This window comes from Pedobacter sp. AC402, assembly GCF_979252805.1.
Window position 1 is genome coordinate 57672 of sequence record NZ_CEEDAI010000018.1, and the last position, 42169, is coordinate 99840.

Genomic DNA, 42169 nt, shown 5'->3' on the forward strand with positions numbered 1-42169 from the left:
GCGCATAATACAGGCACCAAACCGGCAGTTAGTAAAGAATCTAAAGTTGTTGCAGAAACAGAATTTTCATCCAGATCACCTACAAAGCCGTAATCAATTTCTTTAACCGGACGTTTTTTTGCTTTGATGATATTTCCATCAGCACCTGTTAAGCCAATGGCATTGCTTCCTTTGGCTTGCAACTGCGCAACCATATTTTTATTAATCAATCCGGCATATACCATGGTTACAATCCGCAGGGTTTCGATATCAGTAATTCTTCTACCCTCAACCATTTTAGCTTCAATGCCTAACGATTCGCCTAGTTCAGTTGCAATTTTACCCCCGCCGTGCACCAGAATTTTATCTCCTGGCAATGCTGTAAAATCCAATAAAAACTGATGCAGGTTTTCGGAATTATCGATAACATTTCCACCGATTTTTATGATTGTAAGTTGTTTCATAATTTATTCTTATCGTGGTTCGTGTCTCTACCAAACACATTAATACTTTTATTTTACCATATTAACAATTTCGGCTCTTGAGAACACAAGCCTAGGCATATAGCAATAGTTATTATTTCAATTCCTCCAATATCGCTTTAATCACCGCCTGTGCAGCCCATAAACGGTTCCCGGCTTCGTGGATCACCAATGAATTTGGTCCGTCCAATATCTCTGATGACAATTCCAGATCACGGCGCACTGGCAGGCAATGCATCACTTTAGCATCGTTGGTAAACTTCAACTTCTCGTTATTCATCATCCAGCCATCCGGATAAGTTAACACCTTTCCGTATTCTTTGTAACTGCTCCAGTTTTTTACATACACATAATCTGCGCCAGCCAAAGCTTCTTCTAAATTGTATTGAATATCGGCATTTGGTGTAAAATCTTCTGAAAGTTCATAACCCTCGGGCTGGGCGATTGTAAAATCTATCATCCCCTCGGCCTGGGCTTTACACATCCACTCTGCAAAAGAGTTTGGCACCGCCTGAGGTAATGCTTTAACATGAGGTGCCCAAGCTAAAACTACTTTAGGTTTGCGGCCGTCAGGTTGCTTTATCCAGGTTTCGTGGATGGTGATTATATCAGCAAAGCTCTGTAAAGGGTGACGTGTTGCGCTCTCTAAACTTACTACTGGTACAGCACAATATTTCACAAATTTATTAAAGAAATCTTCGCTGTAATCTTCCTCACGATTATTTAATTTCGGGAAAGAACGAAGACCTAAAATATCACAATACTGGCCCATAACGGCAGCTGCTTCGCGGATATGTTCAACTGTTGAGCCGTTCATTACCACACCATCCTGCGTTTCCAAAGCCCAACCTTCTTTATCCATGTTCATCACCATAACATTCATACCTAGGTTTAGGGCAGCTTTTTGCGTACTTAAACGGGTACGTAAACTTGGATTCATGAATACTAAGCCCAACGTTTTATTTTTACCTAAACCTTGGTGCGCGTAAGGATTTGCTTTTAATGCAAGAGCATCATTTACAAATTTTTTGATGCTTGGAACATCATGTACGGAAGTGAAAAGTTTCATTTTTAATATAAATTAATTTATCCCTGATCCGTCACCCTGAACTTATTTCAGGATCTTTTTCTACTGTAGATGCTGAAATAAATCCGATAATTATCGGATCAGCATGACGATCGACCAAATACACAATATCTATTTTACTAATTTTCTAAAAGCAGCTAAAAATTCATCAGCATGTGCTTTTGTTAAATTTAAAGCTGGCAATAAACGGATTACGTTAGGTTTTGCCTCACCTGTAAAAATATGATGGGTAAACAATAATTCTTTTTTTACATGTGCCAGTTCTGCAGGTAATTCTATACCGATCATTAAGCCACGGCCACGAACTTCTACAACCTGCTCAAATTTTTTCAATTCGGTAACCAAATAATCGCCAATTTCTTCAGCGTTTTTCATTAAGTTATATTGTTCCATTACTTCGAGCACTGCCAAAGCGGCCGCACATGCTAAATGGTTACCTCCGAAGGTTGTACCCAACTCGCCGTGCCAAGGTTTAAATTTTGGGGCGATAGAGATTCCCGCTACCGGAAAGCCGTTACCCATCCCCTTTGCCATGGTATATACATCAGCCTCTACACCGGAGTAATCATGCGAGTAAAAAAGGCCTGTTCTGCCATAACCGCATTGAACTGAATCGGCAATGTATACAGCATTATATTGATCACAAAGTGAACGGATTTTTTGTAAGAAACTTTTTGATGCTTCCTTTATGCCGCCAACGCCCTGGATACCTTCGATAATTACCGCTGAAATTTCATCGCCTTGTGCTTTAAAAGTATCTTCTAAAGCCACCTCATTGTTAAATGGCAAGAAGATAACATTTTCTGTCTGGTTAACTGGTGCTACAATTTTAGGATTATCAGTTACGGCAACAGCCAACGATGTACGTCCGTGGAAAGCACCGGTAAAAGCAATTACTTTTTTTCTTCCATTGTAAAATGAAGCCAATTTTAAAGCATTCTCGTTAGCTTCGGCACCTGAATTACACAAAAATAATTGGAAATCCTTTTTGCCAGATACTTCACCAAGTTTTTCTGCAAGCTGAACCTGCAAAGGAATTTTTACTGAATTTGAATAAAAACCAACTTTATTTAACTGATCAGTCAAACGGCTAACATAGCGAGGGTTGGTGTGACCGATTGAAATTACAGCATGACCGCCATATAAATCTAAATATTGTTGTCCGTTAGCATCCCAAACATTGCTGCCTGCTGCTTTGGTTATTTCTATATCGTTAAGTGGGTAAACGTCGAATAGTTGCATTTTATAAGGTATAAGGTTTGAGGTGTAGGGTTTAAGGTTTTTTCACTCCACTTCTCAAAAATTTTAAAAATGAAATTAGCATTGCCCTAACTTCGTTAATTGAATTGTTTACTTTTAAATAATCATCTTCGCTTATATACTTTAATTCAGAAGCACATAAACAGCAATAATCTATCTCGTTTGCAGAACCTAAAGCATTATCAAGAAAATGTGCAAAATCCTTATCAGTAAATCTTCCACATCCTTCAACTATGTTCAAGGGAATTGATAAAGAAGCTCTGGTAAGTTGTGAGGTTAATTCAAATCGCTCTTCTTTTGGAAATTGAGTTGCAATATCCTTTTTGATGAACATATTTAGCTCATGTGCTTTTTTCCAAACGTCAAGTTTTTTATAATCTCTCATGCTTTTACCTTACGCCTTAAACCTTACACCCTCTACCGTAATTAAAAATTCGCTGCTTTTAACCTAAGCCCGGCTGTTTCATCCAGTCCAAACATTAAATTCATGTTCTGAACAGCTTGTCCGCTGGCACCTTTAAGTAGGTTATCGATAATGCTGATGATAAATAATTTACCGCCATGTTTTTCTACATGAACAAGTGCTTTATTGGTATTTACAACCTGTTTTAAATCGATATTGTTCCTACTTGCATGTGTGAAAGGATGATTGCTATAATATTCTTCGTAGATCTTTTGCGCTTCTTCCAAACTCAAATCGCTTTCCAAATACATAGCAGCTAAAATTCCCCTGGTAAATGCACCACGTTGAGGGATAAAATTTAGTGCTTCAGAAAGTGAGGGCTGCAATTGCAATAAACTTTCACTAATTTCATTCAGATGCTGATGTTCAAATGCTTTATAGATGGAAAGATTATTGTTTCGCCAGCTGAAGTGTGAGGTGGTGGACAAGCTTTGTCCGGCACCGGTTGAACCTGTTGTGGCGTTAATGTGAACTTCTTTCTGGATCAAACCTTTTGCGGCCAATGGCAACAAACCCAATTGGATACAAGTAGCAAAACAGCCTGGATTGGCAATATTTTTGGCCGTTTTAATTTTATCACGGTTCAATTCTGGCAATCCGTAAACGAATTCGCGGTTTTCGAATGTCGATTTTTCATGTAACCTGAAATCCTGAGATAAATCGATAATTTTAATATGCTCATTGATTGGGTTAGCAGCTAAAAACTTTTTTGCGTCGCCATGACCAACACAAAGAAAAAGCACATCAATATCTTGTGGAATATCGCTTACAAATTTTAAATCTGTATCGCCTATCAAATCGGTGTGTACATCAGAAATCAGGTTTCCAGCGTTGCTTGTACTGTTTACAAAAGCAATTTCAACATTTGGGTGATTAACCAGGATGCGTAACATTTCGCCTCCTGTGTAACCTGCACCACCGATTATTCCTGCTTTAATTTTATTCATCTCTATGAGTTTAATGCTATTTTATAAAGAAAAAATTCTTCGTCATTTCCCTGTTTTACAAAACCTATACTTTCGTATAAATGCTGGGCAATGTGGTTATCAATAGCGGTTTCCAATTGTACAAATGTAGATCCATTGGTTTTAGCAAAATCTATGGCTGTTTTAATCAACTTTTCGCCTATTCCTTGCTTTCGGTAAGCTGTATCAACATACAAATCGTTCAAAATCCAGTTTTTACTCAATTTGACCGACGAGTATTTAGCATATAACTGCGTAAAACCTACTGTTTTTTGAGTATTGCGATCAATGGCAGCAAAAATGATGGATTCATTATTTTGCAATCTTTCATCTAAGAAAGCCTTAGCCATTCCGATATCCGAAAACTGATTATAGAAAATACGATATTGGTTAAACAGGCCAGCCACTAAATGTCCTTCTTCCGGTCCAATCTGGTTAATCATTATATTACTCACAATCGGTTCTGTCATTTTGGGTTGATGGATATGAAAAAAGTAAAAATTCCAAATCATCAACGCCATTGTTCATGATTTTATGCTTATCTCCAGCTTTAATCTGTAAACCTGTATTGGCTTCAACGGTAAAAATCTCGCTTTCAATTAAAAATGTCGCCTCTCCTTTCAATATGAAGAAAAATTGCTCCGCATAAGTATGAAAATGTAATTTTTCAGCGGTTTGGGCTGGCATTAACTCTTGTTTAATTGCTACCTCTGGCTTACTTATAAAATTCCATCCATAACAGTTATCTCCCCATTTATAGTGGCTTAAACAATTATATTTTGAAAGAATTTCACTCATTTCTATTGATCCAGTATTAGAAAAAGGCAAGTTTCTATATTGCCTTTTCCATCATCCTTTTTATATAAAGCCTATGCTTCTTCATTATTTACCTTATGCCAGATCATCACCTGGTTACCAAATATTTTAGAGAAACCTTTCACATCTTCTCCGCTCCAGGCATTGTTCATTTCACCGTAGCTACCAAATTTATTGCTCATTAAATCATGGTTAGATTCAATTCCGATAATCTGGAAACGGTATGGCAACAATTCTACAAACACTTTACCGCTCACAAATTTTTGTGTATCCGCCAAAAATGCCTCGATATTCCGCATAATCGGATCATGAAACTGACCTTCATGCAGCCAGTTACCATAAAAAGATGACAATTGCTCTTTCCAGCTTAGCTGCCATTTGGTTAAGGTGTGTTTTTCTAAAGTATGGTGTGCTTTGATAATGATAATCGGACCCGCAGCCTCAAAACCTACACGGCCTTTAATACCGATAATGGTATCACCAACGTGGATATCTCTACCAATACCGAATGGCTGGGCAATGGCCTGTAACTTTTGGATTGCACGAACAGGTGCTAGTTTTTCGCCATCAATGGCAACCAATTCGCCTTTTTCGAATGTTAATTCAACTTTACGCGATTCTGTTTCCGACACCTGGGTTGGCCATGCACTTTCTGGTAAAGTTTCGTTTGAGGTTAAAGTTTCTTTACCTCCTACCGATGTTCCCCATAAACCTTTGTTAATCGAATATCTTGCTTTTTCAGCACTGTATTCTACACCATGCTGGGCTAAATATTCAATTTCTGCCTCGCGGGATAATTTTAAATCTCTTATTGGGGTAATGATTTCAACTTCCGGAATTAAAATGTTAAAAATCATATCGAAACGAACCTGATCGTTACCAGCTCCTGTACTTCCATGGGCTACATAATCAGCACCGATTTTTTTTACATAATTGGCAATAGCAGTGGCCTGACTTACACGCTCTGCACTAACAGATAATGGGTAAGTAGCATTTTTTAATACGTTACCAAAAACCAGGTATTTAATGCAACCCTCATAATAACTTTCTGTTTCATCAACAACAGCATGCGATTTTACGCCCAAAGCATATGCTCTTTTCTCAATTTCCTGCAACTCTTCGTCAGAGAAACCACCAGTGTTTACAATTACTGAGTGAACTTCCAATCCGCGATCCTGTGCTAGGTAAATACAACAAAATGAGGTATCTAAGCCTCCGCTAAATGCTAAAACAACTTTTTTCATGCTATTTATTAAATAAAAAGGTAAATAAAAATAAAAGGGCTTTTAAGCCTGTTTTGGGCTTAGGTTTAACAACTAAACGTTGCTTGATGCGCATAAAACGCTCATATAATTTGGGTTTCTTTTGCAGTTCTTCGGCAAATTGTTTGGCTACTTCATGTTTCTTTTCAGCAGGATCATAAAGCATGGCGGTGCACATACAGTTTTTACGCTCTTTCATCTTTAGAATTTCAAAGTTGACGCAGCTCTGGCAGCCTTTCCAAAATTCTTCATCCTGGGTAAGTTCGCTGTAGGTTACAGGTTCGTAGCCCAAATCAGAATTGATTTTCATTACCGCCAAACCAGTTGTTAAACCAAATATTTTTGCCTTTGGATATAACCTTCTGGATAAGCCAAAAATCTCATTTTTAATGGCTTTCGCTAATCCTGCCTTACGGTATTTAGGACTTACCACTAAACCACTATTGGCCACAAACTGACCATGGCTCCAGGTTTCTATATAGCAAAATCCTGCCCATGAACCATCTTTGTGGAAAGCAATAACCGATTTGCCTTCTTGCATTTTATTGGAAATGTATTCTGGCGAACGCCTGGCAATTCCTGTTCCACGAGCTTTTGCAGATTCTGCCATCTCGGTAACTATTTCTTCTGCAAATACACGATGTTCAGGAAGTGCGACCTGCACTATAAATTCGTTAATATCCATTCGTTTTCTAACGAAAAATTATAAGTATTCTTGTTAATTGGGTTTTTAGAGAGGATCAATTCCTCGTTACGTTTAGTGTGGGTACTAAATACGTGGAGTGAAATTTTGCCGGCTTGTGGGAAAATAAAATACAGTGAAAAATGATTAATAAACAAACCTTTCCCAGACACCATTTGTGTTGAGGAAACTGAAAGTTTATGTAAAATTTGTTTAATCATTTCTTGCGTATTAAAACGGCTTTAACTCTATTGAGGTGCAAAGGTTTAAATAAAAATCGAGTTACACAATAATATCGTGATTTTTTTATGTTAAGCTTTTGGTTTTATTAAACTAATCTGACTTTATTGGCCTATAATGATGCTTTAAGGAATGCTAATAAGTTTCACTTCTATTAAATAGCCACACCTTTTTAGCTATTAAAATTATCATTGTTAAATAAACTGATAAAACTTTAACATCTGCTTAACATCATTTAACATCCTGCTATGCCGTTTAAACCTAATATTTGTATGCCTGTAGCGAATGCTACTTAGCCATCGTTTTATTGATGTTCCATAAAAAATAAATCAAATTAAAAAACATGAAGAATTTTACTCCAATTCATTTCAAACCACTTACTTTCCTTTTTATAGCCGCACTAATTGCATTAATTTCTTGTAAAAAAACAGAAACCGCCGATCCTACAATAGCTTATATCAGGGTAATTAATACTTCTCCATCTTTGGCAACATATAATGCCTATTTTAATGGTAACTTAATTAGTTCGGCAGCTTTGCCATTTGGCGGTTCTGCATCCTATACTTCATATGCTGCAGGCACTTATAGTTTAAAATTTACCACTGCCAGCAGTTCTGAAAGTATATTAACCAAAACACTGGCACTAAGTGCAAGCACCTACAATTCATCTTATCTGATCAATAAACCTGGCGCATTGGATGTTTACACCATTGGTGATGACCTATCGCTGCCGGCAACGGATAAAGCTTATATCCGTTTTATCAATTTATCGCCAGATGCACCTGCTCTTGATTTAGCAAAAACTAGTGCCACTACCACATTAATTACCAATAAAGCTTTTAAAAACGCAAGCGGATTTATTGCCGTGGATGCAGGAACCTACACTTTTGATGCAAAGGAAACTTCAACAGGAACAGTTAAAGCTACCTCTGTAAGCACAACTTTAATAGCAGGATATCATTATGATGTGATATGTGGTGGTTTGGTAACACCAGCAAATGACACAGAAGCGGGCATCAAGCCTCCAAGCGATATTGATTAAATAATCAAAATTGTATAAATATTAAAAAAGGGCAATTTTCGATATGAAAATTGCCCTTTTTATGTAAGAATCACAAGTAAGAGGCTATTAAATAGCTGCTATTTTATTTTTTGGTAACATCAGGAAATTTTACCTGAATTACATACGTTCCTTCTAGTTTCAATTGCCAAGACCATCTAGGGTTTACAGAAAAAGTACCAAGAGATGCAGGAAAATTATCAACAGTTACAAACTGACTCAAAATATATAGTACATCAAAAAGCCCCAATCGGTAGTTGGTGTAACATATTTTGTAAGTGGGAACGGCGCTACTTCAAAATCGCAAATCATTGCAGTATCAGTTTTGATTACCGGATTAAACTTTGCATAGTTTTCGAAAATTGGCCTATCGCCCCTTTGAATAATTTCTCCAGCTTTTGGATTAAATACTTTTCCATTTTTATCAACCATTTTCAAAATAGCTCTTGCTCCTTGATTTGAAATTTTAGTACAGGTAATAATAGGATTTTTCATTGGCGTTGCAGCTCCACTGATATCGTTAAATGCATTTGCAACATTATCTGTAATGGTAAATAAGTCATCTAATTCAGGATCTACCACATTAATTGTAGCCAGCTTAGGAAAAAGCTTTGTGCCGGTAACATTGGTCATTTCCACATCAAAAATATATTTACCTAACGGAATGTTAGTTGAATGCCCTGTTAAACGTTAATTGTCCGCTATTTTCGTTGAAATACATTGGCAATCTTTTTACCAATTCGCGTTTTTTCATTTAAAAGTTCAACTGTTACATCCTTTTCCGGATCGAAACTGGTACCTTCCTTAAATACCAAAATTTCATATTCCTTAGAAAATTCTGCAGGTGCGGGCGAGCCATCCTCTTTTCTTAAATTTAGCAATTTAAATGTATAAGGAGGCGTAGAACCATCTGCATTGATTCTGTCTGACTGGAAAAGGATTAACCCCCTCTTTGCAAAGATATTGTTATCTTTATAACGGATACCATTACTCTGAAAACCCTTCTCAATTTTTGTGCAGGCGTACATGCTTAATACAAACAGTACACCTAAAATATATTTAACTTTCATCTTAATTAAAGTTTATGGTTAATTTCCTAATGGTTGTCCGTTGAAAAACAACCTGTGATTACCGTTTAAAACATGAACTATTCCAGTTTTCGTAATTATTCCGGAGGTTTGCACATCTTCAGCTTTATCTCTCTGATTATCTGGTATGGCATTTAAATCCGGCTCTTTATCATCTCTTGTACCTATTACTTTGGTATAAGTAACATAATCTACGTAATTTAAGTACTGAGTGTATTCGAAAGACCGCCTAAATTTTATCAAATATTGAACATTTGGCACGGAACCAAGCAAACTATTGTACAGCTTACCTGCCAAGGTAATTTGATCTCTGTTGATTTTGCCTGCAAATAGGTAGGTTTTTAACGAATCGCTCAACTCCTGTGCTGGAATATCCTTAATTCCAAAATCAAAGTTTTCTTTTTTGATCTCAAGACTTTTCTGATACTTTTTTGCTTTCACATAATCAGCAATACCATAATTTGTGGTTGCAAAAAAGGTTACATCTCCGTTTACAACATCTTTTAAACCGGCTCTATCAATCACATTAACCAACGAATCAAAATTCCTGTTGGATTTTAAGTAATCATAAGTGGTCATATCAACGTTGGCATTACTTGGGCCTCCATCTCGCTTATAGTCGTCTTTTTTACATGCCGATAAGGCCAGCAAAACAATCGCTATATATATTAAAATATTATTTTTCATGTTTTTTAATCTAAGGATCAACTTATTTATACTTTACCCAACCAATATGTGGTCTGTTTCAATAATGGATTGTTTCTAAACAAAGCAGGATCAACAGGCCAGTAAAAGCCTTCTTTCCTAAATCTTTCAACTGGCAGCCAGTCTACCACATTTGAATACCTCCTGGTACGCAACAAATCATAAAAAAGGTGGCCTTCGAGGAACATTTCTCTTGAGCGTTCTGTAATGTATTCATCCATAACATCACTTACAGATAAGCCATTCTCTACCAATACAGGATTAGGATCGTTTCGTCTTCTAAAAGTATTGATAATTGCTGTAGCGGTAGCAGCATCTCCTTTATAAAGTGCAATTTCGGCTTTTAGCAACCGCATATCTCCCAACCTGAAGATGATGATGTTGTTGCTTAAGTAAGGATTTAATTTCTGGCCCGGATTTCTGTAAATTACGTTGCTGTATTTAATACACACTGGCTTTTCAGGCAAGGTAACATCAAACCCTTTCTTATACCGGATATCGGTATCAGTATAAAAATTATTAAAGTAACTTGGTACCACGTAATACCTTGGGTTATTTCCATAGCCTTTAACATAAGATTCGTTTAGGAAGGAACCTCCAACGATAGTTGTTTGAACCTTCCAATGTGTTTTCGCTTACATTAATTTCAAAAATACCCTCTGTAGAACGACCAATAAAAGTGTTTTTATAATTTGCAGTATCTGTTAAAGCATAGCCTCCTTTGCTGATTAATGTATTGATTGTGGTATCAGCACTATTTACATCAACTAAGTTGGGTGCATCTGTTGTAATGTTAGACATCGTTGCTCTCCACAAATACAAATGGGCTAAAAGTGCATAGGTAGATCCTCTATTGGCTGTAACCTTTGCATCCCCACTGTTTGCATAGGTCCAGCTTAATAAATTAATCGCTTTATGGCAATCGTCCTCAATCAGCTTCATAACTTCAGCTTTTGGTCTTCTAGGAAGTTGAGGTGCATTTAGTGGATCTTCATAGGCTTCGGTAACCACTGGTACATCGCCCCAAACCCTTACCATCATAAAATAACTCAAAGCCCTTAAAAAATAAGCCTGACCTAACGTATTATTTCTAAATTCGGTTGGATCATCTTCTGCAGATAACTCAGAATTGGTCATTGCGCCTACCTTTGATAAAATCGTGTTAGACATGGCAATGCTTTTATAGTAAAGCGTGTAATTGGCTAAAGAATTTAAGTTATATTGAAAGGTAAAATCACCTCCTTGAATCCCTTCAAGCCCGTCACCTGTATACTGTATGGTAAAATAGTTCTTAAGCTATTGCATCGCCATACATGTAATATCGGTTGGTTTTATCGGTTATAGCATTACGTAACAATGCATAATTACCTGCTACAGCACTTCTTACATCTTTAGAGGTTTTCCAAAAACGTTTGCTCGTATGGTGCATCTTTGGGCTCTTCGTAAAGCAGTTTTTTACATGCACTGGTAGTTACTATAATAAGTATAGTAATTAATATGCTGAATTTTGTAAGTATATTTTTCATGTTAATGGTATTAAAATTGAACTTGAAGACCTAGCGTGTATTTTTTAGGAATTGGATATCCATTTCCATTATATTCACCATATCCGTTTACACCTTCTGCATCTGGGAGTTTTTTCGATTGTTGGAAGATGTGTACATTATCCATAATCGCAAATATTTTAAACTGGCTTAAACCCCATTTTTTCAATGTTCTTGGATTTATATCATAACCGATATTGATACTCTTAATTCTCAAGTAACCACCCTTTTCAAGGAAAAACGTTTGAGCTCCGGTATAATAGTATCTGTAGGTTCCTAAATCGTATTTAGCGTATTCGGCGTTATCGCCAGGATTGCGCCAAATATTTATCTTATCTAAATCAGGGGTAGAAAAACTTGCAAAATTTGCTACAGCATTGCCATCTTGTGAATTAGCAAAACGATCAGAATCAAATAAGTTTAATACATCTCTTTTTAATGTCAAAGGTTGCAAAAATACCAAGCGAGAAATTTTTATAGCTAAAGTTGTTGGTCCAACCGCCGGTAAAGCGTGGATTTGGATCGCCAATTGGCATTTTATCAGGATTAATACCATCATTGAAAATATCAACAAAGTAATCGCCATCTAAATCAGCCAGATAAAAATCTCCTTCGTTGAAAGTTCCATTGCTATTGCGGTAACGCTCACCGGTAAAGGGGTTTTGCGGAATATTTCCGGTACGTGAGAACACACCTTTTGTTTGATACAAATAAAATGCATTAATTGGGCTTCCCACTGATAAAATATGTGTTTTATCAAATCTATCTCCGCTCAAAATAATATCCCGCCCGCCATTAGGCAAACTCATGATCTGGTTTTTGTTGTAAGAAATATTAAATGAAGTATTCCATTTAATTACCTTGCTGATTGGGGTTGCATTGAAGGTTAACTCCATACCAGAATTACGTACCGAAAAAGCATTGGTATAGGCAACATCATAACCAGATGTAGCCGGTAAGTCTACGTTAAATAATTTATCCTTTACCTCTTTATTGTATATATCAAAGGTTAAAGCATATTTACCATTTTGAAATTCTAAATCGGTACCAATATTCCATTGGGTAGATTTTTCCCAGCTTAAATCTTTCTGGGCTACACCATTCCTAAAGTTGGGCGTAATAGCAGTAACGCCATTGTATGAAGTGGAGCCACCGTTACCAGAAAACCCGCCATTATTTACAAGATAGTTGTTGTACTGAACGTATGCATTATTTAGATCTTCATTGCCTGTAGCACCATAACTTCCCCTGATTTTTACTAAAGTAAAAGGATTATTGGTGATGTTTTTCATGAAATTCTCTTCCGACAATATCCAGCCTACTGATATCGAAGGAAAAACACCATATTTATTGTTTTCACCAAAGCCCGATGATCCATCAGTTCTAAGTGTTCCGGATAACAAATACTTATCTGCATAATCGTAATTAAAACGGCCATAATAAGCAATTAGCCCATGTGCGCGGTATTGCGAGTTGGCGAAAATATTGGCCTGCTGAAAGCCGGTTACAACTTGTATATTATCTGATGCGCCACCAGAACCGCTGGCCTGGGTATTTTGATATTGATCGTATTCAATATCCTGCCCCACTACCGCGCTTATCGAATGCTTACCAATTTTGCCATTATAGTTTAAATAGTTGGATGTTCTTAAGCCTACTCTAGTTGATGAAAAACTGGTTGCACTATTGCCAAAACCATTGTTTAACAAACTACTTAGACTGGCATCCCTACGGGTATTATCAGCTTTGTAAGATGATTGAGAATTTAGGGTAAAGTTTTTGTTAAATTCGTAAGATAAGTTCAGGTTAAAACTAAACTGGTTACTGATGTTTTTATCCAGGTTTTCGCTGTTTGGGCTCACAAAAAAGTCGAGTTTTTCAGGCGAAAGATTGATCAGTGATGAGGGTAAATTCCCAGACCCGATTTTGGTTGGCTTGGAAGGATCATTTGGATCTTCGTTACCACGGGCTCGGTCGGCTCTAGAATAAGCAAATTGTGGATTAATGGTCAACTTTTTATTCAATGCTTTTGAAGTTAAGTTAATTCTACTGCTGTAGCGCTTAAAACCTGTTCCTTTTACAACCCCTTCTTCGTTATAATAACCACCGCTAAAACGATACGTCATCCCATTTTCCGAACCCCCGCTTAAACTTATATTGTTATCATTAATTCTACCTACCTGATAAAAAAGATCCTGCCAATCAGTATTGCCATTGAAAGCCGGGTTTAAACTATCAGTAAGGAGGTATGGGAGCTGTCTTCTCTGGTCATAATTAAGCTGACGCTGTAAAACTTCCATTTTTTGCCTGCGTTCCGTACTGCCGATAGTTGCCTCTCGTAAGTTGGGTCGTTGAACAAAACCAAAATAGCTGCTTAAATTAACTTTAGTATCGCCACTCACTCCTTTTTTAGTGGTGATTAAAATTACACCATTTGCAGCTCTAGAACCATAAATAGCGGCGGCTGAAGCATCCTTTAAAACATCGATAGATTCGATATCGTTCGGGTTAATTCCAGCTAAATAATTTGTTCCTGTTCCGGTATTTGGCGGCACAAAATCATCTGAAGATTGAGGAACACCATCAACCACATATAAAGGAGATCTAATTGTGTTAAACTGATCATAACTGGTGCTAGCTGTAGAATTACCACGTACTGATACTGTAGGCGCTACGCCTGGCTGACCAGTAAAGTTTTGAACATTAACACCAGAAAGCCTGCCCTGTAGCAATTGATCGAAACTAGCTGCCGGTAAATTAGCCAGTTCTTTTCCCGAAATACTGGAAATAGAGGCCGTAGACTTTTTCCTTGTTATTTTCTGATAACCAATAAGCACTACCTCATCCAGCGTTTTATTGTCATCCTGTAGAGAAAAGTTTATGGTACCACTCGCTGTAGCTGTTTTTTCAACAGTAACAAAACCGACTATCCTGGCCACTAAAACTGCCTTGTCGCTTTGTACAGCTAAGCTAAACTTTCCATCGGCATTTGTTGAAGTACCGTTTTTTGTCCCTTTTTCCAAGATCGTTACACCCGGGATAGGTTTATCATTTTGATCTAAAACAGTTCCTTTTATTGTTTTCTGTGCAAAAGCGAGCCAGGGAATTAATAAATAAAAAAATGTGGCCGCTAAAAATTTCACATAGGGGTGTCTTGTAGAATTTTTTTCCATTGATGATTAGTTAGTTACGTTTGATTACAAAGTAAAAGTATCAGTAATTTTACGTAGCCCTTACCTCTTTTTTAACTAACAGATACCATATTTTAACCTAATAAAATTGCGCAGCACAATATTTAATTTCATAAAAAATGGCATTTACAATCTATAATGTGCCATAACTCCATTTAAACGCTATTTTTCTTCCAAAATCCATCATATTTTATTAACGAAAAAACTAGTTAAAATCAGCTAAAACTGATCAATTGAGCAAAAGCAGAAAATAGTTGAAATCACACTACTAAAACGTTAAAGTGATCGCCCGATCAGAAATACCTGCTTTGTCGTTTAAACGCAAATCCCATTCAAATCATGTTATTTAGAATAAATCAAAATAATTTGGATAATACGATTTTCTACCGTTATTTTGCAGCTGTTTAGAATTAATCCAAATAAATACGGGCATGTCAAAAATCGCATTAGCTGTTCCACAGTGAATATTAGGTTAAGAACCTTCACTGGTAGTGTTACTTACAAATTTTAGTTAAAACCAACAATACAATCAAAAATGAATAAAATTAAACCCATTAGCTTAACGTTCTTACTCACTCTTTTCAGTCTATTTTCATTTGCCCAGCAATCCGGAACAATTAAGGGTAAGGTTAGCACCTCTAATGGAAAACCCGCTGCATTTATCTCCATCGGGTTAAAAGGCAAAGGTTTAGGCACAACATCTGATGAAAGCGGCAACTATACCATAAACCGAATAAAGCCAGGCACTTATACCATCAAAGCTACTGCAGTTGGTATTGATGCATCTGAAAAAAGCATTACAATCGTTGCTGGCGAAACTAAAACGGTTGATTTTATGCTCAAAGAAAACGATCAGGTTTTGGAAGAGGTTACCGTTGCCGGAATAAACAAAAAATATAAAGTAAGCTTACCTTCAGCTACGCTTAGGTTAAACGAGCCGCTATTGGAAGCTCCCCAAAACATTCAGATTGTAAGTAACCAGATCATTAAAGATCAACAAATTATTAGCATGAGCGACGGTTTGATCAGAAATGTAAGCGGTGCAGTGCGCCTTGAACACTGGGGAGATTTATACACAAATGTTTTAATGCGTGGATCGCAAATTCAGGCCATGCGCAATGGATTTAATGTTGTTTCTTCTTACTGGGGGCCGCTTACTGAAGACATGAGCTTTGTTGATCATATTGAATTTGTAAAAGGACCAGCGGGCTTTATGTTGGGCAACGGCGATCCGAGCGGAATGTATAATGTGGTTACCAAAAAACCTACAGGTTTAAACCAGGGTGAGGTTTCTTTTACAGCTGGTAGCTTCGACCTTTACCGCACAGCAATTGATTTTGACCATAAGCTAACAGCAGATGGTAAATTTTTATTCAGGTTAAACGCCGCAGCACAAAATAAGGGATCATTCAGACCGTTCGAAAAAACGACCGTTACAGTTTTGCTCCCGTATTAAGCTATCAAATTACACCGAGCACCAAATTAACAGCAGAATATACTTTGCAGAATGCAAAAATGACCGAAGTTGGTTCTTATTATATTTTTAACGCGGCTGGTTATGCAAGTTTACCACGAGATTTTACTTTAACTCAACCTGGTGTACAACCAACAAGGATTAATGACCATAGTGTTACGTTAAACTTGACACAACAGCTGGGCCAAAACTGGAAACTTACTGCGCAGGCCGCTTACTACAAATATTTACAAAACGGATCAAGCTCATGGCCATCAGTGGTTAATGCAAATGGAACACTGATCCGAAATGTTGGAATTTGGGATGCCGAAAGTACAATGAAATTGGCCCAGTTATTTGTTAACGGAACTGTTAAAACCGGTGGCATTGTGCACCGTATTTTAGCCGGATTTGATGGTGGCAAGAAAAGTTACCTTGCAGATTGGGGTCAATCACATGATTTAGACCTTGCCAGTGCTCCATTTGATGTTTATAACCCTAATTATGGCTTCCCTTCAAACGGTTATCCAAACTTCGACCGCAGCACACCTTTATTACAAAGGGCAATTGCGGCAGGAGGCCTAATGGATCAAAAATACCTGAGTGGTTATGTGCAGGATGAACTGGGATTTTTTAATAATATCGTCCGCTTAACCCTGGCCGGCCGTTATACTTACGTTAAGCAATCGGCATATGGAAGCCCGGCAGATAAAGCCAAGCATGTAACCCCAAGGGTTGGCCTAAGTGTATCTGTAGATAAAAACACCTCTGTTTATGCAGTTTATGATGAAGCTTTCACACCTCAAACGGGCTTTTTCCGCGATGGCTCTACCGCAAAACCAATTACCGGAAACAACAAAGAATTTGGAATTAAGAAAGATTGGTTTGATGGCCGCTGGAACACCACCTTATCTGTATACCGAATTACAAAACAGAACGAAATTACGGGAGATCCGCTTAATAAAGCAGGAGAAACCTTTAGCATCGTTATCGGCGAAAAAAGAGCCCAGGGGTAGAGTTTGATTTGCGTGGAGAATTAGCAAAAGGCTTAAACCTGATTGCAAATTACGCTTACACAGATGGTAAAGTAACCAAAGTTGCAGATGGGGTATCAGGTGTTTTTGTAGGCCAGGTTGTACCGGGTTTCTCCAAACATACCACCAATGCATGGTTAACCTATTCATTGCAAAACGGCCTGCTTAAAGGTGCGGGTATTTCTGGAGGATTTACCTACCTGGCAGGCAGAGCGGTTGGCACATATAGCGGAGAAAACGCCAATGAAAATCTGCCTGACTACTTTAAATTAGACGGTGGTTTATTTTGGGCCAACAAAAAAATAAAGGTAACTGCTAATGTATTTAACATTTTAGATAAGTATTTATATAGCGGTGCTTATTATACCAATTATTGGAACGCACCCAACTACGATCAGGCAGTTTACTCATGGCAAGCTGAAGCACCAAGAAATTACAGAGTAAGTATAGCCTACAAATTTTAATTAAAATCCATCATGGGAAACTGGATCAGATCAGTTTCCCATGATTTAACCCCTAAAACGGAAAACATGAAAACGAAAATCTCATTATTATTCTTCTTTTTAGCGTTTGGCATCTCCAACGCATTTGCACATGCTTTATGGATAGAAACTGCATCAACTGGTAAAAAAGGACAAGCACAGGAAGTGAAAGTTTTTTTTGGCGAATACGAAAGCAACGAACCCGATTCTGCAGCCAAATGGTTCAGTAACCTAAAAGCATTCAGCTTGGTTTTAACAGCTCCAAATGGAACCACTACCGTATTAACAAGTACACCTGATGTTCGTTTTTTTAAAGCTAGTTTTACTCCTGATCAGGATGGCTCTTATAAACTATCTGTTGTACATGGGGTAGCTGATATTTATGAAAAAGCCAAAATAGAATATTATGCATTTGCCGATGTAGCAGTAGGAAATGCGAAAATAAATACGGTTTATCCCTTAACAGCGGCGTTAACCATACGGCCAGATAAACATACTTTAAAAGTAGGTGAAACATCAATTCATCAGGTAATTTACAACAAAACTCCTTTTGCAAAACAAAAATTGACTGTTGTTAATACTGACCGTAAAGCACAACCTACCGAAACAGATGCGGATGGAAAGTTTACTTTTAAACCCGAGCAAAAAGGAAATTACTTCTTTGAGGCATTTACTGAAGAGAAAAACCCAGGAAAATTAAATGGGAAAGACTATGATAAAGTTTGGCATTTAGTAACCTATACTACTGAAGTTAAGTAGTTATAATTTTTACAATAGGCAAAACCAACTGATCATAAAATTCAGTTGGTTTTACATTCCACAGCTTGCTAATGGCAATAACAAAAAGTCCAAATCAATCTAAAAACAAGAAATCGCGTTTAAGGCGGATAAGCGACTGGCTGCACCTGTGGCTAGGTATTGCATCTGGTTTAATTGTGTTGATGTTGGGTATTACCGGATGCATTTATGTTTTTCAGAAAGAAATTACAGAGCTGATTCATCGCAAAGCATATTTTGTTGAGGTACCTGCCGATGCGAAAACCTTACCCTTAAGTTTACTACAGGCAAATGCCGAAAAAGCTTTGGGAAACAATAAGAAAATCAGTTTTATTTCTGCCTATAAATCGCCAGAAAGGGCCTGGGAATTCGGCACCTACAAAGCGGGCAATCCTAAAGCTTTCTGGTATTTCGATTCTATTGATTATTATGATCTGGTATTGGTAAATCCATACACAGGTAAAGTAACCCTGGTTGCCGACCATAAATATGAATTTTTTGCCGTAGTAAAAATGATCCATTGGAGTTTGCTGATCAATCATCCCATTGGGCAGCAGGTAATTGGATGGTCTACCTTCATATTTGTATTCCTACTTATTTCAGGTATGGTAATGTGGTGGCCTAAAAACCTTAAAAAATCAAATTTCGATAAAAGTTTTAAGGTAAAATGGAAAGCAAAATTTAAACGCATTAATTACGACATGCATAATGTACTTGGCTTTTATGTAATGCTAATCTGCCTTATGCTGGCCTTAACAGGTATGGTATGGTCATTTCAATGGTTCCAGAATACTGTTTATGTAGTGGCTTCAGGGAGTGTAACACCGCCAAAAGTGGTAGAGGTTAAATCCGACTCCACAAAAAGTACCAAATCCATTCCCTTTGATGTTGCTTTCGATAAGGCAAAAGAAATTTTTAAAAATGAAGACCGTATTGGCATGTCGCCTGCTAGCGGAGGCACCGCAACCATTTATGCTTCAGGTTACCGTGGAGAAGAAACCTATTGGAATTATGACGTGCTTCAGTTTGATCAGTATTCTGGTAAATTATTGCATAGAACCAATCAATCTGAAAAAAATGGAGGTGAAACAGTAATTGGAATGAATTACGACATCCACGTGGGGGCCATTTTGGGCTTACCAGGAAAAATAATGGCATTTTTTGCCAGTTTAATTGCAGCAAGTTTGCCGGTTACCGGGTTTATCATCTGGTGGGGCAAAGGAAAGAAGAAAAAAAAATCCGCAACAGCGTAATACTTAAAAACCAACTGAATAATATGAAAATTGTAAATTTCATTGTTGTATTAACAGGTTTATTCACCTTTAATGCAACCGCTCAAACAAAAGTAGAAAGCCCGGAAGAAAAATTTGAAAAAGATAGAAAAGCAATAAAATCTTTAGCTGGTTTTTATGAAGTAAACTTTAATTATGGAGAAGTTACCTCTCCTGATCCAAATTACAAATTCAGCAAACCTTATGAAAGTCATTGCAACGAATGGGCAGAGATTATTGTAGACGAACCTAAACGCATTGTTATCCAGCACATGCTGGCCATTAATGATACGACGGTAATTAAGCACTGGCGCCAGGATTGGACCTATGAGGATACCGATATTATGCTTTATACCGAGGGCAATGCGTGGAAAAAAGGGAACTTAACCCCGGCTGATGTAAAAGGCAAATGGACGCAAAAAGTTTACCAGGTAGATGATAGTCCACGCTACCAGGGTTATGGAACCTGGAGCCATGTTGGCGGACATGATTCATGGTCGAGCGAAACAGATTCGCCCCTGCCAAGAAGAGAATCTACAGTACGTAAAGATTATAACGTACTCAACAGGGGCAGCCGGATTACCATTACCAAAAACGGATGGATGTTTGAGCAAGACAATAGAAAAATTGTACGTGCTGCCAATGGAGATAAATTACTGGCAGTTGAAAAAGGATATGAAGAATTTACAAAAATAGACCCTAAAACTTTCGCCTATGCGCAAAAATGGTGGGCGAACCAGCATGCCTATTGGGCTGATGTTCGTGGGGTGTGGGCTGATATTATTGGTTCGAAAAACACGTTTAAAGTTCAAACAATGGCCAATGGCAAATTACTTTACGAAACACTTTTTAGTTTGGGAGATCAATCTATTAAAGAAAAATGGACGGTAAGCCAAAACAAAGAGAAAATTAAAACTGCTTTACAGCCATACCTGGTAAAGTAAAATCAATTCATTATATTGATGGTTGATGATTAACGGTTAAGGCTGTTAGCATCAACCATTTTTTATGCAAAACCTCGTAGCTTTCAAAAATCTACAAGGTTTGACAACTAATTTATTTTACTAAATTTCGGAATGAAAAAATGTGGCTTCATCTTCTTTTTATTTCTGACAATTAATTGTTCTGCACAAGATTCTACCTACACCAGAAATGTAATTAACACACTCACTTCAAAACAATTTTGGGGCAGAGGTTACACAAAAGATGGAATGAAAAAAGCCGCAGACTACCTTACCGCAGCATACAGTAAAATTGGCTTATTGCCAATGGGAACTACATATAACCAACATTTTAATTTCTCGGTTAATACCTTTCCAGCAAAAATGAGCTTAGCCATTAACGGCCAGAAACTTATTCCTGGTAAAGATTTTATTGTAAACAATGAAAGTCCGGGCATTAAGCAAACCGCAAACTTAACTCAAATCGATAGCCTTAATTATCAAGCATCACCGTATTTACAAGTTGTATTAAAAGATAAACTCACGTGGTCTGTAGCTACAGAATTAGGAACTTCGACAATTATTCAAGTCAACAAAAAATATTTTACAACCCTGCCAAAAAAAATCAGTGTTGAGATCGAAAATAAATTTATTCCCTACTTTGATGCAGCTAATGTTTGTGGTTTTGTAAAAGGAACTAAATTTCCCGATTCTTTACTAATTATTACTGCCCATTACGACCATTTGGGTGGATTGGGTGCCGACACCTATTTCCCTGGTGCCAATGATAATGCTGCAGGTGTGGCAACTTTATTAAGCCTTGCCAAATATTACGCGGTGCATCCGCAACCCTATTCTATTGGTTTTATTTGTTTTGCTGCCGAAGAAGCAGGTTTATTAGGATCAAGGTATTTTGTCGAAAATCCATTAGTCCCATTAAGCAAAATTAAATTTCTCATTAATTTAGATTTAGTGGGCACCGGCGATGCAGGCATGACAGTTGTTAATGCATCAGTTTATCCAAAAGCGTTTAGCCAACTCAATGCTATAAATAATCAAAACCATTATATTTCTAAAATAAATTCAAGAGGCAAGGCAGCTAACAGCGATCATTATTTCTTCACCGAAAAAGGTGTTCCCGCATTTTTTATTTACACAAAGGGCGGTCCGCCGGCCTACCACGATGTATTCGATAAACCGGAAACTTTGCCGCTTACAGCTTATAAAAATCTTTTTAAATTAATCGTTGGTTTTAACCAAAAACTAATGGAATAGCTTCTTTTGCAGGACGAAAGCTTGAAATCGTTATGCAAACCCATAATTTCGAATACCCAACCATTGAAATCGATTTTTTTCTGATTGGGATAATATTTTAAACCGTTGGGATAAATAAATTTAGCAGCAAAGCGTGTATGCTCATCTTTGAATCAACAAAAACGAAACAACCATGAGAACTATACAAAAACTTAGCCTTGCATTTTTATTGTTAATTACTGTTGCAGTTAAATCCAATGCTCAAAACCAGATCGAAATTGTAATTGTTGGCTCTTCCCACGACAATTCTAAATCAACACAAAATTTTCAGGCCATAATTGATAAACTTAAAAATTTTAAACCGGATATGGTTTTTGGCGAATACCTGCCAAGTGGCGATTACGCTAAATTGGAAGAAAGCCATTGGGCAAAAAAATCATTTAGAAAAGGACATGATTATTTAGAAAAATTAAATCCCGAATCTCCAAAAAACCTTGATGCACAGATTAAAAAAGGTCAAAAAGCCCTCTCCTCATTTGCCTACTACCATAAAACCAGGATGAACTTAGCGATTAATTATACCAAAAACTGGGACAGAGGAAATGCTGATTACCAAATTTTTGTACTCGAAAATTACATGAAACCTAGTTTCGGTAAAGAAGAGCAGGCAGAATACGCTAAGATGTTCGGCAATACCGATTCATTAAAGAAAAAGGGATTTTACAGAGCAGGAAGTGAATATAGCAAAATCTACTTTCCACTTATTTACCAGTTAAAACAAGATCGGATTTACAATATGGATTGCCAGACGTATGATAAACCATGGAATGAGGCCTGGGGCAAAACAGATTCGCTATACAAAATTTTAATTGGCAAAGGGAAAGCCGACACTACATCGCCAGAAGCAGCTACAGTTAAAGCCATAGAGAAATATTGGGCTTACAGCGATGATGAATCAAAGGTTTTCAATGCCGATCCCTATGCTGGCATGAACTCCGTAAAATACGGTGCCTTGGATGAAGCCTGGAATTTTTATGGAGGCCGTAACTTTTATGGTTATGCGGGTTTCCCTACTGAAGGAGTAAAAGATATGATAGCACAATGGACGTTAAGAAATGAAGGCATGTGCAAAAACATCATCGAACAGGCAAAAACCAAAAATGCAAAAAGGGTAGTTGTAGGAGTTGGCGCATCGCACCGAAAATGGATGGAAGAAATTTTAGCAAAAAACCCTGAAGTTAAAATTGTGAATTATAACGATCTCCACTAAACTTACTAAATCGTATTAAGAGACGCTATCATAAAGCGATTTTCTCCAGAGGTCATATCAGGTTGTGCTGCCGAAACACCGTAACAGGTATTTTCAGCCCATCATAAAACCCAGGGACGACAAATCTATAATTATGATAGCGTCTCTTTTTTTATTGTAATTTTTTTGTGCGTATTTGCAAAAAGCATTCAACTGTTTTACTTTTACCTAAAGATTTAGTTATCGTTTCAGTTGATGCAACATTTAAGTCCTTTATGCGTCTACTGATAAATTGCTTTATTCATCATCCATCACATTTTTTATAGCGTTCATCACATTTATTTATCCCTAAAAAAAATAGCCAATACTTTAGGCTATTCATCTAAAAAACATACATGAAGAAACTTATACTTTCATTCGCCTTAACCTTACTTATTTCGAACCTGTTTGCACAAAAAAACGGAAGCATTACCGGAATTTTAGCGGATAGTGCCAATCACAAAACTACCTTAAATTATGCTACTGTTTCTGTTTATAAGGCTGGTGATAGTTTACTGAGTACCTACAAACTATCAGATGATAAGGGCATTTTCAAAATAAATGGCTTAACCATTGGCATTAAATACCGTTTGGTGGTAACTGCCTGGCAATACGGAACCTACCGAAAAGAAGTAGAACTTACTGCCACTAACCCTGCATTAAACCTGGGTACGCTTTATCTTTCTACCAAGGCCAATGATTTAAATGAAGTGGTTATTTCGGGAGAAAGGCCACCCGTTATTGTTCGTAAAGATACGATTGAGTTTAATGCCGAATCGTTTAAAACCCTACCTTCTGCAGTGGTAGAAGATTTACTAAAAAAACTTCCGGGTGTTGCCATTGCAGCCGACGGTTCTATCCAGGTTAACGGAAAGGCTGTTAGCAAAATTTTGGTAGATGGAAAGGAGTTTTTTGGCGGAGACCAGCAAATAGCGACCAAAAACCTTCCGGCAAATATTATTGATAAGGTACAGGTGGTAGACGATAAACAAGCTAAAAGGCGCGATCCGGACTTAGCAGCAGCTGAAATACCGCAAATAATTAACTTAAAATTAAAAAAAGCCATTAAAAAAGGGGCTTTTGGCAAATTATATGCAGGTGGAGGATTAAAAGATCTTTATCAGGCCGGTGGATTAATGAATTTTTTTAGGGATACGACGCAGGTAAGTATTCTGGCTTACGCAAATAACATCAATCAGCCAGGATTTAATCCAAATGATGTACAACGTATTGGTGGATTTGGCAGAAGTGGTGTAAATTCAATGATGATGACCTCTGGTGGATATTTTGAATTTAATGGCATTAATTTCGGAGGTAGCTACAATGGCGTTCAAACTTCGTCAGGTGGTGGTTTTAATTTTAATACTTTAACCAAAAAGGGAATCAAAATCAATACACAATATTTTTTCGGCCGTTCTGATAACCTGTTAGAAAAGTTAACCAACACCAACCAAACGCTAGGCACAGATCGGTTGATTACAAACGCTAACGAAAATACCACTGCTCTTATCCTTAAGCATAATATTGGAGGAAAACTTGACTGGCAGATCGACTCTCTAACTCAACTAACAATTGAACCGGCAATTGTGCTTAGCTCCAATAATTCGGTAAGCACGGTTTATACCCGCAACAATAATGCGAATAACCAGGTAATCAATGCCCTTGCAAATTTGAACGACCTTAATACCGGGAACAATAAATATCAATTGAGGGCCGATTTTAGTAAGGATTTTAAAAAAGCAGGCAGATCTTTTAACCTGGGAACTGATATTTCTGCAACACCAAATCCGATTATCAATTACAATAAAAGCAATAGCGTTTTTTACCTCACACCTTCTACTTCAGAGATTGATCAGTTAAGAAACAACACTATCGATAACTTCAGAGGGTATTTTTATGGCAATTATACTGAACCGATTACCAAAAAACTGAACTTTAAAGCAGATGTAAGCGGAAACCTCATCAATAGCGAAAACGCACTAAGTACTTTTTACCGCAATCCTGCCAACCAACTTTACGATATTGTAATTCCAAATTTAACGCAAACAGTTAAACAGGCTGGTTTTAAAACCAATACAAACATCAGTTTAGGGTACAAAGTAACTAAAGATCTTTATTTACAGCCAGGGCTTGTTCACAATTACATTTCATTAAATAACCGTTTCACCAATAGTGCAGACATTAATCAGCGTTATAATTTTATGTGGCCAACATTTCAGCTGAAATATAAAATATTCCGTTTTAACTATTCTGCACGTTTTACCGAGCCAAATGTAAGCTATCTTCAACCAGTTGCCGATAATACAAACGCATTTTACATCAGAAACGGAAACCCGAATCTGTTACCTGCCCGAAATCAGGGTTTAAGCATGAATATGTATAAATACGACCCAAAAAGCATGATTAACTACAATTTATACGGCTATGGCAATTTTACAAAAAATGGTATTGTTAATTCAGTTAACATAAAAGATGGTGTGCAAACAGTTTATCCGATCAATAAAAATGGTATTTATAATTTTAGTGGTGGAGCCAATATTTCAAAAGATTTTAAAAAGGATAAAACCAGCATCAAAGTAGGCTTAGGCTTTTGGGCCAATTATGACCACAGCCCTGTTATAGTGAACAATATAGAAAGCGATGCCAATGTATTTTATGTAGGCCCTAACGGAAGTGTTAGGTTAAACCTGAATGATAAAGTAGAAATTAACCAGTCGTACTCAATAAGCCTTAACCGTAGCACATACGATGATCCTTATTATACCAACGTAAGCTACAATACGCATCAAAGTACTTCTGAGCTTATTATCCGTTACCCCAAAAAACTGGTATTCGAAACCAGTTATTCATTAACAATAAACGGCCAAAAAGTTGCCGGATATAACAACAACATTAAATACTGGAATGCTGCACTTACATATCTGTTTATGAAAAACGACAGGGCACAATTGAAATTCTCTGTGAATGACATCTTGCAGAGTAATGTACGCAGGAATATTCAGATTACCGGAAATAGTGTTATCGATACACAAAGTAATAATCTTGGTAGATACGGCATGCTAACCCTTACCTATAACATTCAAAACTTTGGTCAGAAAGTTGGCGGTAGACAAACATTTTTTAATTTTTAACCCCTTTAATAATGGTCAGTGGAAACACAGAACTTGGCATTAAAGGGTTATTTAGGGTAACTAGGCATAGTAGTAATAATCTCCGTGGTCTGTGTCTCCACAGACCACAAAATTTCACATTCTTTGATTATTAAATATGGTTTGTTAAAACAAAAGCCAGAGTATTAACGCGTTATTCTGAGAAGTAGTTTATTGCAATAAAGATCTCCGTGGTCTGTGTCTCCACAGACCACAAAATTTCACATTCTTTGATTATTAAATATGGTTTATTAAAAAAAAAGCCTAGGCACTAATACGTTATTCCGAGAAGTAGATTATAGCAATAAAGATCTCCGTGGTCTGTGTCTCCACAGACCACAAAATCTTCTTTTTTTGGTTTGTTAAAACAAAAGCCTAGGCACTAATGCGTTTTTACTGAAATAAATCTGCCAAAAGCTCATATGATTTTACCCTATCCTCAAAATGTTCGGTAATGGTAACAGCCATCAGTTCGTTCACATCATATTCAACTGCCAGTTGAGTAAGCCGCTCTTTAATTACTTCAGGTGTACCGTAAATCATCCGCTGCTTATTGGCATTAATGCGCTCCTGCTCTGCCGCATTATAACTTACCGCTTTAATATCATCCCAGCCAACTGCAGGCAATCCTTTACCTTTTTCAAGCTGCAAAAACCGGTAACCCATTAAGGCTTCCTGTTGTTTTACCTTTTCTTCATCATCTGAACAAAAAACATGAAGTGCCACATTTTCTACAGGCTGGGCAAGATCAACTGAGGGCTTAAAGTGCTCACGATAATATTGAACAGCCTGAGGCCCGCCATTTGGATTAATAAAATGCGCAAAAGAGAAACCCATTCCAAAATGTGCAGAAAACAATGCGCTTTGGCCGCTACTGCTCAGCAGCCATTGTGTAGGGACAGTTTCTGAAATTGGTATGGCTTTTATCCTGGCCTGAATGCCACCGTCTGATGTATCGTGTAAATAATGTTGCAATTCGCGCAGTTGCTCTACAAAATCCTGTTCGCTCCAATTATTTGATGGATTAAGCATTGAGGCCGTAATCCGGTCGGTACCGGGTGCCCTGCCCATTCCCAAATCAATCCGGTTGGGATGCATTACTTCCAACAAACGGAAACTTTCTGCAACTTTTAATGCACTGTGGTTCGGCAGCATAATGCCTCCCGAACCAATTCTTAAAGTTTTAGTATGGTTGGCCAAATGGGCAATTAAAATTTCGGGAGTAGAACCAGCTAAGCTGGTGCTGTTATGGTGTTCGGAAACCCAAAAACGATGATAACCCAACCGTTCAGTTTCTTGTGCAAGAATAGTGGTTTCTTCAATCGCCCTCCGGGCATTTACGCCTTTACGTACAGGAGATTGATCTAAAACGCTCAATTTAATTTTCATATTGTTCATATGCTTATTAAACAAAGCTAAAAGGCTGTTGATTTAAAATATAATCATGAAAAGCTTTATGACTTTTAAATTATTGCGCCAAAGTCAATTTTACCAAATACTGATCTTCTCCATCATCAAAAATCATTTCTGTATCCCATCCAGTTTCTTTGGCAATACGTTTAATGGTTTCTTCATCAACATAAACCCAGTTGAACCAGTTGCCTTTTTCGCCTTTATATTCATATTGATAGGATACCTCGCCGTAATATTGGTTATGAGGCTTCGGCACATCTTCGTACAAATAAGCAATATCTGAAGAATCAAAAATTACTTGTCCGCCAGGTGTGATAAGATCCCTCAACTTGATCAAAAAATCTTTAAAACCAGGTAATGTTCCGGTAAGGCCGATGCCGTTCATTAACATAATAATGGTATCGAATTTTTCTTGATAGGCAAAAACATCCTGAAGTAGTGCTTTTTTTACGCCACGATCTTTCATGATATTTACAGCGGCTTCTGAGATATCAATGGCGGTAACATCAATGTTAAAAGCCTGCAAAAGTAAGGCATGACTACCAACCCCGGCACCAATATCCAACACTTTCCCTTGGCACATGTGTAAAGCCTGAAGCTCTAAAACAGGCATATCTTCATCATCACGAAAGAAAAATTCCAATGGCATCTCCTCCGGTTCGCCATAAGAATTGTGCAACCAAAGTGTATCTGCTTCGCCAGTTCTGTAAATATCTGTTAACGCCTTACCAAAAACATCCATAAGGCAAAGATAGGAGGAAAGCTTAAAACATTGAGAAAAATCGTTAGCTCCGTAGTTTTAACATACCATTAATCTCGCGCATTACTATTGGTTGGATTTTGTAATTATGAACATGAATGGAAACCTATATTTTAGATTTCTCACTCGCTATACTCGCTTTAAAGTGGCCGTCCAACAAATTCAATTAACTATATTAAATTATTCAATTTCAAATACCTGATGATATTCTGGTATGGCAACATGTTTAAAGCCTTTATCTTTTAACCTGCCTGCAAAATGCTGTTGTACTTCATATTCGCCATGTACCAAAAACAGCTGTTTTACTTTGGCTGGGTCTTGACATGATAAAAAGTGCAGCAAATCTTCGTAATCGCCATGTGCACTCATCGATTTTATTGAGCGGACTTCGGCTTTTACATCAAGTTCTTCTTTAAAAATTTCAACCACTTTTTGCCCGGCAATTAATTTACCACCAAGCGAATTGGGTTCACAGTATCCCACCATTAAAATGGTATTTTTCTGATTCCCGATATTGTTTCTGATGTGATGTTTTACTCGACCTGCTTCTGCCATTCCCGATGCAGAAATAATTACACAGGGCCGAGGATCATCATTTAATGCTTTTGATTCCTCCACGCTTTCGATAAAACGCAAGCCTTTAAAAGCAAATACATCATGATCGATTTTTAAAGTATCTTTTACTCCATTGTTGTATACTTCAGGATGCTTTTTTAGAATTTCTGTCGCCTTTGAAGATAGTGGACTATCTACATAATAAGGAATATCAGGCAATTTTCCTTTTAATTCTAAACCGTTTAAAGCATAAAGTAGCTCTTGTGTACGGCCAACAGCAAAAGCTGGGATGATTACTTTGCCTTTTTTCACTTTACAGGTATTGTTGATAATTTCCAAAAGAAGATCTTCTATCGGATCGAGATCTTTATGCAACGAATCGCCATAGGTAGATTCCATTAAAATATAATCAGCCTGATCAAACTGTTGCGGACTTTTTAAAAGTAAATCGCCATAACGGCCAACATCTCCAGAAAATGTAATCCGTATTGGTTTTCCGTCTTCTGAAATAGTAAGATGAACCGCAGCACTACCCAAAATATGGCCAGCATCGGTAAACTTTAAGCGGATTCCTGATTCGATCTCAAAATCTTGTTCATACTCCACAATTTTCATCAAACCAACTGTTTTTGTAACATCATCATCAGTGTAAAGTGCCTCTTCCATTTCTTCACCTTTGTGTAGATGGCGGTTGGAGAACTCAGCATCCTGCATCTGTATTTTTGCAGAATCCATCATTAAGATACGGGCAAGATCCATGGTTGCGGCAGTACAGAAAATTTTTCCTTCAAAACCATCAGCAACCAATTTTGGCAATAAACCACAATGATCTATATGTGCATGGGATAAAACTACGTAGGTAACTTTTTTAGGATCGAAGCCGAAAAAATCATTTAATTTATCGGTAACTCGGCCCATTCCTTGAAATAAGCCACAGTCTAATAAAATTTGAGTGCCGTTTTTTAAGGTAATAAGGTGCTTACTTCCCGTAACAGTTCGGGCTGCACCATGAAAAGCAATGTTCATTTAAAAATGGTTAGAATATTATTAGAATAAAAATGCCGGATATTTCCGGCATTTCCAATTCTTTAAGCGTTTATATCTGCTATTTTATCTTTCACCTTATCTGCAACTCCTGTAGCTTTATCCGCCAAGCCTGCTAATTTATCTTTAGAAGCATCTAATAAATCGGCAAAGAAATCAGATACTTTACCTTTTAAATCACTTGTCGAATCTGAAGATAACGCCAATGCGATTGTTGCACCAAGTGCTGCTCCAGCCAGTACGCCTACTATAATTTTTGTTTCCTTTGTCATAACTTTAAGTCTTTAAATAATTAAACATTAATTCGCACTTGTTGTTTTGGTTTTATTACAACATAAATCATTCCATTTACATGAAGCATATATTTTTTATCGATCTGGACAATACCATTTACTTTACCAAACCGAATGAGGCGCAATTAATGGGCGAATTATACCATTTTTTAGAGAATTTAGATTTAGGAATCAGTGATGAAGATTTTCAACTCGCGAAAAAAGAGATGTTAAGAACACCATTTCAAAAAGTTGCCAAAAAATATAAGTTTAAAGAAGAATTAATGCCTGATATACTTGCTTACTTACAAAGCAGGGAAGTTACACAACCTTTAAAACCAAGTGATGATTACCATTATATTAAAAGCCTTAAAGGGAAAAAATTTATTGTAACCGCTGGTTTTGAGAAACAGCAAAAATCAAAAGTGAAGATGCTCGGCATTGCCGACGATTTTGAAAAGGTGCATGTTGTAGATGTTTCAACTACTAATAAAAAGGAAGCCTTTAAATTATTAATTGAACAATATAACCTGAATACAGACAATATTTTAATTATAGGTGATGATGCGGAATCTGAAATTAAATTTGGATTGGAGCTGGGTATAAGCACCTTTCTATTGGATCCTGAAAACCTCCATCCAGAAGCCGGGAGCACTTTCCGAGGAACAGATTTAAGTAATCTTCATGCAGCAGCAGGTCAGTAATTTAGTTTTTTTGCTTTGAAGATTAGTTAAAAACATTATAGTTCGAAAAACAAAGCCATATGCAATTTTCAATCCCCAAGCAATTGTCATTTCGAACGGGGCGCAACGTAGCCGAAAACGATCTCTCCATTTTAGGCTTCAAAAAGACAAATATCTTTTAGATAAAAAAGTCCCGATTTTCATCGGGACTTTTTTATTTATCCTCTGCCTCCTCTTGATGGCCTTCCACTTTCACCACCGCCTCTTTGTTGTTGCGGTGCTTCTCTTCTTTGCTCCTGTCTTTGTTGTTGTTGTTGCTGCTGTTGCTGTGCTCTTTGTTGTTGTACTTGAGCATCGCGTTGAGCACGCTCTTGTTGTTGTTGTTGTGCCTGTTGAGCACGTTGCTGTTGAGCCTGGGCATCACGCTGAGCCCTTTCCTGTTGTTGCGCTTGCGCCTGTTGAGCACGTTGCTGCTGCATTTGCTCATTGCGTTGTTGCTGAACCTGGGCATCACGTTGTGCACGCTCTTGTTGTTGTGCCTGGGCTTGTTGCGTACGTTGCTGCATTTGCTCATTACGTTGCTGTTGCACCTGGGCATCACGTTGTGCACGCTCTTGTTGTTGTGCCTGGGCTTGTTGCGTACGTTGCTGTTGCATTTGCTCATTACGTTGCTGCTGCACCTGGGCATCACGCTGCGCTCTTTCTTGTTGTTGCCCCTGAGCCTGCTGTGCACGTTGCTGTTGCATCTGCTCATTGCGTTGTGCTCTTTGTTGATCCATTTGAGCCGCACGTTGCTGTTGATCTACCTGACCGCGTTGCTGCCCTTGAACATCGCGTTGCGCACGTTGCTGATCCTGACTCATACGGTCTTGCTGTGCTCGCTGTTGTCTCATCTGGTCAAATCTTTGCTGATCCTGGCCACGGTTTATATTTTCCTGTCCGTTTCTTCCTTCAACACCATTTGGATTGTTACGGCTAATGCGTCCATTTGCATCCCTATTGTAAGCCTCACCTCTGTTATTTGGCTGATTATTGTTATCTCTTCCTCCATTGCCATTGCCGCGATCGGGTTGCGTAATTCGGTTATCTCTTGATCCAAAACGGTTATCATTATTATTGGGATTCCCGCCCCTTTGATCGCGATTGGTATAACCTTCATTTCTGCCGCCTCTGCTAAAACCTGCATTACCTTGTTCAAATTTTCTAGGTGCTGCACTGCGGTTATCAGCATTACGCTCAGGCCTTGGTCTGTAAATAGATACTTCCCTGCTGTTAATTCTGCTGGCACCTGGTCTTGATCCTTGTGCGTATCTGTAAACGGTTACATCTCTATTGGTTGCACGTCTGATGTCTTCAATCCTTGGTCCGCCATAATAATTCCTTCTGTTATATACATAAGTATTATTGATGATTGTGGTATTGCGGATATATACATTATTTCTTCCATAATCATACCTAGGGAATGTATTGATGTAAATGTTGCGCTGCGGAATAAAATTCCAGCAAAATTCTGGTACTGAATAGCGACGGCCAAAACTCAGGTTAATGCTGATACTTGGGGCCATTGGTGCCCATCCATAATAACCATCTCCACTTCTCCAATCAACCCATGCTGGCCCCCAATTGGTATCAGGTAACCAAATCCATTGCCTGTAGCTGTTAATTACCCAACGGCCGTAGTGGAAAGGTGCCCATCCCCAATTGTAGTTGGAAACCCAGGTATTACCGTATTCTGTCATCGCCCACCGTCCGTTGGTATAATACGGTCTGAATTCGTTCTGATCTACATCAGGGCGCCAAACATATCCGTATTGAGGATCCTGAATCCACGTGCCATAAGGAGAGAGTTCATCATAAAAAGTTTGTAAAGAAACATTGCCAGTGCTATAACCATCATCCTGGTAATCGTTTTGATAGTCTTGTGCCCTGACAAGGGTTGTGGTTCCGGCAAGGAGCGCAAAGAGCCCCAGCACAAGTGCCGTAGATTTCAGTGTTTTCATTTGTGTGTTTATTTTAATAACCTAATGTGTGTGTATCAATTAGAGAACCAAAATTATAGAAGGTTTAATATGCATGCATAGTTTTTGCATTTTCATCCAAATATTGCCCTGCAAGGCATATTTAACTTATATTTAACGTTTTAAGCCAAGTTTAATTGTGCAGAAAATTAGTCAGTTAGAAATAATATTTGCTACACCTTTATTTATAAAAGAGATTATATTGCCATTGAAGTAAACTTTAAAACTTAAATTCTATTTATTGTAAGTATTTTTGCACCATGCAAAAAGGCACTTTATACCTTATTCCCGTACCATTGGCAGAAGAGGTAGCACACAAAACATTTACCCCTTATTTGGTTGATACCATTAATCAGATTGATACCTACATTGTAGAAAACAGTAAGACAGCCCGTCGCTTTTTAAAAGAAGCGGGTTTAAAAACGCCACAGAAAGATTTAATTGTACATGATTATGGTAAACATAACCGTACAGATCTGGGTCAGTTTTTTGTTGAGCTTGCCGCCGGAAAAGATGTAGGGCTTATGAGTGAAGCAGGCTGCCCTGGCATTGCCGATCCTGGTGCCGATATTGTTGCTGAAGCACATAAACGTGGTATTAAGGTTGTGCCATTGGTAGGCCCTAGTTCGATATTATTGGCTTTAATGGCTTCAGGTTTTAATGGGCAAAGTTTTGCTTTTTGGGGTTATTTACCTATAGATAAAGAGCAACGTACCAAAAGAATCAAAGATCTGGATTTATCTGCCAGCCGATATAAGCAAACACAGATTTTTATCGAAACACCTTTTCGCAACAACCAGCTTTTTGAAGAGGTACTGAAAAGCTGTAAACCCAATACACAGGTTTGTGTGGCCAGTAACCTTACTGCTGAAGATGAATTTATAAAAACCCAGAGTGTTTACAACTGGCGCAAAGAGGAAATTGATCTTCATAAAAAGCCAACTATATTTTTATTGTATTAAGGCAAAATCGTTATATAAACTGTAGTGGAATGGGGAGATCTATTTACTTAGATTGCGCTACTCCGTTGCACTTCGCTTTAAATGACGAGCAAATTCAAAAAATTAAAACATATTTAGCATTACATTGGTTGTTATTACAGCGCTCCGCATTATTATTCACTAAATTTTACAGTTATGAAAAATACGAGCACACCAAAAAACAATCCAACCGTTCAGGGAAGTTCAATAGCCGATAGGGCTAACCACGACTTTAAAACTGATAAAAAAATGCAAGGGATCACAAATGGCGGCGGCCAACGGTCTGATCAAACATCTAATAAAGACAATCAAAGAAAATACGATAACAAGAAATAATCTATTTTAATATCAATTATTTTTCAAGTTATTTAGGCTTGTCGGGCGGTATTAATAAATACCCTACCGACAAGCCTTTTTTCATTTATAATACTTATCTGTTTCCTGAAGATTACCTATCGATACCACAGGCCATCATTATGTTTTATCCCATATACATGTAAAATGAATCTCCACAATGTTTAGCATAGATAAACATTCTTAAACAACAAAATTGGTTTCGTGTAAATTTTAAGATATAATAATGTATTTAAACTAATACATACCGATTTAAGTTAGTTTTCGTGTAAAAATCAGATAAACGGATATCAGATTGTAACATCTTACATTACATTTGTTTCATCAGCTATTAGGACTAACTAACTTAAACTTATGAAAAACAAACTAAAAATGACCGCAGTTATTGCGATGGTGGCACTGATCATTGCTGCTTGTAAAAAAAATCCAGAAACGACTACAGCACCACAAGAAACGGTAAAAAACTCAGACAAGGTGCTACAATACATTAAAATCTTGGCTTTCCGGAAACCAGCATTATAGATAAAGGCTCGTTTTATCTTGTTGAAGAAGATATATCATTTTCTAAAGACATGAAAGTACCTTCAAATGCAGGTGTAGGTACGGAGCAGTATTATTCGGGAACGATTGTAAATAGCACCAATAAGCTGAATATAAGGGTTTTTGTTGATCCTTCGATGACATCAATGTTAAGTGAAATTAACAATGCACTTGCTCAATGGAATGCTGTACCAAATTCTACCTTGCGACTGAACGTTGTAACTACCGCACCTTATGATATACTCATTAAAAACGAAGTTTTGGAGAGTGCTCCCGGTTTTGTAACATGCGGTATGGGTGAATTTCCGGTTGATGGAAAAGCTGGCTCATTAATTAGAATCAACAAAAATGCAATTGCAAGTAATTCATTCGCGCAACGTGCCAGAACAATTTGTCACGAATTTGGCCATAACATATCACTTCGTCATACCAACTGGTCATCAGCAGGCGAAAAAACTCCTGGTGTACCTGTACCAGGTGTATCAGGAACTGATGCTTCTTCACTAATGAATGGAGGGCAATGCGGTAGTGGCGCAAGCGTACTATCTACAAAAGATAAAAATGCAATAGCCGCTTTATATTAAAAAAACCTAAAATAATCAACTAACCTAAACCAAGTGCCTAATCTGCTGATTAAGATAAGCCCAGGAACTATTACTCCTGGGCTTATTCTTTAGCAAGGGCAATAATATCCTTTCCTTCTAAAATTCTCCTTTGGTTGTTATGACTTAAGGTATTAATCATCGCCTGGCCAAGCTCAGCCATGGTACAAAACCCATCTGGATAAACAGCCCGCCCTAAAGGAAACATCCAATTGATATATTTATAAAACTTGTGGGCATATTTTTGATTTGGCAAAGGCTTAATAAAACCGGGCCTGAAATTGTACACCTGCTCAAAAGGCAATGCCATTAAATCATTCTCTGTTTTTCCTTTTACCTGTGCCCATTTTAATCTTCCGTTTGCGTTGGTTCCACCTCCGGATACATAACAAAAAGTCATACCTTCATTCAGCCTGCTCAGTGTTTTAGCAACATGCATCGTTAAAGTATAAGTCATTTTAAAATAGGTATCATTATCTACGCCTACTGATGTAATTCCTAAGCAGAAAAAGCATGAATTGTAACCCGAAAGCTCATTCTCAATCGCTGAAAAGTCGAAAAAATCAGAATGGATAATCTCCTTTAATTTTGGATGTACATAACCACATGGTTTGCGGTTTACTACCAAAATGGAATCAATTTCAGGATTTTCCAAGCATTTCATTAATACTCCTTCGCCAACCATTCCGGTTGTACCGGTTATAATTACGTTATTTTGACCTCTGGTTTTTCCCATGAAATTGTTTTTTGAAATTAAACTGTTAAAATACCCGCATTGTTTAATACAAGATACAAAAAGAGCAACCTGTTAAAGTTGCTCTTAAAAAATTTATTTTGCTGTTGGGCCTTTCATCTGGTAATCTTTAGGTGGTTCGGCACCTAAAAGATGTTGTACAAAATAATCCCAACGGCGGCGCATCATATATGGTGAATAAGCTCCATAACCATGCGCACTATTTGGAAATATAACCAGATCGAAAGATTTGTTTGCCTTTTCCAATGCCTCTACAACCAATAAAGTATTGTAAGGTGGCACGTTATCGTCCATCATACCATGCACAAGCATTAGCTTTCCTTTCAGGTTTTTAGCATAATTCTGATTGGCTTGTTCTTCGTAATCAGCATTTTCTACTAAACCATTGTAACGTTCGCCCCAATCGTCCTCGTAGTTTCTATTGTCGTGGTTTCCAGATTCAGCAATTCCTACTTTAAAAAAATCCGGATAACGGAACATTGCCGTCGCAGTAGCAAAGCCACCACCCGAATGGCCCCATATGCCAACTTTAGTGGTATCAATTGGATATTTAGCCGCAAGCTGTTTGATTGCCGAAATCTGATCAGGTAATGTGTTTTCGGCCATATTGCCATAGCTCATATCATGAAAACTTTTAGAACGGTCTGGATTACTGGTACCTTCAATTACCACCACAATAAAGCCGAGTTCGGCTAAAGCCTGATTATCGCCTCTGGAAGCAGAAAAAGCCCAGCTACCTACGCTACCACCCTGCGGCCCTGGATAAATATAATCGATAACCGGATATTTCTGATTGGCATCCATTTTAGTTGGCGTAAAAACCAACCCGGTAAATATCAGTTTTACCATCTTTTGCCTTAACTGAAACCGGAGTTGGAGCTTTCCAGCCTGTAGCGGCAAGTCTGGTAACATCTGCTTTTTCTAATTCTGTAATTAGTTTTCCATCCAAACTTTTAAATACGGTAACATATTGGTACGTTTGGCTGTGAATAGCTGTCGATAAAATATTTTTCTGATGGAGAGAATGAAACGATATGATTTCCGTTTTCTGGTGTTAAATCGGTAAGCTTTTTGCCATCAAAACCAATTTTTGTATAAATGACCAAAATATGCGATTTATTTTATCCTGACCGTTTGCAATAGCAAATAAAGTGTACGCGTTTTTTCATCCACTTTAAGCAATCGGGTAGCACTACAAAATCACCTTTGGTGATTTGATTTTTTACTTTACCATTTGTGGCATCATACAGATAAAGGTGACCCCAATTATCCCTTTCCGAATACCAGATAATTTCTTTTGAAGCAGGAAGATAACGCCAGTTGATTGCACCCTGACCCGATTCGAACTGTGTTTCAACGGTTTCTTCAAAAACCTCTCTAACAGCACCTGTAGTTGCGTTTGCAATACGGAACTTTTCATTTTTATGGTCTCTTGAAGTCGATACGAAAGCAACTTCTGATCCATCGGCCTTCCAGTCGATATCATCAAAAGTACCACTGCTCGAAATATCATCGCTGAGCGTAGCACGATGCTGATCTGCAGGAATGTTAAGTGAAACCACTTTAGGGTTTTCTACATCAACAACCACTCTACGGATGGTGGCAATCTGCTTATCGCCAGGTAATGGATATTTCCAGGCTTTTAACACAGGTGCACCAACATTGGTGGTTACCAGATACATATCAGATGAATTGCGTTGTATTCTTGTCGAAAAGTAGCTATTTTTTTTGAATCAGGAGACCAGCGCAAAATTGGGGCATCGCTATGTTTCGAACCTGCATTATCAGTAGCATAACCATAATCTTTAACGCCATCGGTTGTTAATTGCGTTACTTTTCCTGAAGCTATATCTTTAACAAACAGGTTATAATCTTTAATTAATATGGATTTTTTTCCGTCGGGAGATACAACCTCATTGCGGCCTCCACCTCTACGGGATGGCATTGCGCCGCCTTTATATTCGGTAGTTAAGGTTTTGCTTTTCTTTAATGGATCTACTAAAAAAGTTTGTTCTGTACCATCGGTTTTAGTGCTATACCAAGATTTATCACCATCCAACCAATTTGGCTGTACACTTGCGTGATCGATGTATTTTGCCGTATTATAAGCCATAAAACTTTCGGCCCTTTCGTAATCTTTTTACTGTTAGGGCTTTCTGCTGCGCATTTGCGGTAATGGCCAAAGCACAGGCCGTTACGGTAAGCCAATATTTATTTATCATGTTAGTTAATCTTGCGATAAAAATAATACTGTTTTAGGAAATGACAGGTATTAATCGTGATACAAATTAGGCATAAGGTGTAGAGGAGCGGATACTAAGGAACCAAACAAATTAATTCGGGCTTTCTCACAATTAACTTAAAGCCAATGCAATTTTTATTTACCGTAAAGAATACGATGTGATGTTCCAGATATGGAAAATATTTACCATTTCAGATCACAAAAAAGCCCGATAAGCATTTAACTTACCAGGCTTTTGATAGGATTTTTAACCATTTTGGCGGAGAGGGCGGATTTCGAACCCGCGGTACCTTGCAGTACACACGCTTTCCAAGCGTGCTCGATCGACCACTCTGACACCTCTCCGAATGGATTGCAAAAATATATTTTTTGTTGATATCAACGTTAAAAAGATCAATAAAAAGTGCAAAATAGCAAGCAAAAAAAATGCTTCCCAATTATAGGAAGCATTTATAGTATTTCGACAGTTGTTTTTAATTAGTCAACAACTGTAATTTTTAACATATTGGTTTTACCTTTTGCTTCCATCGGGATAGCAGCTGTATTGATGATGATATCGCCTTGTTTAACCAGTTTTTTGCTCTTCAAAAATTCATTCACCTCAATGATGGTGTTATCGGTACTTTCCCACTTATCGTAGAAGAAACCCCTTACGCCCAAAGTAAGCTCACTGCATTTAATAAAGCCCTGTTGCTGGTAAAAATAAAGGTTAAAGCTTCTGGGCGGTGACTTGAAATTTCGAAAGCAGTGTACCCGCTTAAAGTCATCGAAACAATACCTACAGCATTGGTTTGTTTAGCTAAGAAACAAGCTGAATCACAAATTGCATCACTTAAGAAAGATGGCGATTTTGGTTTTAAAAACTTATCAGGATTGAACGGATAGTTGTTCTGCTCAATGTTTTGAATAATTTTTTGCATGGTTTCGATTACGATCAATGGAAATTCTCCAACCGAAGTTTCTCCACTTAACATCACAGCATCAGCACCATCCAAAACAGAGTTAGCCACATCATTCACCTCAGCACGTGTTGGGCGAGGTGTAGTGATCATACTTTCTAACATTTGTGTTGCTACAATCACTGGCTTAGAAGCTGCTTTCTCATTTGCTATAATTCATTTTCTGTGAACAATGGAACTTCTTCCATCGGACATTCAACACCTAAATCGCCACGGGCAACCATAGTACCATCTGTAACTGCAATAATCTCATCGATATTTGCAATGGCTTCCGGTTTTTCAATTTTAGCAATTACACGGGCAGTTTTACCACGTTCGGCAATTATTTTTTTAAGTTCGATGATATCTTCTGCTTTACGCACGAAAGATAAGCCGATCCATTCTACATCATTTTCCAGAACAAATTCTAAATTTTCGCGGTCTTCAGGCGTTAATGAAGGGATAGAAACTTTAGTATTTGGAAGTGTTTACACCTTTTCTTGAAGTTAAAATACCACCGTGAACAATCTCGCAAACCACCTCATCTTTTAAATTGGTAGAAATTACTTTCATTTGCAGTTTTCCATCATCCAAAAGGATAATTTCGCCTGCCTGAGAAGCATCCTAGAGGGAAGTTTTGATAAGTAATGTAAATGCGTTCTTCGTTACCAATGCATTCGCTGGTGGTAATTACAGTGGTTTTGCCATTAATCAGGTTAATACCACCTTCTTTTACTAAACCAATACGAATTTTTGGTCCTTGTAAATCGGCAAGGATACCTACATTATAATCGTATTTTTTGTTTAAATCGCGGATGGTATCCAAAACCGCCTGGTGATCTGCTTGTGATCCGTGCGAAAAGTTTAGGCGGCAAACATCTAAACCTGCATTAAACATACTATATAATACATCTGGTTTTGCTGACGCAGGCCCAAGCGTGGCAACAATTTTAGTTCTCGAATGAAAAGGTTTCATTTAATTAATTGATTTTAGCAATGCAGTTTAAGAAAGCATAATTATTATCTAAAATAATCAAACTGCATTAAATTTTATATATTTTGTTCTTTTGTTCTTTGTTTGTAACCGTCAAATATAGTGTATTTAATACACCAAGTACATAATTTTTATATTACCAAATTCTCCTTACTCTTTAACTTAGTCGGATCAATCTTCGCAGCCACCTGTATATCAGGCAGTTTATTCAATCCGTTGATCAGATAATCCAAATCTTCCTTATCAATAAATTCTTTAATTATGATAAAAAAATCTACTTTGTTCATCTCAGGAATTAAGAAACCATCACTGCTTTTATTGCAAATTAAGTAGTATTCTACCTCTCCCGCCTTCAATAAAAGTAATATTTAGAGAACGACCAGGCAGGTTCATCGATATTAAAAATATTTCGTGGTCGTCTATTTTCTCAAATTGTGTATTTAATCGGGTATTAATTTTGTGGCAAAGCACATAGTCTTTTAAGGGCTGGTGATTGCAATCAGTATAAAATCAAGGTCTAAGGTAAGTTTTAGGTAAGTTCTATTCAAAGCGAAATAAATTATTTACAGAACGAAATTAAAAACGAATCTATATTCGCTGTGTTATTGAGATACCAAAATTACGTATCGAAATAAAAACATTTGAAAATTGTGAGAATTTATTTTTCTTTGCACAGAATTATTTAACCATTAAATTATAAAATTATGTCTGATATTGCTTCAAGAGTTAAGGCTATTATCGTAGAAAAACTAGGTGTTGACGAAAGCGAAGTTACGCCAGAGGCTTCATTCACCAACGATTTAGGTGCAGATTCTTTAGATACCGTAGAGTTGATTATGGAATTTGAAAAAGAATTCAATGTAGCTATTCCTGATGATCAGGCTGAAACCATCGGTACAGTTGGTCAAGCGATTGCTTATTTGGAAAAAAACGTTAAATAGAATTACGCTTTTTCAGTATAAATGGAATTAAAAGAGTAGTAGTACAGGGTCTGGTGCGCTCACTCCTATAGGCAATAATGTTCCCGATTTTTGGGAAGGATTGACTAACGGGGTGAGTGGCGCTGCTCCTATTAAGGGTTTTGACACTGAAAAGTCCAAAACCAAATTCGCTTGTGAGGTAAAAAACTTTAATCCTGAAGATTTTTTGGAGAAAAAGGAAGCCCGCAAGCTTGATCCGTTTGTACAATATGCTCTTGTAGCAACAGATGAGGCTGTGAAGGATGGTGGTTTTGATTTTGAAAAATTAGATACCAACCGGATCGGAGTTATCTGGGGTGCAGGCATAGGTGGATTGAAAACTTTCCTTGATGAAATTTCGAATTTCGCCAAAGGGAGATGGTACGCCAAGGTTCAATCCATATTTTATTCCTAAAATGATTGTAGATATCGCAGCAGGGGCCATTTCTATCCGTCATAAGTTGCGTGGCCAGATCAGCGGCGCACGAAAAACGCGAAAGCGTTTCACGATAAATGCGAAAACCAGTGGTGTTAGCGAGGTAGACCTGGTTAATATCGGCTTCATATAACTGAACCAAGTAATATAAG

At 37.5% G+C, this 42169-nt stretch carries 44 protein-coding genes, 1 tRNA gene and 3 pseudogenes (1 of these 48 running past the window's edge); 17 read left to right on the forward strand and 31 right to left on the reverse strand.

All coding sequences use genetic code 11. From position 1 onward, the window contains the following. The 9 genes from argB to AC0IWE_RS26665 form a co-directional block, all read right to left on the reverse strand. Positions 1-443: the 5' portion of an acetylglutamate kinase gene (argB, locus tag AC0IWE_RS26625; protein WP_471795407.1), read on the reverse strand. It extends 346 nt beyond the left edge of the window; 443 of the gene's 789 nt are visible here — the first part of the coding sequence; its start codon is at positions 441-443; its stop codon lies off the left edge, out of view. 112 nt (positions 444-555) lie between these two features. Beyond that, entirely contained in the window at positions 556-1530 is a 975-nt protein-coding gene (locus AC0IWE_RS26630) for a Rossmann-fold NAD(P)-binding domain-containing protein (RefSeq protein ID WP_471795408.1), read from the reverse strand. Between the two features lie 129 nt (positions 1531-1659). After that, a complete protein-coding gene (locus AC0IWE_RS26635; protein ID WP_471795409.1) occupies positions 1660-2790 on the reverse strand; it encodes an aspartate aminotransferase family protein in 1131 nt (376 codons plus the stop codon). A 31-nt stretch (positions 2791-2821) separates the two neighbouring features. Further along, the gene (locus AC0IWE_RS26640) at positions 2822-3193 is read right to left on the reverse strand and encodes a four helix bundle protein (protein ID WP_471795410.1); all 372 of its coding nucleotides are present in this window, start codon (positions 3191-3193) and stop codon (positions 2822-2824) included. Positions 3194-3234: 41 nt separating this feature from the next. Next, a complete protein-coding gene (argC, locus tag AC0IWE_RS26645) occupies positions 3235-4218 on the reverse strand; it encodes an N-acetyl-gamma-glutamyl-phosphate reductase (RefSeq protein WP_471795411.1) in 984 nt (327 codons plus the stop codon). Between the two features lie 2 nt (positions 4219-4220). Beyond that, positions 4221-4706 carry a GNAT family N-acetyltransferase gene (locus tag AC0IWE_RS26650; RefSeq protein ID WP_471795412.1) on the reverse strand — a complete coding sequence of 162 codons (486 nt, stop codon included), beginning with the start codon at positions 4704-4706 and terminating at the stop codon, positions 4221-4223. Beyond that, a complete protein-coding gene (locus AC0IWE_RS26655) occupies positions 4684-5034 on the reverse strand; it encodes a cupin domain-containing protein (RefSeq protein ID WP_471795413.1) in 351 nt (116 codons plus the stop codon). Before AC0IWE_RS26655 ends, AC0IWE_RS26650 begins: the two co-directional genes overlap by 23 nt. 71 nt (positions 5035-5105) lie before the next feature. Beyond that, complete coding sequence (argG, locus tag AC0IWE_RS26660; RefSeq protein ID WP_471795414.1) at positions 5106-6296, reverse strand: argininosuccinate synthase; 1191 nt, start codon at positions 6294-6296, stop codon at positions 5106-5108. A 1-nt stretch (position 6297) separates the two neighbouring features. Beyond that, a complete protein-coding gene (locus tag AC0IWE_RS26665; RefSeq protein ID WP_055913123.1) occupies positions 6298-6999 on the reverse strand; it encodes an N-acetyltransferase in 702 nt (233 codons plus the stop codon). A 580-nt stretch (positions 7000-7579) separates the two neighbouring features. Between AC0IWE_RS26665 and AC0IWE_RS26670 the strand changes: the two genes are divergently transcribed. Then, positions 7580-8278 (forward strand): DUF4397 domain-containing protein, encoded by a 699-nt coding sequence (locus AC0IWE_RS26670; protein WP_471795415.1) that lies wholly within the window; start codon positions 7580-7582, stop codon positions 8276-8278. A 103-nt stretch (positions 8279-8381) separates the two neighbouring features. Here the strand turns inward: AC0IWE_RS26670 and AC0IWE_RS26675 are convergent, their stop codons facing one another. The 9 genes from AC0IWE_RS26675 to AC0IWE_RS26715 form a co-directional block, all read right to left on the reverse strand. Then, positions 8382-8519, reverse strand: a complete 138-nt coding sequence (locus tag AC0IWE_RS26675) for a hypothetical protein (RefSeq protein ID WP_471795416.1) — start codon at positions 8517-8519, stop codon at positions 8382-8384. Next, positions 8516-8935: a hypothetical protein gene (locus tag AC0IWE_RS26680; protein ID WP_471795417.1), complete on the reverse strand. Its 420-nt coding sequence runs from the start codon at positions 8933-8935 to the stop codon at positions 8516-8518. Before AC0IWE_RS26680 ends, AC0IWE_RS26675 begins: the two co-directional genes overlap by 4 nt. A 62-nt stretch (positions 8936-8997) precedes the next feature. After that, a complete protein-coding gene (locus AC0IWE_RS26685; protein WP_471795418.1) occupies positions 8998-9366 on the reverse strand; it encodes a hypothetical protein in 369 nt (122 codons plus the stop codon). A gap of 18 nt (positions 9367-9384) precedes the next feature. Beyond that, a complete protein-coding gene (locus AC0IWE_RS26690) occupies positions 9385-10071 on the reverse strand; it encodes a hypothetical protein (protein WP_471795419.1) in 687 nt (228 codons plus the stop codon). Positions 10072-10097: 26 nt separating this feature from the next. Continuing rightward, positions 10098-10628: a RagB/SusD family nutrient uptake outer membrane protein gene (locus tag AC0IWE_RS26695; RefSeq protein ID WP_471795420.1), complete on the reverse strand. Its 531-nt coding sequence runs from the start codon at positions 10626-10628 to the stop codon at positions 10098-10100. 28 nt (positions 10629-10656) lie between these two features. Next, entirely contained in the window at positions 10657-11367 is a 711-nt protein-coding gene (locus tag AC0IWE_RS26700) for a RagB/SusD family nutrient uptake outer membrane protein (protein WP_471795445.1), read from the reverse strand. Positions 11368-11380: 13 nt separating this feature from the next. Continuing rightward, on the reverse strand, positions 11381-11518 hold the full coding sequence (locus AC0IWE_RS26705; RefSeq protein WP_471795421.1) for a hypothetical protein: 138 nt from the start codon (positions 11516-11518) through the stop codon (positions 11381-11383). A gap of 107 nt (positions 11519-11625) precedes the next feature. Further along, complete coding sequence (locus tag AC0IWE_RS26710; RefSeq protein ID WP_471795422.1) at positions 11626-12078, reverse strand: hypothetical protein; 453 nt, start codon at positions 12076-12078, stop codon at positions 11626-11628. Further along, complete coding sequence (locus tag AC0IWE_RS26715) at positions 12044-14806, reverse strand: SusC/RagA family TonB-linked outer membrane protein (protein ID WP_471795423.1); 2763 nt, start codon at positions 14804-14806, stop codon at positions 12044-12046. Before AC0IWE_RS26715 ends, AC0IWE_RS26710 begins: the two co-directional genes overlap by 35 nt. 553 nt (positions 14807-15359) lie before the next feature. Here AC0IWE_RS26715 and AC0IWE_RS26720 point away from each other — a divergent pair. From AC0IWE_RS26720 to AC0IWE_RS26760, 9 genes are all read left to right on the forward strand, one after another. Beyond that, positions 15360-16280, forward strand: coding sequence for a carboxypeptidase-like regulatory domain-containing protein (locus tag AC0IWE_RS26720; RefSeq protein ID WP_471795424.1), 921 nt, complete (start codon positions 15360-15362; stop codon positions 16278-16280). Positions 16281-16324: 44 nt separating this feature from the next. Then, entirely contained in the window at positions 16325-17293 is a 969-nt protein-coding gene (locus AC0IWE_RS26725; protein WP_471795425.1) for a TonB-dependent siderophore receptor, read from the forward strand. Between the two features lie 8 nt (positions 17294-17301). Continuing rightward, positions 17302-17775, forward strand: a complete 474-nt coding sequence (locus tag AC0IWE_RS26730; protein WP_471795426.1) for a hypothetical protein — start codon at positions 17302-17304, stop codon at positions 17773-17775. Between the two features lie 66 nt (positions 17776-17841). Next, positions 17842-18552 (forward strand): DUF4198 domain-containing protein, encoded by a 711-nt coding sequence (locus AC0IWE_RS26735; protein ID WP_471795427.1) that lies wholly within the window; start codon positions 17842-17844, stop codon positions 18550-18552. Positions 18553-18623: 71 nt separating this feature from the next. Further along, positions 18624-19823, forward strand: coding sequence for a PepSY-associated TM helix domain-containing protein (locus tag AC0IWE_RS26740; protein ID WP_471795428.1), 1200 nt, complete (start codon positions 18624-18626; stop codon positions 19821-19823). A 23-nt stretch (positions 19824-19846) separates the two neighbouring features. Then, the gene (locus AC0IWE_RS26745; RefSeq protein WP_471795429.1) at positions 19847-20785 is read left to right on the forward strand and encodes a DUF6607 family protein; all 939 of its coding nucleotides are present in this window, start codon (positions 19847-19849) and stop codon (positions 20783-20785) included. Positions 20786-20917: 132 nt separating this feature from the next. Beyond that, positions 20918-22057, forward strand: coding sequence for a M28 family metallopeptidase (locus AC0IWE_RS26750; RefSeq protein ID WP_471795430.1), 1140 nt, complete (start codon positions 20918-20920; stop codon positions 22055-22057). 172 nt (positions 22058-22229) lie between these two features. Beyond that, complete coding sequence (locus AC0IWE_RS26755; protein ID WP_471795431.1) at positions 22230-23306, forward strand: DUF5694 domain-containing protein; 1077 nt, start codon at positions 22230-22232, stop codon at positions 23304-23306. A 374-nt stretch (positions 23307-23680) separates the two neighbouring features. Next, positions 23681-26455 carry an outer membrane beta-barrel protein gene (locus AC0IWE_RS26760; RefSeq protein WP_471795432.1) on the forward strand — a complete coding sequence of 925 codons (2775 nt, stop codon included), beginning with the start codon at positions 23681-23683 and terminating at the stop codon, positions 26453-26455. Between the two features lie 411 nt (positions 26456-26866). On the opposite strand, the gene AC0IWE_RS26765 is transcribed toward AC0IWE_RS26760, so the two are convergent. The 4 genes from AC0IWE_RS26765 to AC0IWE_RS26780 form a co-directional block, all read right to left on the reverse strand. Then, on the reverse strand, positions 26867-27862 hold the full coding sequence (locus AC0IWE_RS26765; protein WP_055913162.1) for an LLM class flavin-dependent oxidoreductase: 996 nt from the start codon (positions 27860-27862) through the stop codon (positions 26867-26869). Between the two features lie 79 nt (positions 27863-27941). Further along, positions 27942-28628: a class I SAM-dependent methyltransferase gene (locus AC0IWE_RS26770; protein ID WP_471795433.1), complete on the reverse strand. Its 687-nt coding sequence runs from the start codon at positions 28626-28628 to the stop codon at positions 27942-27944. 198 nt (positions 28629-28826) lie between these two features. Beyond that, positions 28827-30227, reverse strand: a complete 1401-nt coding sequence (locus tag AC0IWE_RS26775; protein WP_471795434.1) for an MBL fold metallo-hydrolase RNA specificity domain-containing protein — start codon at positions 30225-30227, stop codon at positions 28827-28829. A 62-nt stretch (positions 30228-30289) separates the two neighbouring features. Beyond that, positions 30290-30517: a YtxH domain-containing protein gene (locus AC0IWE_RS26780; RefSeq protein WP_055913171.1), complete on the reverse strand. Its 228-nt coding sequence runs from the start codon at positions 30515-30517 to the stop codon at positions 30290-30292. 80 nt (positions 30518-30597) lie between these two features. Here AC0IWE_RS26780 and AC0IWE_RS26785 point away from each other — a divergent pair, with 80 nt between their 5' ends. Next, positions 30598-31221: an HAD family hydrolase gene (locus AC0IWE_RS26785; RefSeq protein ID WP_471795435.1), complete on the forward strand. Its 624-nt coding sequence runs from the start codon at positions 30598-30600 to the stop codon at positions 31219-31221. Between the two features lie 197 nt (positions 31222-31418). On the opposite strand, the gene AC0IWE_RS26790 is transcribed toward AC0IWE_RS26785, so the two are convergent. Then, entirely contained in the window at positions 31419-33200 is a 1782-nt protein-coding gene (locus tag AC0IWE_RS26790) for a DUF6600 domain-containing protein (protein WP_471795436.1), read from the reverse strand. Positions 33201-33478: 278 nt separating this feature from the next. On the opposite strand from AC0IWE_RS26790, the gene AC0IWE_RS26795 reads away from it, so the two are divergent. The 4 genes from AC0IWE_RS26795 (at position 33479) to AC0IWE_RS26810 (ending at position 35676) form a co-directional block, all read left to right on the forward strand. Further along, positions 33479-34180 carry an SAM-dependent methyltransferase gene (locus AC0IWE_RS26795; protein WP_055913180.1) on the forward strand — a complete coding sequence of 234 codons (702 nt, stop codon included), beginning with the start codon at positions 33479-33481 and terminating at the stop codon, positions 34178-34180. A gap of 174 nt (positions 34181-34354) precedes the next feature. Next, complete coding sequence (locus tag AC0IWE_RS26800) at positions 34355-34534, forward strand: hypothetical protein (protein ID WP_055913183.1); 180 nt, start codon at positions 34355-34357, stop codon at positions 34532-34534. 372 nt (positions 34535-34906) lie between these two features. Further along, a complete protein-coding gene (locus AC0IWE_RS26805; protein ID WP_471795437.1) occupies positions 34907-35074 on the forward strand; it encodes a hypothetical protein in 168 nt (55 codons plus the stop codon). 50 nt (positions 35075-35124) lie between these two features. Further along, complete coding sequence (locus tag AC0IWE_RS26810) at positions 35125-35676, forward strand: M57 family metalloprotease (protein ID WP_471795438.1); 552 nt, start codon at positions 35125-35127, stop codon at positions 35674-35676. Between the two features lie 82 nt (positions 35677-35758). On the opposite strand, the gene AC0IWE_RS26815 is transcribed toward AC0IWE_RS26810, so the two are convergent. The 8 genes and pseudogenes from AC0IWE_RS26815 to AC0IWE_RS26850 form a co-directional block, all read right to left on the reverse strand. Continuing rightward, positions 35759-36430 (reverse strand): Rossmann-fold NAD(P)-binding domain-containing protein, encoded by a 672-nt coding sequence (locus tag AC0IWE_RS26815; RefSeq protein WP_471795439.1) that lies wholly within the window; start codon positions 36428-36430, stop codon positions 35759-35761. 93 nt (positions 36431-36523) lie between these two features. Beyond that, complete coding sequence (locus AC0IWE_RS26820) at positions 36524-37297, reverse strand: alpha/beta hydrolase family protein (RefSeq protein WP_471795440.1); 774 nt, start codon at positions 37295-37297, stop codon at positions 36524-36526. Beyond that, a complete protein-coding gene (locus AC0IWE_RS26825; RefSeq protein ID WP_471795441.1) occupies positions 37254-37397 on the reverse strand; it encodes a hypothetical protein in 144 nt (47 codons plus the stop codon). The genes AC0IWE_RS26820 and AC0IWE_RS26825 overlap by 44 nt, the downstream gene beginning before the upstream one ends. A 4-nt stretch (positions 37398-37401) precedes the next feature. Continuing rightward, positions 37402-38130: pseudogene (locus AC0IWE_RS26830) on the reverse strand (DPP IV N-terminal domain-containing protein). Beyond that, positions 38118-38561, reverse strand: a complete 444-nt coding sequence (locus AC0IWE_RS26835; RefSeq protein ID WP_471795442.1) for a DPP IV N-terminal domain-containing protein — start codon at positions 38559-38561, stop codon at positions 38118-38120. Before AC0IWE_RS26835 ends, AC0IWE_RS26830 begins: the two are co-directional and overlap by 13 nt. Before the next feature lie 386 nt (positions 38562-38947). After that, positions 38948-39035: transfer RNA gene (locus AC0IWE_RS26840), tRNA-Ser, on the reverse strand. 132 nt (positions 39036-39167) lie between these two features. After that, positions 39168-40604 (reverse strand): annotated as a pseudogene (gene pyk / locus AC0IWE_RS26845) (pyruvate kinase). A gap of 149 nt (positions 40605-40753) precedes the next feature. Further along, the gene (locus tag AC0IWE_RS26850) at positions 40754-40978 is read right to left on the reverse strand and encodes an IPExxxVDY family protein (protein WP_471795443.1); all 225 of its coding nucleotides are present in this window, start codon (positions 40976-40978) and stop codon (positions 40754-40756) included. A gap of 348 nt (positions 40979-41326) precedes the next feature. Here AC0IWE_RS26850 and AC0IWE_RS26855 point away from each other — a divergent pair, with 348 nt between their 5' ends. Further along, entirely contained in the window at positions 41327-41563 is a 237-nt protein-coding gene (locus AC0IWE_RS26855; RefSeq protein ID WP_008508386.1) for an acyl carrier protein, read from the forward strand. Positions 41564-41630: 67 nt separating this feature from the next. After that, a pseudogene (locus AC0IWE_RS26860) lies at positions 41631-42051 on the forward strand (beta-ketoacyl synthase N-terminal-like domain-containing protein); the annotation flags it as partial. Positions 42052-42169: the final 118 nt, after the last annotated feature.

Excerpts from the sequence above, each read along its gene's own strand:
- AC0IWE_RS26630 (WP_471795408.1), bottom strand. The coding sequence starts at position 1,530 with ATGAAACTTTTCACTTCCGTACATGATGTTCCAAGCATCAAAAAATTT.
- AC0IWE_RS26635 (WP_471795409.1), bottom strand. The coding sequence starts at position 2,790 with ATGCAACTATTCGACGTTTACCCACTTAACGATATAGAAATAACCAAA.
- AC0IWE_RS26640 (WP_471795410.1), bottom strand. The coding sequence starts at position 3,193 with ATGAGAGATTATAAAAAACTTGACGTTTGGAAAAAAGCACATGAGCTA.
- argC (WP_471795411.1), bottom strand. The coding sequence starts at position 4,218 with ATGAATAAAATTAAAGCAGGAATAATCGGTGGTGCAGGTTACACAGGA.
- AC0IWE_RS26650 (WP_471795412.1), bottom strand. The coding sequence starts at position 4,706 with ATGACAGAACCGATTGTGAGTAATATAATGATTAACCAGATTGGACCG.
- AC0IWE_RS26655 (WP_471795413.1), bottom strand. The coding sequence starts at position 5,034 with ATGAGTGAAATTCTTTCAAAATATAATTGTTTAAGCCACTATAAATGG.
- argG (WP_471795414.1), bottom strand. The coding sequence starts at position 6,296 with ATGAAAAAAGTTGTTTTAGCATTTAGCGGAGGCTTAGATACCTCATTT.
- AC0IWE_RS26665 (WP_055913123.1), bottom strand. The coding sequence starts at position 6,999 with ATGGATATTAACGAATTTATAGTGCAGGTCGCACTTCCTGAACATCGT.
- AC0IWE_RS26670 (WP_471795415.1), top strand. The coding sequence starts at position 7,580 with ATGAAGAATTTTACTCCAATTCATTTCAAACCACTTACTTTCCTTTTT.
- AC0IWE_RS26685 (WP_471795418.1), bottom strand. The coding sequence starts at position 9,366 with ATGAAAGTTAAATATATTTTAGGTGTACTGTTTGTATTAAGCATGTAC.
- AC0IWE_RS26690 (WP_471795419.1), bottom strand. The coding sequence starts at position 10,071 with ATGAAAAATAATATTTTAATATATATAGCGATTGTTTTGCTGGCCTTA.
- AC0IWE_RS26705 (WP_471795421.1), bottom strand. The coding sequence starts at position 11,518 with ATGCACCATACGAGCAAACGTTTTTGGAAAACCTCTAAAGATGTAAGA.
- AC0IWE_RS26715 (WP_471795423.1), bottom strand. The coding sequence starts at position 14,806 with ATGGAAAAAAATTCTACAAGACACCCCTATGTGAAATTTTTAGCGGCC.
- AC0IWE_RS26720 (WP_471795424.1), top strand. The coding sequence starts at position 15,360 with ATGAATAAAATTAAACCCATTAGCTTAACGTTCTTACTCACTCTTTTC.
- AC0IWE_RS26735 (WP_471795427.1), top strand. The coding sequence starts at position 17,842 with ATGAAAACGAAAATCTCATTATTATTCTTCTTTTTAGCGTTTGGCATC.
- AC0IWE_RS26740 (WP_471795428.1), top strand. The coding sequence starts at position 18,624 with ATGGCAATAACAAAAAGTCCAAATCAATCTAAAAACAAGAAATCGCGT.
- AC0IWE_RS26745 (WP_471795429.1), top strand. The coding sequence starts at position 19,847 with ATGAAAATTGTAAATTTCATTGTTGTATTAACAGGTTTATTCACCTTT.
- AC0IWE_RS26750 (WP_471795430.1), top strand. The coding sequence starts at position 20,918 with ATGAAAAAATGTGGCTTCATCTTCTTTTTATTTCTGACAATTAATTGT.
- AC0IWE_RS26755 (WP_471795431.1), top strand. The coding sequence starts at position 22,230 with ATGAGAACTATACAAAAACTTAGCCTTGCATTTTTATTGTTAATTACT.
- AC0IWE_RS26760 (WP_471795432.1), top strand. The coding sequence starts at position 23,681 with ATGAAGAAACTTATACTTTCATTCGCCTTAACCTTACTTATTTCGAAC.
- AC0IWE_RS26765 (WP_055913162.1), bottom strand. The coding sequence starts at position 27,862 with ATGAAAATTAAATTGAGCGTTTTAGATCAATCTCCTGTACGTAAAGGC.
- AC0IWE_RS26770 (WP_471795433.1), bottom strand. The coding sequence starts at position 28,628 with ATGGATGTTTTTGGTAAGGCGTTAACAGATATTTACAGAACTGGCGAA.
- AC0IWE_RS26775 (WP_471795434.1), bottom strand. The coding sequence starts at position 30,227 with ATGAACATTGCTTTTCATGGTGCAGCCCGAACTGTTACGGGAAGTAAG.
- AC0IWE_RS26780 (WP_055913171.1), bottom strand. The coding sequence starts at position 30,517 with ATGACAAAGGAAACAAAAATTATAGTAGGCGTACTGGCTGGAGCAGCA.
- AC0IWE_RS26785 (WP_471795435.1), top strand. The coding sequence starts at position 30,598 with ATGAAGCATATATTTTTTATCGATCTGGACAATACCATTTACTTTACC.
- AC0IWE_RS26790 (WP_471795436.1), bottom strand. The coding sequence starts at position 33,200 with ATGAAAACACTGAAATCTACGGCACTTGTGCTGGGGCTCTTTGCGCTC.
- AC0IWE_RS26795 (WP_055913180.1), top strand. The coding sequence starts at position 33,479 with ATGCAAAAAGGCACTTTATACCTTATTCCCGTACCATTGGCAGAAGAG.
- AC0IWE_RS26800 (WP_055913183.1), top strand. The coding sequence starts at position 34,355 with ATGAAAAATACGAGCACACCAAAAAACAATCCAACCGTTCAGGGAAGT.
- AC0IWE_RS26805 (WP_471795437.1), top strand. The coding sequence starts at position 34,907 with ATGAAAAACAAACTAAAAATGACCGCAGTTATTGCGATGGTGGCACTG.
- AC0IWE_RS26810 (WP_471795438.1), top strand. The coding sequence starts at position 35,125 with ATGAAAGTACCTTCAAATGCAGGTGTAGGTACGGAGCAGTATTATTCG.
- AC0IWE_RS26815 (WP_471795439.1), bottom strand. The coding sequence starts at position 36,430 with ATGGGAAAAACCAGAGGTCAAAATAACGTAATTATAACCGGTACAACC.
- AC0IWE_RS26820 (WP_471795440.1), bottom strand. The coding sequence starts at position 37,297 with ATGGTAAAACTGATATTTACCGGGTTGGTTTTTACGCCAACTAAAATG.
- AC0IWE_RS26835 (WP_471795442.1), bottom strand. The coding sequence starts at position 38,561 with ATGGCTTATAATACGGCAAAATACATCGATCACGCAAGTGTACAGCCA.
- AC0IWE_RS26855 (WP_008508386.1), top strand. The coding sequence starts at position 41,327 with ATGTCTGATATTGCTTCAAGAGTTAAGGCTATTATCGTAGAAAAACTA.